A 57671-nucleotide genomic window follows, 5' to 3' on the forward strand; every position below is an offset into this window, starting at 1 on the left:
TGCAGCGGATTGACCGTGGACGTGTACATGCCCGGGCGTTGCTGCACAGGCTCCAGGCCCTTGAGCACGCGGATGGAGGCCTCGCTGTACGCTGGGGGGTTCGGGTTGCCATAGGGAGATTGTGGATAAGACAGCTGAATTGTGGACAAGATCCGCAGCGCATGAACGCCAGCCCCTGGCCCGAAAACTTATCCCCACAGGATGGGGATAGAGTGCCAGTCAGGAGTGCGGGAATTCAGATTCCATGCGGGCCGGCTTGGGTTTGCACAAAAATGCGGCAGCAAACGCGCATCGCGAAACCCTCAACATGGCTTGACAAATGCGAGCCAGCCATGCTTAAAGGACCGCCGACAAGGGCCATTCTAGAAGCCCGACACCCCGAATCGGCGCAACACCCGCCGCTCGAGCCGCTAGGATGAGAAGCCAATGCGCATTGCCCATGACCCCGCCTGTTCACGACCCTTCCGAAGAACTGCCGCAGCCCTCAGCCTGGGTCATGCGATTCGCCCCGCTGTTGGCACCCGGCGCATCGGTTCTTGACCTGGCATGCGGCAGCGGCCGCCATGTACGCGCGCTCGCTGCGCGCGGCCATGCAATGCATGCGGTGGATCGTGACGCCCAGGCGCTGGAGCCGCTGCGCGGCATCGCGAAGGTTCTTGTGACGGACCTGGAAACGGGGCCGTGGCCCTTTGGCACACAGACCTTTGGCGGCGTGGTTGTCACCAACTATCTGTGGCGACCCCTGCTGCCGCACATCGTGCGTGCCGTGGCAACCGCAGGCGTGCTGATCTACGAGACCTTCGCCCTTGGCAACGAGACGGTCGGCAAACCGCGCAACCCCGATTTCTTGCTGCGCCCGGGGGAATTGCTGGATGCCGCGCGTCCTGCGCTTCGCGTGGTTGCCTATGAAGATGGCTTCCTGCGGACGCCCAAGCCCGCCTACGTGCAGCGGATCTGCGCGGTGCGCGAGCGCATGCCGGCACAGGCGCCCGTCGCAATCGCCGAAAGCCCCCCTGCCAAGTACAATCTGTGATTTTTGACAAGCGCTTGGAATGAACCCCATTACCGGCAGCATCGTGGCCTTGGTCACACCCATGCTTGACGACGGCAGCGTCGATTTCGACAGCCTTCGCAGGCTCATCGATTGGCATATCGCCGAAGGCACCGATTGCATCGGTGTGGTTGGCACCACGGGTGAATCGCCCACCGTCAACGTCAAGGAACACGGCGACATCATCCGGGTGGCGGTCGAACAGGCCGCAGGGCGCGTGCCCGTCATGGCGGGTGCCGGTGCCAACTCCACGGCCGAGGCCATCGAGTTGTCACACTTTTGCAAAGAGGTCGGTGCCGACTGTACGCTGCAGGTGGTGCCGTACTACAACAAGCCGACCCAGGAAGGCATTTACCGCCACTTCCGCGCCATCGCCGAAAGCGTGGATATTCCCATGGTCCTGTACAACGTGCCGGGGCGTACGGTGGCCGATATGCTGCCGGAGACGGCGCTGCGGCTTGCCGAAGTGCCCAACATCGTGGGCATCAAGGAAGCAAGCGGCCATATCGACCGTTCCGCGCAAATCCTGCGTCGCGCACCCAAGGGTTTCGCCGTGTACTCGGGCGACGATCCAAGCGCCGTGGCCACCATGCTGCTGGGCGGTCACGGCAACGTGAGCGTGACGGCCAATGTCGTCCCGCGCCTGATGCATGATCTGTGTGTCGCAGCCATTGCGGGGCGCGCGCAGGATGCGGCGCAGTTGCATTTCAAGCTCATGGACCTGAACCGTCTGCTTTTCGTCGAACCCAATCCCATCCCGGTGAAATGGGCCCTCGCCGCCATGGGCAAAATGGGCGGCGCGATCCGCCTGCCGCTCACACCTCTGTCCAGCCATCACGACGAGTTGCGGGCTGCCCTGGCCGACCTCGGCATTCCCGTCCTTCACTAAAACCATACCCATGCGCCGCATCCCTGCACCTGCACGTCCCCTTCCTCGCCTTTCAGCCTTGGCCCTGGCTCTGGCCACCCTCGGCGCCATGGGTGGCTGCTCCTCACTCGACAGCGTGGTGCAGGGCAAGAGCGTCGACTATGAAAGCGCCAAGGCCGGCCCCTCGCTCGACATCCCGCCTGACCTCACTCAGCTCGCCCGCGAGCAACGCTACGCCATGCCCGAAGGCACGAAGAGCGGCCCGGTGAGTGCGCTTGAATACCAGACTGTGAACGCCCAGGCCGCCCAGCAGGCGGCAAGCAACGCGGTGCTGCCGCAATACCCCGGCATGCGCATTGAACAGGCAGGCGGCCAGCGCTGGCTGGTCGTGGACGCAGCGCCTGACAAGCTGTGGGACACCGTGAAGGCGTTCTGGCAACAAAACGGGTTCTATCTCACAAAGGCCGATGCGGCGACCGGCGAGATGGAAACCGACTGGGCGGAGAATCGCGCCAAGCTGCCGCAGGACATCATTCGCAAATACCTCGGCAAGGTCTTCGACAGCCTTTACGACACCGGTGAGCGCGACCGCTTCCGCACCGTGTTCGAACGCACACCGGACGGCAAGGGCACGGAAGTCTTCATCACGCACCAGACCATGGTGGAGGTGTACACGAACCAGGACAAGACGCAGACCACCTGGCAGCCCGGCACCCCCGACCCCACGCTGGACACTGTGTTCCTGCGCAAGCTGATGGTGCGCCTGGGCATGAACGAGGAGCAGGCCAAGGCGGCCGTGGCTGATGTCACGACGCCCAAGACCGCCCTGCGCGCGACTCTCATCGATGACGGCCGCGCCATTCAGGTGGTCGACGGGTTCGACGAGGCGTGGCGCCGCGTTGGCCTGGCCATCAACACTGCAGGGTTCACCGTGACTGACCGCAACCGGGCGACCGGCACCTACGACATCCGTTACGTCAACCCGGTGGAGGCGATGAAGGCCGAGGAAAACAAAGGCGGCTTCCTGAGCAAGCTCTTCGGCGGCAGCAAGACCGAGGTCAAGCCCGAGGATTTCCGCATTGTGGTCCAACCCGTGGGCAGCGTCTCGCGCGTCACGGTGCAACCGGTCAAAGCCGGGGCTGACAGCGCCCAATCGGCACAAAGCATCCTCAAGGTCCTGGAGCAGCAATTGAAGTGAACGCGCGCGCTGCACGAAAAAAAGCCGCGGAAAGCGGCTTTTTTCTTTGTGGATCCGCGCGCGCACCGTGATCGGCCGCGCCCCACCGTCGCGGCTACTCAGACCTGGTAGCTGCGCAGGCGCAACGACATGTTCTGCAGTGCCCCGATGCCGCTGTGCTCGGCGCGCTGGCACCAGTCCTGCAGATGCTGGCGCAGCTGCTCGGCCGAAGCGGACGAGTGCTCCCAGACGGCCTTGAGATCCTCTCGCATTTGCAGCAACTTGCCTATCACCGGGCTGTTCTGGGCGGCGGCGTCCACGACGGCGAGCGACTGCGCATCCAGTGTCTCACGCTCGCGGGTGATGAGGTGACGCGCCGCGCGAAGAACCTGGCTCGGGCTCGCCGCCCCACCCTGCGGCGCCGCGAGGCTGAGTCGATTCAACTCCGCACGCAGCGCGCGGCGCATCTCGCGCGCATAACGCGCCATCAGGTCGTAGCGGTTGGCAATCACGGTCTGCAACAAAGCCACGTCAACCTGTGGGCGCACCGCCCCAATCCGGGCCTTGGGTGGCAGCTTGCGCGGTTTGGCCAGGCCGAGCCAGGACAGCACGCGGATATAGGCCCAGCCGATGTCGAACTCCCACCACTTCAGCGAAAGCTTGGCCGAGGTGGGGTAGGTGTGGTGGTTGTTGTGCAACTCTTCCCCACCGATGATCAGGCCCCAGGGAAAAACGTTGTGGCTCGTATCGCGGCTGGCGTAGTTGCGGTAACCCCACCAGTGCCCCAGGCCGTTGATCACCCCCGCGGCCCAGATGGGAATCCACAGCATCTGGATGGCCCAGACCGTGGCGCCGATGGCACCGAACAGCAACACGTCGGTGATGAGCATCAGCCCCACGCCCTGCCACATGAAACGCGAATACACCTTGCGCTCCAGCCAGTCGTCGGGCGTACCGTGGCCAAATTTGGCCAGTGTTTCCTGGTTTTTCGACTCGGCGCGGTACAACTCCGAGCCACGCAACAGCACTGTGGAAATCCCTTTGGTCACCGGACTGTGGGGGTCGTCCACGGTTTCACACTTGGCGTGGTGCTTGCGGTGGATCGCAACCCATTCCTTGGTGACCATGCCAGTGGTCAGCCACAGCCAAAACCGGAAAAAATGCATCACGGCCGGGTGCAGGTCCAGTGATCGGTGCGCTTGCGAGCGATGCAAGAACACCGTGACTGCCACGATGGTGACATGGGTCAGCACCAACGTGTATACCACAATGTGCCAAACCGAAGCGTGGGCCACGCCATGGGCAGCCCAATTCAGGAAACCATTCAACATCTTTGTTTCAACCTGTCAAACCTCAAACGTGATGACCCAGCTTACAGCCCTCGATCGCCGCATTCAAGCGCCGAAGCCCAGTCCCATTGTAGGTGCTTGGGATAACCGACTTGGCGCAAGGACATGCGCCCTCGTCCCGCGCCCCGTTCAGGTGCGTCGGGCGGCGCCGCGCTGCATCACTGCGGCAAAAAAACCGTCAGTGCCATGCCGATGGGGAAAGAGTTCCAGCATCGGATTGCCGGTGCCGCCATCCAGATTCACCTGCTGGTGAGCCAGCGCCTCGGCAGCCCCCTGCAATGCGAAATCCGGTCGTTCCTGCAAAAACTGCTCGACAATCTGCCGGTTCTCGGCAGGCAGCAAGCTGCAGGTGGCGTACACCAGGCGGCCACCGGGTTTGAGCAGCGTTGCCGCGGCGTTCAGAATTGACGTCTGTTGCGCGGCAAGCTTCAGCACATCGGCCTCCTGCAGTCTCCATTTCAGGTCCGGGTTGCGGCGCAGGGTGCCGGTGCCGGTGCAAGGAGCGTCAACGAGCACGCGGTCGAGTTTGCCGGCCAATCGCTGCACCCGATCGTCGCGCTCGTGGCTGATGACCACCGGGTAGACGTTTGACAAGCCACTACGTGCCAGTCGAGGCCGCAGTTTGTGCAGCCGGTGTTCGGCCACGTCAAACGCATACAGGCGCCCTGTGTTGCGCATCATGGCCCCGAGCGCCAGGGTCTTGCCTCCGGCGCCAGCACAAAAATCCGCCACCATCTCGCCACGCCGGGGCGCAAGCAGAAGCGCCAACAGCTGACTGCCCTCGTCTTGCACCTCGATCGCGCCATCCAGAAACAGCGCCGAGCGATTCAGCGCAGGCTTGCCCTGCACGCGCAGCCCCCAAGGGGAATAGCGCATGGGGGCTGCATCGATGCCAAGCTGCCGCAATTCGGCAAGTGCCGCTTCCCGCGTGGTCTTCAGCAGGTTCACGCGCAGATCCAGAGGCGCGGGCTGCAGAAGGCTGCGGGCCAGGTGGTCGAATTCGACACCCGGCAAATCGCCACGAGCCTGCAACGCCAGCGCCATCCAGTCGGGCAGGCTGTAGCGCAGGGCCGGCGCCAGCGCGGACACATCCTGACGCAGCGTCTTGTCGCGCCAGGCCACGAGCTCAGCGGGAAACGCCAAGGCAAGAGTGGCCGCATCCGCCTGCCATCCCAATGCCAGCAGGTGCAGGTCAAGGGCACCGCCGGCCGCCTCGGCCCAGTGCCGATACAGGCGCAGATGGCGCACGATCTGGTAGATGCTCTCGGCAATCACGTGGCGGTCATGCTGGCCGAGCTCGGGATGCGCGCGGAAATAACGCGAGACGACGACATCGGCTGGCAACTCGAAGCGAAGCACCTGGCGCAGCAGCTCGCGTGCGCTGGTGACCAAGGCGCGCGGCTTCATCGGACCACCTCACCGGCCTGAACGGGCGAGGCGGCAAGCACGCGCACGCGCAGCCCCTGCACCTGCAGTCGCCGCTCCACAAGCGCGCGCACCGCAGCGGGATAGATCCGATGCTCCTCCTCAAGCACGCGTGCCGTGAGCATGGCCTCGGTGTCGTCGTCATGCACAGGCACGGGGGCTTGCGCGACGATGGGGCCGTGATCAACGTCGGGCGTGACCAGATGCACGGTTGCACCGTGCCATTTCACGCCGCTGTCGAGTGCGCGGCGGTGCGTGCCCAACCCCGGAAAGGCAGGTAGTAGCGAGGGATGAATGTTGATCAGCCGGCCCGCATAGTGCCGCACGAAACCCGGTGTGAGCACACGCATGAAACCGGCCAGCGCGACGGCCGATGGCTCAAAGGCATCGATGCACGCGGCAAGCTCGGCCTCAAACGCTTCACGGCTTGTGGCGAGGCGATGATCAACCACCGCGGTGGCAATGCCCTGCTGCTGCGCAAACCTCAAGCCAGGCGCGTCGGGCCGGTTGCTGATGACCGCCGCCACGCGCGCGGGCCACTGTTCGGCCGCGCAAGCGCGCACGATGGCTTCCATGTTGGAGCCCCGCCCGGAGATGAGAATGACGATCGAGGGAAGGCGCGCTGGTTGCATCCTCGCAGTGTAGCTTGGGGGGTGGGGTGCACGCGCCTCGGCAGCGCGGTGCCAGCTCCCTGCCCCGCCTGCCCAACGGGCACAGCCCATCAGGCCCGTCGCCAGGAGCGCACGGTCGGCGCGGACAATAATGCCGGCTGCACAATGCCTGCACCCGCCGCCAACGATTGGCGCTTGTCTTCTTTGTTAGTTACTGCCCCAGCCCGAACGCCGGGGTTTCTCGGAGATGTGATGGATGCCTCCCTCCCTGCGGGGACTGAGACAGGAGTATGGAGATGAACGCGAGGCCGTTCGGAGTCGACCTGGCCGCCAGGGTGGCGGGGTGGGTCCCCGAGTGGATACGGCATCGATGTGCCCAGGACGTGATAGACCACGGTCTTCACAAACACCCTCGGAGACCCGACATGAATCGTAAGACAGGCATGAGCGCAGGGCAAATCATCGGCACGATGGACGGCCTGCAGGTGGTGGGGCTGGACATCGCCAAGCTGGTGTTTCAGATGCACACGGTCGACATGTTCACGGGCGAGATTGCCAATGTGCAGATCAAGCGGGCCAAGGTGCTGGAGCACTTCGCCAACCGGGCGCGGTGCCTGGTCGGCATCGAGGCCTGCGGCGGGGCGCACCACTGGGCGCGCGAGCTGCGCGCGCTGGGCCATGAGGTGAGGCTGCTGCACGCCCGGGCGGTGCGGCCGTTCGTGTCGGGCAACAAGACCGATGCGACGGACGCGCGAGCGATCTGGCTGGCGGTGCAGCAGCCGGGCACCAAGTTCGTCGGAGTCAAGTCGCTGGCGCAGCAGGCCACGCTGACGCTGCATCGCCAGCGCGAGCTGCTGATGAAGATGCGCGTCATGCAGACCAACGCGCTGCGCGGATTGCTGTACGAGTTCGGCACCGTCTTCGCCAAGGGCAGCCGGGCCATGCTGGGCGAGGTCGAGGCGGCGCTGGAGGCACTCTCGACGGCGCTGCCGCAGATGGTGGCCGACAGTCTGCGCGAGCAGGTGCAAAGGATCAAGGCGCTGGGCGAGGACATCGCCGCCATCGACAAGCGTCTGGCATGGCAACTCCGCCAGGATCCGGACATGCGGCGCATTGCCGAGATCCCCGGCGTCGGGGTGCTCACCGCCACAGCGGCGATCGCCACCATGGGCGACGCCCGCGCTTTCGGCTCGGCGCGCCAGTTCTGCGCCTGGCTGGGCCTGGTGCCCGCACAGCGAGGCACGGGCGGCAAGATCCGCCTGCAGGGCATCTCCAAACGCGGCGACGCCTACGTGCGAACGCTGTTGATCCACGGCGCGCGATCCGTGCTCACGCACGCCAAGGAACCGGGGCCATGGTTGGAGCAGATCCGGCAGCGGCGCCCGGCCAACGTGGTCATCGTGGCCCAGGCGGCCAAGATGGCGCGGACGATCTGGGCCGTCACGGCCAGACAACAGGATTACCAGAGGGGCCACCGCAGCGTGCGGCCGCAAGCGGCCTGAACGAACGGTGACCATGGATCAACTCTTACTTGATGAAAGGAATGGACCGCCTTTGTAGGCGATGAGGCAGCAAGACGCAGCGTGATGTGAACCGGTCGGACCGGGGCAAGCCAAACCTGAATCCGTTGTCGGACTTCAACAGTCCGCTCTAGGAGATGAGGCGCTTGTCCGCGAATGACATCGGGGCCGGCGGCGCGTCTGGGCAACCAGACAACCCGCGATCGAGGCCGGATATAAGGCGGCAGCCGACTCTTCACAGCACAACGCCGATTGCTCTTGATCGCCGGGAGGCATCCATATAAGCAACGGATGAAATGCCCCTTTTGCCAGCACCCTGACACCCAGGTGGTGGAAACCCGCGAGGTTGAAGATGGCACGGCGCTGCGGCGCCGGCGGCGCTGCGCGGGTTGCGACAAGCGGTTCACGACCTACGAGCGGGCCGAAGTGAGCTTCCCGGCGGTCGTGAAAAAAGACGGCCGGCGCGTGGACTACTCGCGCGACAAGCTTGCCGCGTCATTGCAACTCGCGCTGCGCAAGCGCCCCGTGCGCGCCGAGGATGTCGACGCCGCCATCAGTCGCATCGAAGAGCGGCTGCTTCAGACCGGCGCGCGGGAACTGGACTCGGCACAGATCGGCGAATGGGTCATGGACGAACTCAAACGCCTGGACGACGTAGCGTATGTGCGATTCGCATCCGTCTACCGCAGTTTCAAGGATCCGGCGCAGTTCGTCCAGATCCTTGAAGAAATGGCGCGCAGCGGCAAGCCCCTTCGTGCCCCGCGTGCCCCCCGCCGCCGTAAACCCTGAGCTTCCGATGGCAACCACAACCATGTTTGATGCAACCGATGCGACCTACATGCGCCGGGCTCTGGCGCTTGCCCAAAGCGTGCTCTATCTCACCAGCCCCAACCCCCGGGTCGGCTGCGTGATCGTGCAGGACGACCGTGTCATCGGCGAAGGAGCCACTGAAGCCGCCGGGCAGCGGCATGCGGAAATCGTGGCGCTGGATGCCGCGCGCGCGCACGGCGCCGATCCGCGCGGCGCCACGGTTTACGTCACTCTGGAGCCGTGCGCGCACCATGGCCGCACCCCGCCTTGCGCCGATGCGCTGGTGCAGGCGGGCGTGGCCCGTGTCGTCGCCGCCGGGCGCGACCCGAACCCGCGTGTGGACGGCAGCGGCTTGGACCGGCTTCGCGCTGCGGGCATACGGGCTGAGAGCGGGCTTCTTGAAAACGCCGCCCGCGCGCTGAACCTGGGATTTTTCTCGCGCTTCGAGCGGGGCAGGCCGTGGGTGCGTCTGAAAGCGGCGGCCTCGCTGGATGGCGTCACGGCCCTGCCGAACGGGCGCAGCCAGTGGATCACGGGACTTGCCGCACGCGCCGACGCCCACCACTGGCGCGCGCACGCCTGCGCCGTACTCACCGGCATCGGCACCGTGCGCGAAGACGACCCACAGCTCACGGTGCGTCATGTGCAAACGCCGCGCCAGCCCGTGCGCGTCGTCGTCGACAGCCGGCTGGAACTGCCCCCGACCGCGCGCATGCTCCAAGTCGAGCCAGACAAGGTCTGGGTAGCGCACGCGCTGCCGCCGCAGGAAGCCGAGGCGCGCGCGCAGGTCCTGCGGGCGCAGGGGGTTGAAGTCATCGCGCTGCCCACCGATGCCGACAAACCCGGGAAAACCGACCTCGCGGCGCTCATGCACGAGCTTGCCGCGCGCGAAATCGGCGAGCTGCATGTGGAAGCCGGCGCGCGCTTGAACGCCTCCCTTCTGACTGCGGGGCTGGTGGACGAACTGCTGCTGTATCTGGCACCCACACTGCTAGGCCAGGGCGCCGGCCTTGCACCCTTCGGGCCGCTTCAGGCAGTGGCCGACGGCATCGCGCTGCACGACATGCGCGTGGAGCCCATTGGCGCGGACTGGCGCGTTCGCGCGCGGCTTGGGTGACGGGTCTGACGCTCCCCATGGCTAAAGCCAGGGGATCCTGAAGGCGCCATCATGTCTCTGATGCACATTGATGCTGAGGGCATGGCTTGGCCTCAATAGCTGGATGACAATTGACCTCGGCAGAATGCTGACGTGGCCAAGCCAAGAGTATTTCGCTGCATCATGATGCAGCGAAATACGTATGAACTCTCCCGCCACTAAGCGCCTGACGGCGCTGTAGTGGGGGTTTCGCGGGTCACAGGCTTGGACTTGCCACGTTGCCGGGTCAGAGGTTTCGGTCTCGCCGCCACGCCCGTCCCAGACGTGTCCTGCGTGTTGAATGCGTCGATGAGCACCACCATTGCGCTGTTCTGGTCGCGCGGCGCCGTGTGCCCGCACGGGCACACATGCATGCGTTGGCTCAGCGTCTTGGGAACGAGTTCCCAGCACGCCGAGCAGCGTTGCGACGGTTTGATCTGGCGCGTATTGCTCAGATGCAGCCGCGTACCAGCTTCTTCCGCTTTGTACGCCAGCATCGGATGCACCATGCCGAACCCTGCCGAGAGGATCTCCCGGTTGAGTCCGGCTTTCTGCCGCACGCGACGGCCCGGTGCATCCACCGTGCCCTTCGCGCTGCGGCTCATGGTCTTCGGGGCCAGTTGCTCAGTCGCCAGGACGGCGCATTGCCGCACCATCCTGGTCGTTTCCTTGTGCACGAAGTCCCGGCGCCGATTGCCGATACGCTCGTGCAGCCGGGCGATGCGACGCCCGAGCCGTTTGAAGCGCAACGATCCGTTCTTCTTCCTGGCGCGCTGCCGCTGCAGCGCGGCAAGGCGCGGCAGTTCCTCGCGCAGCCAGCGCGGGTTATCGATGGTCCGTCCATCGTCGAACGTCGCCCAGTCGTTGATCCCGAAATCCACCCCGCGGCGCTGATCGCCCGTGCGCTGGCGCGCACAGGTCGCGTCGGGCACGCGCAGCGTCACCGACACGAACCACTGACCGTTGCGGCGCGTCAGCGTGATGTCATTGGGCTTGGCATCCGGCCCGAAGCGGTGACGGCCGCGCGCCCGAATGGACAGGGCCGTGTCTCCACTGCCAATGCGCAGCGTGGCACCACGGCCGCCGTGCTGCATGAGCTTCCACCCCGCCGGATCGGGATAGGCGAAGCCGGAGAACCGCATGCTGGATTTGAATCGCGGGAATCCGGGCGTCTGCCCCGCCTTGACGCGACGAAAGAATGCGGCAAAGGCCAGATCGAGCCGCCGCAGCGTCTGCTGCAAGGCATGACTGCCAAGCGCGATGAACTCGGGCCGATCGGCCTTGATCTGCGGCAGGACGTTCTGCTGGTCGAAGGAGCTGATCGATTTGCCCTCCTTGCGCCAGGCGTCGATGCGCTCTTCCAGCGCCGCGTTGTACAACTCGCAGTGCAGCCGCGTCCAGTCCTCAAGCCGCGCAGCTTGCGCGGCAATGGGATACAGCTTGAGCGTGACCTTGCGGCGTTGCATACTGGTATTTTATCCAGCCTGGAGAGGAACAACAAGCGAAAACCGCCCGCTTGACCCCGTCCTGCCCGGTCGGCTTCGCCTGAGCGACGCTGTGCGTCAGGCCGGGCGAGGAAGCGGAATGCGCGGGCATATGTTCATCCGTTTCCCAACGGGAACGGGAGGCACTCTCGCATGATGGCCGACGCGCTTTTGCGCGGCCTTGGCCAACCAGTGTTCTCTTGGGGCGGTGGCGGCAACCTGGTCGCCGCCAGCAACGTGCGGGACCGGTACTTGGCCACCCTGCGAGCGGCAGACCAGGGTGACTATGAATTGCGGCTGGCGTTCGTCCGTAGTTGACAGACCCTGGTAGTCATCAACAAAGGACAAAGATAGCCGCGATCCGCTTCACGGCGTCACCAACCTGTTGTTCTTGCACGATTGTGCATCAGAGACATAATGGCGTCCTGAAGGCGTCAGGCCCGCGCCAGGCGCGGGTTTCGCCGCTCCAGATAGGCACCCAGGCGGCGGGCCGCCTCACGCAGATTGTCCACGCTGTTGGCGTAGCTCAGCCGAAACCAGCGCTCGGGCTGGTAGGTGGCGAAGTCTTTGCCGGGCACAAGCACCACACCGGTTTCGCGCATCACATCAAAGCAGAAGGTCCAACTGTCTGCACTATGGCGCGAACAATCGGCCCACACATAAAACGCCCCGTCGGGCAGCACCGGCACATCCAACCCCAAGTCCCGAAGGGCTGGCACGATGACATCGCGGCGGCGCTCAAATTCAGCGCGCCGGCGCTCGGTTTCGAGCAGCGTGTCGGCCTCGAAACAAGCCAGTGCGGCATGCTGAGCCGGGCTGCTGGGACAAATGAACAGGTTGCCGGCCAGCCGCGACAGCGGTTCGATGAGAGCCTCGGGAACCACCATCCAGCCCAGCCGCCAGCCTGTCATCTGGAAATACTTGGAGAAACTGTTGATACTGATGACCGAGTCATCCAGCGCAAGGGCCGTGCGCCCGTAGGCGGCGTCGAACCCCAGTTCAAGATAGATCTCGTCGATCATCAAGAATCCCCCGCGCTTGCGCACCACGGCCGCAATACGCGCCAGTTCATCCGGAGCAATGGACGTGCCGGTGGGATTCGATGGCGATGCGAGCAGCACGCCGCGCGTGGCCGGGCCCCAGGCCGCATCGATCTGCTGCGCGGTCGGCTGAAAGCGCGAGGCTGCCGAGGTCGGCAGCAGGCGCGCGGTGCCGCCAGCGGCGGCAACGAAATTCTTGTTGCAGGGGTAGGTTGGATCGGGCATCAGAACTTCCGAGCCCGGCTCCACGAGGAGCAGGCACGCCAGGGTGAGTGCGCCGGATGCGCCCGCCGTGATGAAAACCCGCTCGGGCGCCACCTCCACGCCGTGCTTGGCCGCATAGTGGCTCGCGATGGCCTGACGCAGCGCCGGCAGGCCCGGGGCCAGCGTGTAGCCCGTACGGCCTTCGCGCAAAGCGCGCACGCCCGCCTCCACCACCGGGGGCGGCGCGGTGAAGTCAGGCTCGCCCACGCTCAGATGGATCATGTTGCGTCCCTGGGGGCGCCACTCGGCCTCCTGCTCCCAGGCGGCGCGCACCACGTCCATTACGTAAAACGGCTCAATTTGTTGAATGCGGCTGGCGAGTTGCATGGAATTCAGTCCCCCTGGGGTTTGCGGCGTGCCGAAGGCTTGCGCTGAGCCCAGGGGTCGCCCGGTGAACTGGACGCATCGGTGCCGGCGTGGCGCGCTGCAGGCTTGGCATCGGATCGCACGGGCGTCCTGGCTTTGAAGCTCACGGGCACCTTGGCCGCCGGATTGGCGGGCATGCCCCCCGGCTGGTGCTGGTAGGGCTGCGGGACGAGCCGGCCCGTGGTTTCGTCCGGACGCAGGATGACGGCCAGGCGGTCAAGCACGCCGTTGACGTACTTGAAACCGTCGGTACCACCGTAGACCTTGGCCAGGTCCACAGCCTCGTTGATGATGACCTTGTAGGGCACTTCCAGCATGAACCGGAGTTCATACGTGCCCAGCAGCAGCAGGGCGTGCTCGACAGGCGAGAGCTCCCGCGTCGGCCGGTCCAGATACGGCTGGATGTCCGCGTCGAGCTGGGCGGCCTCGCGGATGCAGCCGTGCAGGACACTCTGGAAATGTTCGGTATCCAGCTTGATCGTCGGGTAGCGTTCGTGGAGAAATGCTTCGATGGCGCCTGCGTCACTCCCGGACACCAGCCATTCGAATACGCCCTGCAGGGCCAGCTCGCGCGACTTGCGCCTGGCGCTCTTGGGATTGGTGAAATTCATGGCTCGCTACCCGGCGCGTCAGTCGCCGATCTCCACCAGAAGATTGGCCATTTCCACCGCCACCCGCGCACACTCGCGGCCCTTGTCGATGCGCGCATGGGCCTGCGCTTCCGTGTCGACCGTGATGATGCCGTTGGCCACGGGCAGGCCAAATTCGAGCGCCACCTGCTGCACACCCGCAGCGGACGTGTTGCAGACGAGCTCGAAGTGGTAGGTGTCGCCGCGGATCACGCAGCCCAGCGCGATGAGCGCATCAAAGTCGTCGTTCTCGGCAAGCGCCGCCAACGCCAGCGGAATCTCCAGTGCGCCTGGCACCGTGATGTGTCGAATCGCGTCCGGCTTAACACCCAGGGCATGAAGCTCCGCCACACAACCTTCGGCCATGCGGTCCGTCAGATCCGCATTGAAGCGTGCCTGCACAATGCCAACGCTGAGTTTGGCACCGATGAGCAAGGCTGGGTTGTCGCGTTGTTGGGCGTGTTGCATGGGTTTGGGGAGAAACGGAATCGAAGTCGAAGGGGGCGCCGGGTCAACCGTTCAGTGGCCCGTGCCGGCAGCAGCGGGGGGCGGCTCGAAACCCTCCACTTCCAGTCCAAAACCGGTCATGCTCGGCATTTTGCGGGGCGCCGCGAGAAGACGCATGCGGCGCACGCCCAGATCGCGCAGGATCTGGGCACCCACACCGTAGGTGCGCAGCGCCGCAGCCGCTCCACGTGGGGCCGCCGGCCTGTGCAGCGCCACGAAATGCCGCGCAAACGCTGCTGCGCTCTCGCCTGCGTTGAGCAGCACGGCCACACCCGCTTCGGCCTGCGCAATGCGTGCGAGCGCCTGCTGCAGGTTCCACGAATGGGTGGTGGCTTGGGCATCAAGAAGGTCCAGTGCCGACAGCGGCTCGTGCACCCGTACCACAACCGGCTCGCGCGCGCTCTGCGGTTCGCCATGCACGAGCGCCAGATGCACGCCGCTGCCAGCGCGATCGCGGTAGAGCGTGGCCTGCAGCGTGCCAAAGGCCGTTTGCATCGGCCGGGCATCCATGCGCTCAATCAGACTTTCGGTACGGCTGCGGTATTCAATGAGGTCGGCAATGGCGCCGATCTTCAGTCCGTGATGGGCGGCGAAACGCTCCAGGTCGGGCAGGCGGGCCATGGTGCCGTCGTCGTTCATGATTTCGCAGATCACTGCAGCCGGCTCCAGCCCCGCCAGTCCGGCGAGGTCGCAGCCCGCCTCGGTGTGGCCCGCGCGCATGAGCACCCCACCCTCCTCGGCCATCAGCGGAAACACGTGGCCGGGCTGCACGATGTCAGCGGGTTTGGCGTTCGGTGCCACGGCCACACGCGTGGTGTGTGCGCGGTCCGCGGCGGAAATCCCCGTGGTCACGCCGCTGGCTGCCTCGATCGACACGGTGAAGGCCGTCCCGTGGGAGGATCCGTTGTGCTGAACCATGGGCCTGAGCCCGATCTGCTCGCAGCGCGTGCGGGTCAGGGTCAGGCAGATCAGCCCGCGCGCGTGCGTGGCCATGAAATTGATGGCCTCAGGCGTGACATGCTGCGCGGCGAGTACGAGGTCCCCCTCGTTTTCGCGGTCTTCTTCGTCCACGAGGATGACCATGCGGCCAGCCTGCATTTCAGCGACGATTTCGGGGATGGGGGATAAGGGCATGCGCGTGCCGCACCCTGGCAAGTGGTGCGCTGGAAACAAACCGGCATTGTAGAAGCCCGACGGGGCGCGCGTCATCGCAGGGACGAAGCCTAATCGAAGCGAAACGTGTAGAAGACGTCCACCGCGCTATCCGCACCGGATTGCAGCCGCAACGACAGGCGATGCGTGAAGTCATACCGGATGTTGAACAGGCTTCCGGTCGTGCCCAGCCCCTGTTCCACGCCAATCGACAGCTTGGAGGTGATGCGCTTGCCCAGCGTGACGATGCTGTTTTGCAGCCCGCCCTGGCCGGCGAGCGAGAGTTGGCTCAAGCCCAGAGCGCTGGCCACGCGGCTCGTCACCGGCGCACCCTGCCCCGAGGCCAGGAGCGCACCCGCTGCGGTCTGCAAGAGCGCCAGGTTGTTCGGGCTGGCGGTGCTGAGGTCCTGGCCCAGGACCAGCCAGGACAGGATTTCGCTGTCGGGCATCGCCGGCGTGGACGTCAGCGCGACCTGCGGCGCGCGCAACGTCCCCGTGACCTGCACACCCACAACCACCGGCAACCCCGAGCGCTGCGCGGCGAAATTGAGTCCCGGATTGTCGATGGGGCCGGAGAAATTCACGGCGCCTCCCTTGACCAGCGCAAGCGTCTGGCCGTATGCGCTATAGGTGCCCTTGCGCACCTCGATGCTGCCTGATGCCGCAAGGGGCTCACCGCTTGCCGCGCGCAGGGCAAGCTGGCCCCCGAGATCGGCGTCCAGCCCGTACCCACTGACATGCACCTTGCGACCCAGGTCCACCTGCACCACAGCGGTCACGGCATAGCCAAGGCCACGCGGTTTGGCCGCTGCGGATTGCGTGCGCCCCTTGATCACCACATCGCTGGCAAGCTTCGGTGCACTGCCACGCGGCAGCTCGATGGTGGCACTGTCCACGGCGAGCTTGCCATCGAGATGCGCGCTGCGCCCGCGAAGCGTCAGCGTGCCATTGCCGCTGACCACCGCTTGGCGATCAGGTCGATCGAGGATGTGCAAAGCGTGGGCGGTGAACGCAAATGCAGCCGTGGGCTTGCCGCCCGCGAGCTGCGCGCTGCCACTGGCGGTCAGCTCGCCTTGCCCCCCTTGCGCGCTGAAGCGCGTGAGTTGCAGCCGATCCCCCGAAAAGCTCGCGTCGAGCACGCCACCGTGCAGATCCAGGCCCTGCTCGGGCAACGCCAGCGCCAGGCCCTTGCCGGTCAGTTGCCCCGAGAGCTGCGGGTCGCCCACCGTGCCGCCCGCGCGCATGTCCAGCAACAGGCTACCGCCCACTCTTGCAGTCGGGCCGAGCATGGCCCCAGCCCAGGCAAGACTGGGCAGGTCCGCGCTCAGGCTCCCGGCCAGGGGCGCCATCCCCTCCAGCCCCCAGGCCGCACCACGGCGGGCGATGCGGCTTTGCACCGTGCCGTGCACAGTGCCAAGCAGACGACCCACCGCATCGGCGCTGACGGACACGGCGTCGTCCCTGGCCAGCACGTGCAGGTCCAAGGCTGACAGTCCAAGGCTCAGGCGCGAATCGGTCGGCAGAGTCACGTCCCCCGTTGTGCGCACGATGTCCACGTGGCCTGATACGGTTTGCCCCAGGGTGATCGCCCAGTCGGCGTCGAGCCGCAAGGTCGAGCGCACGCCCTGCATGTCCGCACCAGCCAGGTGCAGCCAGTATGCAGGGTCGACTCCGCTGGCCGCGCCGCTGGTGACCAGTGCGCCCGCTTTCCACGCGGCCTGCCGCAGATTGAGCAGACCCCCTTCGCTTTGCAACCGCGCATGATGCACGTCCACAGCGCCCGGGGCCAGCACGAGCTGCGCTGGCGCAAGCAGATGCATGGCGTAGCGGCCCGTGTTGGTGAGTTGCTCAATGCTGCCGCGCCAACCCTGAGCGGGCGTGTAGCCGCCGTCAAGCTGCGCGCTCAGATCCAGGTCAGCGCTGCGCAAACGCAGGGTGATGCGCTGGGCATCCAGTCGACCGCCGGCTTGAACCTGGACCTGCTGCAAGGCCAGCGTCCCCGCCCGGATGCCACGTCCGTCGATCTGCAGACGCATCGGGCCTTGCAATCCGGCGCTCAGGCTGCCGCGGGCTTCGAGCGCGTCGACCCGCATCGCACCTGGCACGACAAGGCCGCTGCCGTGAAGGTCGAAGCGCCCCGAGGGCTGGGCAAGCGTGCCCGACAGCGTTCCACTGCCTTGCACCTGCCCATCAAACCCGGGGCCAATCTGCGCAAGCTCGGGCGCGTCCAGGCGCCAGCGCAGGGTGTCACCGGCGCGACCGAAGTCGCCCTGTGCATCCAGACGATTGCGCCCCAGCAGCACCGCTGCCTGCAACCCACGCACCCCGGCAGGCGAAGCCATGCCGCGCGCCTGCCCCGAAAACACGTAGCCGCGCCAATGGCTCGGGTACACCTGCACGGCCACCTGCGCGCTGCGCGCGCGAGCGTCGCCCTGCACATGCGCGTGCAGGTTCAGGTCGGCCACGGGGTACGCGCCAAAACGGCTGGGGTCGAAGTGGTCGAGCGTGCCGGTCAGGTCAAAGCGCTGTGGGGCGCTGGTGGACAGCACACCGGTTGCGTCCAGCCGGCCGCCTTGGGCCTGAAGATGCATGCGGGTGATCGTGATGCGTTGGCCCGCATGCTTGGCGCGCAACTCGGCCAGCCAGCCCGGTTGGGCAAGGCGAAACTGCAGCTCCTGGCTTTGGAGCGTTCCACGCGCCTGCAGGGGACCGCTCAGCCGTGTGGGAAGCAGCCTTGCGTCGAGCGCGCGCAGGTTCACCTGGCTGGCCTGCAAATCGACCATGAACGCCCCACCCGGCTGACCCTGGCCTCGGGCAGCGGGGTTGCTGGGCAACGGCTCCTCTTGCCAGCTTGCGCGACCGGTCAACTCCCCGTTGCCTGCAAGCACAGCGCGCAGCTGGTCAACGCGCAGGCTTCCCCGCTGCAGGCGCAGCGCGGCCTGCACGCTGCGAAGGGGCACAAGGCCGGCGTTCACTGGCCCTGGGCGCGCGTTTTGCAAGCGCAGGGTTCCACGCACGTCTTGCGCGCTGGACGGCTGGAGGTCGAGTTGCGCATCAATTGCAGCCGCAGGCAACCCCGCGGCGAAGCGCGCCGGGTCCACACCGGTGGCGCGCACACGCGCTGAGCGCAGGGGCAACGCCGAGAATGGCGCGAGATGTGCGTCGAAACGGGCTTGCGTGTGCAGGGCGCTGGCGGTGCCTTGCAACCGCAGCGCCTGCAGGCTTCCCGAGGGCTGGGCCGCAAGACTCAATGTGTCCTTGTGCAAGCGCAGCGTGGCCTGCAGCGCGCCGCCCACGCTGAATGGACTCCGCAGGCCCAGCGTGATGCCAGCCTGCGCCTGGCCCCAGGGCGTTGTTGCATGAAGCTGCACGCGCGCTGTGCCCCCGTCGGCATCAAGGCTGGCGCGCAGTGCGCCGAAATCCTGCAGCGCTCCCGGCGCGCCGACGCGCAAGCGCCCAATGTCCAGTTGCGCCACGCGCAGCGCCACAGGCAGGGTCAGGCTTTGCGGCAAGACCGGCGGGCCGGGCGACGCTCCGGGTGGCAGCGTGACATCCAGCCGCGCGAAGGACAATTGCTGAATCTCCACACGCCTGGAGCCTCGCAGCAGGGCCAGGGGGCTCCATCGCAGGTGCAGCTCGCGCGCATCCACATCGGCCTTCGGGCTTTGAACCTGCAGCCGCGCAATGCGCAAGTCCCCCCACAAGCTGCCCCTCACGTCCTCCAATTCAACATGTGTGGCGCCGAACTGCAGCGGCTGCTCGCTCAACCAGCGCAACCCCGCGCCGCTGGTCAGCCACGCCATCAGGCCCGTCAAAACCGCGGCAAGCAGCAACAACGCCAGAAACCCACGCCAAACCCAGCGCCAAGCGCCAGCCCGGGGCACAGCTGCGGGGCTAGCGCTTGGCTGTGGCCCGCCCGGGGGGGAGGAAGCCGGTGTGTCTTGCATCTCAGAAATTCACCCCGGCGTTGAACTGCAGCCGCACGGCCTGTGTGGCCTGGCCGTAGGCCAAATCCACGCTGATCAGGCCCGCCGGGCTGCGCCAGCGCGCCCCCACGCCGTATCCGGCCACGGTCTTCAGCGCGCCAAAACTGTCCGCGGCCCCCCCGCGGTCGTAAAAGACCGCGGCGCCCCACTTGGGGGTCAGCCAATGCACCGCCTCCACGCTGGCGGTGAGCAGCGCGCGCCCGCCGACGACCGCATTGCCCTGCACAACCCCCAGGCTCTGGTAGGCATAGCCGCGCACCGAACCAATGCCGCCGGCACGGAACAGCTCCTGCTGCGGAATGCCCTCGGCTGAAGGACTGATGACGCTGCCCACGACGCCGCGCACGATGAGCTGGTTGCGGGCACCCAAGGCGATGAGGTCGACGCCGCGCAGCAGCAGTCGGATGAAGTTCTGGTCCGACAGCACAGCCTTGCTTGCCCCGCCGATCTGCGCGTTGATCAGCGTGCCGTTGCGGGGATCAATCGGGTTGTCCAGATCGCGGCGGGTCCAGGAAAAACCGGGAACCAGAGCCATCGTGCTGGTGCTGCCACTGCCGGCCACGTCCTGGCGCTCGTTGATGAATTGCAGGGACTGCACCGTCTCGATCGGGCCGTCCACGCGCTGGCGCTGTGCGGAGAGGACTTGACTGCGCGTTGTCAGGCCCTGGATATTGCTGTGCTGCACATCGGCACCCACGCTGTAGCGCGAGCCGTTTTCGGTGCGCGGAAAGGCCAGCCCGGCGGAAAGCGACTGTTGAACGGTCTCGAGTTTGATGGCGCTTGTCAAACGCCACGCGCGCCCGCCGATATTGAGATTTTCATAGTCGAGCTGGGTCCGCGCGCCCGTGTTGCTGCTGTAGCCCAGCCCCGCGCCAAGCCGTTGCGTCTTTTGCTCGGCGACCTGGACGAGCACGGGCAAGCTGGTCCCCTGCGCATCGGCCAGGGGCGCGGCCACGAGGGCCGTGCGAAAGTAGCTGCTGCTTTGCAGCCGCGCCTGCCACTCCAGGAGCTTGTCCTGGGCGTACGGCTCGCCGGGCTGCAGCGGCGACAGGCGCTGCACGATGGACGCCGGGTAGCGCTGCAGACCTTCGACATGGATCGGGCCGAATGTGTAGCCCGGCCCGGTGTCGAGTTCCAGCGTGAGGCTCGCCGCGCGCGTCTCGGGGTCCACCAGCGCCTCGCTGCGGGCGATCCGCGCAGCCGGATAGCGCTTGGTCAACAACTCCAGCAACGCGTTGCTCTTGGCGGTCTCCCACGCGGCGCTTCGGAACACCTGCCCGGGCGCCAAGCGCCAGTTCTTGCGCAAGGCGGCGGCCAGCGCGGCATCGGGATGGCCATCCGGACCCTGGACTTGCAGATCCACGCTTTGCACGCGTGTGGGCTCGCCCGGCTGCACCGCAATGGCAACCACGGGCACAGGCTGCGTATCGTCCAGGTGGACCGCAATGTGCGCCGAGAAGTAGCCCTGCGCCGCAAGCAGATCGCCCGCCTGGCTCGGCACCTTGTCCACCAGCCCGCGCAGCTGTTCGGGGCTCATGTCCGGAAAGGACCGCCAGCGCTCGATGTCCAGGTACTGTGCCAGCATCCCTTGCACGTCCTGTGGTGCCTCGATCTGCACCACATAGCGGGGTTGCACGGCCGCCGCGGCCGATGCTGCAGCCGCCGGCCGCGCCCGGAGGGCTTGCGGCGGCGACGATGCTGCGCTTGCGCTCGGCACCGGCGCCGCCATCGCCACGCACGACGCCGCGCCGAGCGCCAGCAGGCACGCTGTCCACATCGTGCTCCGGGCGCCCGAACGAATAAGGGCTGCGAACGCACAACAGCGCTTGAGGGCACCCGCCCGTCCGCGGCGATGGCGAAGGCCTGCCCTAGCCGCGCGGTGCCGGTCTGCCTGGCGCACCGGCACCGCCTGCCATGATCGCAACGAAAGTCCGAACTGTTCCACAGGCGCCAGCGATGCAAACCAGCGACAGCCAATCAGAGGCATTGGGCCTCACGACCGGGCGGTTCACCCAGCATGCGCTGCACGTAGCGCGCAATCAGATCCACCTCCAGATTCACCGCACGCCCCGCCTGCAACGTGTGCAGATTGGTGTGTTCCAGCGTATGGGGAATGAGGTTGATGTGCACGACAGCGCTGCCGTCCGCCTCATCGACGACGCGGTTGACGGTCAAGCTCACGCCATTGATCGCGATCGACCCCTTGTACGCAAAAAACTTCGCCAGTTCGGCTGGTACGTGCACGGCCAGATGCCAGGATTCGCCGACGGGCTCAAACTCCTCCACCCGGCCAATCCCATCGACATGTCCGGTGACCAGATGGCCCCCCAGCTTGGTGGCCAGGGTCAACGACTGCTCCAGGTTCACCCCTGCACCCGCAACGTCGATGCCGGTCGTGCGCGCCAGGCTTTCGCTCGATACATCGAAGGCGAAGCTCGGCGGGCTGAGTTCCACCACGGTCATGCAAGCGCCGCTGATGCAGATGCTGTCACCCAGGGCCACCCCTTGCAACCACTCGGGCGGGGCCTGCACGACCACGCGCAAGCCGGCGTTGCTTCCTGCGTGCAGCTCTTGCACGTGCGCGATGCGGCCTACGGCCGTGACGAGTCCTGTGAACATGATGCGGAGTTGGTGAGGTTCGGAATCGATCAGCATAGCCGCACACGCGCGTTTCGGCACATGCCACGTCGTGCCGGCGGGCGTTAGACTCGGCCCATGGCTGCACATGACTCCTTGACCCCAGCGGCGCCGTTCACATGGCCGGTGCGCGTGTACTGGGAAGACACCGACGCCGGCGGCGTGGTGTATTACGCCAATTACCTGAAATTCTGCGAGCGTGCCCGCACGGAATGGTTGCGCGGCCTGGGCTTCGATCAGCAGGCCATGGCTGAGCGCGATGGCGTGCTGTTCGTGGTCAGTAGCGCGCAGGTGCGCTATGCGGCGCCCGCCCGACTGGACGACCAGCTCACGGTGAGCGTTGCCGTGGTGCATGCGGGAGGCGCCAGCCTGGAGCTCTTGCAGGAGGTACGCCGATGCGCCCACGAGCATGGCCCGCAGGGCTCAGGGACCACGGCCATCCCGCCCACCCTGGTCGCCAGCGTGCAGGTGCGCGTGGCTTGCGTGCGAACCGGCAGCTTCAAACCCGTGCGGCTACCGGGCGCGGTGCTGAGGGCCGTGCAGTAGTGCGCACGGCTGGGTGCATCGAGCCGTTGTGCATCCGCGCCTTGCGGCAGTGCAAAATAGCGACCTTCAGGGCATGGCATGGACCCCCATGGGGGTCCTGCAACGCCTGCCGGCCTTGCCTGCATGGCACCCGTTGCCTTGCATCACCTTCTGCCTGGACATTGCATGGACCAAAACTTTTCCATCATTTCCCTCGTACTTGGCGCCAGCACCGTGGTCCAGTTCGTTCTGGCACTGTTGATGGCCGTGTCGCTGGCGAGCTGGACGGTGATCTTCCGAAAATATTTCGCCATCAAGAGCGCACGCCTGAAGACCGATGACTTCGAGCAGGAGTTCTGGTCGGGCACCAGTCTCAACGACCTTTACCAGGCAGCGATCAACAGCGCGCGCCAGGGCAGCCCCCTGCAGCGCATTTTTGCCTCCGGCATGCGCGAGTTCCTCAAGCTGCGCGAGCGGCGACTCGACACCTCCACCCTGGTCGACGGATCGCGCCGGGCCATGCGCGCCGCCTTCCAGCGCGAGATGGACGTGATCGAGGCCAACCTCTCCTTCCTCGCCTCCGTCGCGTCCGTGTCGCCTTACGTCGGTCTGTTCGGGACGGTGTGGGGCATCATGCATGCCTTCGTGGGCTTGTCCAACCTGCAGCAGGTCACCCTGGCCACCGTCGCGCCCGGCATTGCCGAGGCATTGGTGGCCACGGCCATCGGCCTGTTTGCCGCCATTCCAGCCGTGATCGCCTACAACTTCTTTGCCCGCGACATCGACCGCCTGGCGATCCGCTTTGAGTCGTTCACGGAAGAGTTCTCGAACATCCTTCAGCGTCAGGTGGCACCCCACCCCCAGGGCGCTGCGGCCCAGCCTTCGGGCCCCCTGACACGGCCAATGATGGCCGACTCCGGGGGGCATTGAATGGCCGCGATCCAACAACGCTCGGGCGGCCACCGGCGCCGCGCGCTTGCCGAGATCAACGTCGTCCCCTACATCGACGTGATGCTGGTCCTGCTGATCATTTTCATGGTCACCGCGCCGCTCATCACTCCCAGCGCAGTGAAACTGCCCAGTGTGGGGCAGGCCACGCGCGCGCCAGATACGGTGGTGGAGGTGGACATCAAGGCCGACCAGACCCTGAGCGTGCGGCTGCGCGACCCCAATGCCAAGGCTGGGCAGAGCGGCCTTCAACCCCAGACGGTGACGATGGCTGACCTGCAAGCCACCGTGGCCCAACTCGCCCAGCAAAGCGGGTCAACGCTGGCGGCCATGCCGGTGTTGATTGCCGCCGACAAGGACGTCAAGTACAACGACGTGATCAAGGTGCTCAATCGCCTCAAGCTCGGCGGCGTGCAGCGCGTCGGTCTGGCCGTGCAGGCCACGGGTCAACCATAAAGCCGGCCGTTCGTTCGATTTTGCGATGAACACCTACAACCCGCCAGCCGACAAACTGCGCCCGCCACCGGAAAAGGGCATTGGCCGCGCGCTGCTGTTCGCCGCGCTCATGCATGTGATGCTGATCCTGGTCATCGCCCTTGGCGTGCACTGGAAAAGCCATCCGCCCGAGGCGGTCGAGGCCGAGTTGTGGGCTCCCACGGCGCATCTGGCCGCCCCGCGCCCGCCGAAGGTCACGCCGCAGCCGGTGCCGCCCGAGGTCAAGCCGCAACCCGCACCACCACCGCCAGCGCCCCCGGTGGCCAAGACGCCACCGGCCCCGGACAACGCCGAGATTGCGCTGGAAAAAGCACGCCGGCTCAAGCAGCAGGAAGAACAGCGCCAAGCGGCCTTGCTCGCCCAGCAGCAAGCGGAAAAGCGATTGACCGCCAAACTTGCGGCTGAAAAACTCGCGCGGGAGCAGCAGCGCGAACAGGCGCGCGAAGAAAAGCAGCGGCTGGAGCAGGAGAAGATTGCCGAGCAACGCAAGCAAGCCGAGCTGCAAAAACAGCAGGAACTCAAGGCGGAGAAACAGCGCAAGGCAGAACAGCAGCTTGCCAAGCTGCAGCAGCAGGCGCGTTCGGATTACATGAAAAACCTCATGTCCCAGGCCGGCACGGGGCCCTCCACCAGTACCGGCACGGCCGCCGTCAGTTCGGGGCCGTCCGGCAAATACGCGGCGCGGCTGGCGACGCTGGTGCGACAGAACGTCATCTTCCCGCAGATCGACCAGATCCAGGGCGACCCCAAGGTGATCATCACCGTCACGCTGGATCCCAACTCGGGCGAGGTCCTGGGCACGAGCATCAAACGCTCAAGCGGCGTGCCGAGTTGGGACCAAGCCGTGCTGCGCGCCATCCAGCGCGTGGGCCGCTTCCCCGCCGACAGCAATGGGCGGTGGTACACGCCCATGGAAATCAAGGCTGGGCCACGCGACGAAGGCTAAGGGCGACGCGTTTGGCGCAGCGCCCCACTGCGGATGTCGCAGCTGGTCGAAGACCGCGCAGCCCGGCCTCGCCCGCCGGCGTTCAACAGAACCGCACACCGCGCGCGGTCGGCTCTAGTGCTGCATGCGCATGGCTGCTGCGCCGTCGGCGCTGTCGTAGACCACATGCACGCTTGCGTCCAGCGCCAGGCTGGCGAGCGCCGCGAGCACATCGTCGCCCGGGCGCAGACGCACGCGATCGAGCCGCAGCAGGGCTTCGGCGCCACCGCGTTCGACCTCGATGTCCAGGGGCAGGCCACCGTCGTCGCCCGCGGCATGCGCGCGCGTCAGATCAATCAGCGGCGCGGCATCGGCCAAACCGTTGATGCGCATGCGGATGCGTCGCCCAAGGCGCGCGCGGGCCTGCTCCAGGGTCCAGACGGCGTCGACGTTGAAGCGCAGGCCACCGCTGAAGCGGTCGTTCTGCGCCCGCCCCTGCATCACCAGCAGTTCGTCGTCGCGTAGCAGGGTGCGCACGGTGTCGAGCAGGCGCTCGTTCACCACGGTTTCCAGCATGCCGGAGCGGTCCTCGAGGGTGACGATGGCCACCCGTCCGCGCTGGCCCTGCACCACGCGCACCGCGGCGACAATCCCGGCGACGATCTGCGGCTCGCGCGCATCGGCCAGTTCAGCCAGCGAACGCGGCGCAAAACGGCGCACCTCGGTGGCATGGGCGTCGAACAAGTGGCCGCTGAGCACGAAGCCGATGGCGAGCTTTTCCTCGGACAGGCGCTTGCGCAAATCCCAGGGCGGATGCGGCTCAGGCTCGGGACTGCTCGCAACCGCCCCACCCGACTCGTTGAACAAACTGTCGAACAAGCCCGCCTGGCTTGCATGCTCGGCGCGTTGGGCGGCATGCTCCAGGGCCATGCCCACGGCGCCCATGAGCGTGGCGCGATTGGGGTCGAGGGAGTCAAAGGCGCCCGAGCGAATCAGCGCCTCAAGCACGCGGCGGTTGATCCGGGTGCGGTCCACGCGCGCAGCAAAGTCCATCAACGACGCAAACGGCGCGTCGCCACGTGCGTCCACGACCGCTTCGATGGCCGCCCGCCCCGTCCCCTTGATCGCTCCCAGCGCATAGCGGATGGTGTGCGCATCCACGGGGTCAAAGCGCCAGGAGCCAAGGTTCACATCCGGGGGCAGGAGCTTCAAGCCCATAACACGGGCATCGTCCACCAGCACCTTCAGCTTGTCGGTGTCGTCCAGCGCAACGCTCATGTTGGCGGCCATGAATTCCGCTGGGAAGTGCGCCTTGAGCCAAGCCGTTTGCACCGCCAGCAGGGCGTAGGCGGCTGCGTGCGATTTGTTGAAACCATAGCCGGCGAATTTCTCCATCAAGTCGAAGATCTCGTTCGCCTTGTCGGCGGCAATGCCGTTTTTTCCCGCCCCTTCAGCGAAGATGCCGCGATGCTTGGCCATCTCCTCGGGCTTTTTCTTGCCCATCGCGCGCCGCAGCAGGTCGGCGCCGCCGAGGGAGTAGCCGCCGATGACCTGTGCCACCTGCATGACCTGCTCCTGGTAGACCATGATGCCGTACGTCTCCTGCAGCACGGAGGCCATGCGCGGGTCCGGGTAGACAATGGGCTCGTTGCCCGCCTTGCGCTGGCAAAAGCTGGGGATCAGATCCATCGGGCCGGGACGGTACAAAGCCACAAGGGCAATGATGTCCTCGAAGCGGTCGGGCCTGGCCTCGCGCAACATGCCCTGCATGCCTCGCGATTCGAGCTGGAAGACGGCCACCGTGTCGCCGCGCGCCATGAGTTTGTACGTGGCCGGGTCGTCCAGCGGGATGTCGTCCAGCGTGAACTGCGCACGATCCGGGTGGTTGCGGCGGATATGCTGGGCGGCGAGCTCCAGGATGGTGAGCGTGGCCAGGCCCAGAAAGTCAAACTTCACCAGGCCGATGGCCTCCACGTCGTCCTTGTCGAACTGCGAGACCGCGTCCGTGCTCCCGGGTTGTGCGTAAAGCGGGCAGAAATCGGTGAGCTTGCCCGGCGCGATGAGCACGCCGCCCGCGTGCATGCCCACGTTGCGGGGCAGGCCTTCGAGCTGCTGAGCCAGGGTCAGCAGGTGGCGCACTTCCTCCTCCTGCTCCATGCGCTCCTTCAGTTGGGGCTCCACATCGATGGCCTGGGCAATGGTGATGTGCTGCCCGGGCTTGTTGGGAATGAGCTTGGCGAGCTGGTCGCAGAAGGTGTAGCCCAGCTCCTGCACCCGACCAACATCACGCAGGGCCGCGCGTGCGGCCAGCGTGCCGAACGTGGCGATCTGCGAGACGGCATCGACCCCGTACTTGTGCTTGACGTAATCGATCACCCGATCGCGGTTCTCCTGACAGAAGTCAATGTCGAAGTCGGGCATGGACACCCGTTCCGGGTTCAGGAATCGCTCGAAAAGAAGGTTGTACGCCAGCGGATCGAGATCGGTGATGCGCAGGCTGTATGCGACCAGTGAGCCGGCGCCCGAACCACGCCCCGGGCCCACGGGACAGCCGTTGTCCTTGGCCCAGTTGATGAAGTCGGCCACGATGAGAAAGTAGCCCTCGAAGCCCATCTTGGCAATCGTGCCGAGCTCGAACTCCAGTCGCTCAACGTAGCGCGCGCGCTGGGCTTCGCGCCGGGCGGCATCCGGATAGAGTTGTTGCAGGCGCCGCTCCAGGCCCTCATAGGACTGCGCGCGGAAAAACTCCGCCATGGCCATGCCCTGCGGCGTGGGGAAATCGGGCAGCTGCGGCTTGCCCAGCGTGAGAGTCAGGTTGCAGCGCTTGGCAATTTGCACCGTATTGGCGAGCGCCGATGGGATATCGGCGAACAAGTCGTGCATTTCGGCCTGGGTCTTGAAATATTGGTCAGGCGTGAAATGCCGCTGGCGGCGCGGGTTGCCCAAGGTCTCACCCTCGGCGATACACACACGCGCCTCGTGCGCCTCGAAGTCCGCGGCCTCCAGAAATTGCACGGGGTGCGTAGCCACCACCGGAAGGCCGAGTTCGGCAGCGAGTCGCACCGTCGCAACAACATGGCGTGCACATTCGGCATGGCCGCTGCGCTGCAATTCGAGATAAAAACGGCTGGGAAACACCGCGGCATGGCGCTGCGCCAGGCTCCGCGCACGCGCCTGATCCCCTGCCAAAAGCGCCTGCCCGATGGCGCCGCCGCGCGCACCGCACAGCGCGATCAGCCCCTCGCCCAACCCCTCCTGCTCCAGCCACGCCCACTGAATTTCCGCCTGGCCGTTGCGCTGACCTTCGAGCCACGCCCGACTCAGCAAGGTGCACAGGTTGAGGTAGCCCTGGCGGTTCGTCGCCAGCAGCAGCAGTCCGGTTGCGCCTGCCAGGCGCGCGGTGTCGTCAGGCGCCACCCGCACGTCGCAGCCGATGATCGGCTTGACGCCGGCCTCTCGTGCCTCGGTGTAGAAGCGCACCGCAGCAAAGAGGTTGTTCAGATCGGTGATCGCGAGCGCCCCCTGGCCATCCGCCCGGGCTGTCGCAACGGCCGCCTCGACCCGCAGGCTGCCGTCGACGATGGAGAACTCGGTATGGGTGCGCAGGTGGACGTAAGACATGCCTGCATTGTAGGAAGCCAGGGGTTGGCTGAAGCCCTTGACAAACACCCGTGCGCTCTTGGCGCGAATTCCAACTTCGTTCTAGAGCGTTGATTTTCATCGACTTTCATGAATGCAAGGGCTGCTCCTGCACCGATACTCGCCTGCCTATAATCGTTTGAGCTTCACTGCGCGGTCGTGCCCGACCCACACGCCTCGAGCTGGCACGTGCCGAGCACGCGTGGCGCCCGAAGTTTTCTCGCGTCCTGCGCGGGCAGTGCCCGCCGCGACGTGGTAGCCAGGAAGCACCTGGCCACCGTTCTGACACCACCAGCAGGCCCCAAGAACCGATGCCCGACTTTCACGCCCTGCCCGCGATTTCCCTGCATGCCGACGGCGTTCTGTGGGTGGGCCTCGCGTTGGTGCTGGCCACGCTCATGGGCGAATCGGTGTTCCGCTTCCTGCGCTGGCCACGGCTCATCGGCTACACGGCGGCTGGACTGGTCATTGCTGCAGGCGGGGGTGGCCTGCAGGCCATGGCCTTGCAGCCCGGCGCTCGTGCGATCGTGGACGCCGCTCTGGCCGTGCTGCTGTTCGAGATCGGGCACCGCGTGAATCTGCGCTGGCTCCTCACCAATCGGTGGTTGATGTTCATCAGCTTGGGCGAATGGACGCTGGCACTCGCGGCGATGTGGGCTGTGCTGGGTCTGCTCGGTCTTGGTGGGCTGCATGGCCTGGCCACGGCTGCAGCCCTCGCCTGCACGGCGCCCGCCGTGGCGCTGCGCCTGAGTGGCGAGTTCAACGCCAAGGGCCAGGTCACCGAACGCCTGCTTCTCGTTTCGGCCCTGGGCACCATCCTGTCCATCCTCGCCGTGGGCGTGCTCACCGGCTGGCTGGGCGCGCAAGCCAGCGCCCATTGGTGGAACGCATTGCTGCAACAGGCCTATGCAATCGGTGGTGCGGTGCTGGCAGCCGGCGTTCTGGCCTGGGCCGTGCACTGGGTGGAGCGCCATTTCGATTTCGCCGACGAAGGCGCCGCGCTGCTGTTGGTAGGGCTGATCCTGCTGGTGCTGTCCATCACGCGCATGATGCAATGGTCCACCCTGCTCACGCCCGTGCTGGCCGGTCTGCTGCTGCGCGCGCGCAGTCAGCGCCCACGCGTGTGGCCCCGGCACTTCGGCACCGCAGGGGGAGTTCTGGTTGTGCTGCTGTTTCTGATCCTGGGCCTGAGCCTGAACTGGGCAGCGCTGGCCAGCGGCATGATCGCGGGTTTGCTGCTGGCTGCCGTGCGCGCGCTCGCCAAGCTCGGGGTGCCCGTCCTGCTCGGCCGCCCATCAGGCTTGAGCTGGAGGCAATCCACCGCGCTGGGATTGACGCTGAACCCCGCAGCCGGCGTGAGCTTCGTGCTGCTGTTGAACCTGGCGCAGGCCGTGCCGGATTTTCCGCATGCCCTGATCGCCTCGGCCTTTGCGGCCATTGTCGTCCTGGAGCTGGGGGGCACGCTGCTGGCACGCTGGGCGCTGGGCCGCTCGGGCGATATTGCCGCCGTACGCAAGGCACCCTGAGGAGGACGCGATGAGTCTGGGACCGTTTTCGCAGTCGGACGCTCTGTCCATCGGGATTGAGCTGGAGCTGCAGATCGTCAGCCGCCACAATTACGACCTCATGCCCTGCGCACCCGACCTGCTGCGCTTGCTTGAGGGCCGCAAGCTTCCTGGGCTGGTGACCCCGGAGATGACCGAAAGCATGATCGAACTCTCCACCGGCATCTGCACGGGCTATGAGGATGCGCTGGCCCAACTGGGGGAGATTCAAGGCGCCCTCGTGGAAGCGGCCAGCCGGCTTGACGTGGGACTGGCTGGTGGCGGCACGCACCCCTTCCAGCACTGGGCGCAGCAACGCATCTTTGACAAGCCGCGCTTTTTGCAGCTCTCGGAGCTTTATGGGTATCTGAGCAAACAGTTCACCGTATTCGGCCAGCACGTGCACCTGGGCTGCCCGAGCGCGGACGACGCGCTCTACACGCTGCACTGCATGTCGCGCTTCATTCCCCACTTCATTGCGCTGTCAGCATCCTCGCCCTACGTGCAGGGTGAGGACACGGGGTTTCACTCGGCCCGCCTGAACTCGGTATTTGCCTTTCCGCTGTCGGGTCGTGCGCCTTTCGTGCTGACCTGGGACGACTTCGAGCGCTACTTCGAAAAAATGACCGCCACCGGCGTGGTCAAAAGCATGAAGGATTTCTACTGGGACATCCGCCCCAAGCCCGAGTACGGCACGATCGAGGTCCGGGTGATGGATACGCCGCTGACGATCTCCAAGGCGGCGCGCATTGCGGCCTATATCCAGACGCTGGGCCGTTTCATCCAGATCGAGCGCCCCTACACGCCGCAGGATGATGATTACCTCGTTTACACGTTCAACCGTTTCCAGGCCTGCCGCTTCGGCTTCGATGGCACGTTTGTCGACCCGGCCACGCGTGAGCACCGCACCCTGCGCGAAGATCTGGTGCGCACGCTGGTCAAGCTCGAAGATCACGCGGTAGTGCTCAAGTCCGACACGGCCTTGCGCGAACTCCTGGCCGATGTGAGCGCGCGTGGCAACGACGCGCAGTGGATCCGCGAGACGTTCGCGCGGGAAAAGCATTTGCCGGAAGTTGTCAGGCAGCAGTGCGGGCGGTGGATGGATCGTCCGCGCGAAATTTTGCAGCGCGCAGAGGCCTGAACCGGGCGCTCAGTTCCCGCCAGCCCACTCACGCGCTTGCTGGCCGGCGAATTGCATGCGGTGCAGTTGCGCGTACAAGCCGCCCTGCGCCAGCAACTCCGACTGCGAGCCCAGTTCCACCAGGCGCCCCTGATCGAGCACCGCAATGCGATCACAGTGGGCGATGGTCGCCAGACGGTGCGCGATCACAATGGTCGTGCGGCCCTGCATCAGCCGATCGACCGCCTGCTGCACCAGCCGCTCGCTCTCGGCATCGAGCGCACTGGTGGCCTCGTCGAGGATCAGGAGCGGTGCATCACGATACAGCGCGCGAGCAATCGACAGGCGCTGGCGCTGCCCACCGGAGAGTTTCGAGCCATTGTGGCCAACCTCGGCGTTCATCCCTCCCGGCAGGCCGCGCACGAAATCGGACAGGGCGGCGGCCTCCAGCGCCGCCCAGGCACGTGCTTCGTCGACCGGCTCCCCGAAGCTCACGTTGGCGGCAACGCTGTCGTTGAGCAGCATCACGTCCTGTCCAACGTAGGCGATCTGCTGACGCAGGCTGTGCAGACGCCAGTCACGCAGAGGTATCCCGTCAAGTAACAGGCGACCGGACGTGGGCTCGAGAAGGCGCGGCACCAGACGCATCAACGTCGTCTTGCCGGCTCCCGAGGGACCCACCAGAGCCAGGCTCTCGCCCGCACGCACGTGCAGGCTCACGCCGTCGAGCACCGGGCGATCGAGCGCGCCAATGCGAACCGTCACGTTGTCGAAGACCAGGTCACCACGCACGCGCCCCGTCTCGAAGGTCCCGGTATCGAGCTCTGCAGGCGTATCCACGATGCCGCGCAAGCGCTCCAGGGAACTGAGCGCACGCATCATCGGCTGCACGATGTCCGACACGCGGCGCAGAGGCGACAGCGTCATCAGCATGGCGGTGATGAACGACACGAAACCGCCCACGCTGTGATGGCCGGAAAGATCGCTCTGGTGCAGGGCGTAGACCATCACCACCGACACGGCCAAGGCTGAAAGCCACTGCGAAACCGGCGTGGTGGACGATCCGGACACCAGCGTCTTCACCGTGGTGCGGCGCAGATACTGATTGATGGCATCGAATCGGGCGGCAAACCCGCTCTGCGCGTTGTGCACGCGAATCACCGGCGCGGCGAGCATCCCTTCTTCCAGCGCATAGGCGGTCTCCTCCGCAGCCTTTTGCATCTGCGCATTCAGCCGCTTCGCGCGCCGACTGATGAGCCGCATGGTGAACAGCAGGGGCATCAGAATGGCCAGGGTCAGCAGCGTGAGACTCCAGTTCAGCCACAGCAGGTAGCCAAACAAGGCCACCAGTGTGAAACTGTCGCGTACCAGGGTGAGCAGCCCGGGGAAGATCATCCCCAAAGCCAGTTGCGCCTCGTACACGGCGGCACCGATGAGGCTGCTGGCGCTTTCGCGCTGCAGCGCAGCGAGCTGCGCATGCACAATCTGGCTATAGACCAGCGAGCGCACCCGCGCCAACACGTTTTGCGTGAGCCATTGTGTGAGAAACTGCGACCCCAGCCACGCCAGCCCGCGTGCCGTGAACAGCCCAAGCAGGACGGCAGGGACCGCCCATAGCGGGAAGTCGCGCTTGGGCGTGAATCCAACATCCAGCACGTGCTTCATCAGCGCTGGCAGCACGGGTTCGGTGGCGGCCACAATGGCCGCGAAAAGCACGATGAGCAGCGCAGCCGCGCGATTGCGGGGGTTGGCCAGGAAAAGTTGCCACAAAAGCTGGCGCGATCCCGCTGTGTTCGACTGATTTGGGGAAGTTGTCAATTGACTGAGACCGAAAACGCTGAAGCCCATTCGCCCATCCGTGCGCCTCGCGGCGCAACGGGTGGGCCCACCGCGCGCATCCTAGCCCCTAACGGGAGCCCGCTGAGCGAGGCCGTCACGGCGCGTTGGCTTGGGTGGACCATCGCGGCTCTTTTAATGGCTTATCCAACCCTTATGCTGGTTGTGCCCGGCGCGGTCAATACAGCCTTTGCGCTTCTCTTGGTGCTGAGCCTTGGGATCTTGGCTTCGGGGTGGCGCCACGGCAGTGGCAGAGAGGTCGCCGCCGATGCGCGGCGCGCCTCACTCCCAGCGACTTGGGGCTGGGCATTCAGCTTGGCCATGCTTGCATTGCCGGTTTCGATTTTTCTCAGTCAGGTTGCGAATCAGCGTTGGGGGTGGCCCTATTACGACGCGGCATCACGCTTCCTGTTCTCCGTTCCGGTCTTCTTTGCGCTTCGCCGCGTCGCTCCCAAATACCTGCGCCCACTCCAATACGGCTTGATCGCCGGCGCCCTTGTCGCGGCTTTTGCCATCACGTACATAGCGAGGGACTGGGGCAATGGGCGTTTGGGCACCAGTTTTCTCAATCCGATCCACTTTGGCGATCTGGCCTTGACCCTTGGCATGCTGGCAGCCTTTAGCATCGACTGGGGCACCCGTGACACACATTGGATGCGGGCATTGAAAATTTGCGCCCTTTTGGCCGGCCTGTATGCGTCCATGAAAACCGGGGCGCGTGGCGGCTGGGCGGCCATACCCCTGTTTGTGGCGCTATGGCTTTGGTTTCAGAGAAAAAGCCTGCCGCCATCCAGGCTGGCCTGGTACGCCGCCGCTGCATGCGTGCTGGCCATCGCCAGCTACCTGTTGCTTCCGGAGGTGCACCACCGGATCGACATGATTGAGGCAAACCTCGCTGCGTATCAAGGCGGCCAGGACAACACCTCACTCGGGATCCGCTTTCAACTGTGGCGGGCGGCACTCTTGATTTTCGAGCAGCACCCATGGCTGGGCGTTGGGATGGGTGGTTTCAAGGCGCTCATGCCGGCGATGCAAAAGGCCGGCGTGCTCACTCCACTTGCAGCCGCGCTCGGGGAAGGAGAGGTGCATAGTGAAATGCTGTCAAGGCTCTGTCAACTCGGCATTTTGGGGTTGGCTGCCATTGTCAGCGTGTATGCGCTGCCCGCCCTGATGTTCGCTCGGCGCCCATTCAGGGGCTCTGCCTTCCGGATCCGAAGCGCCCAGATGGGAATGGTCTTGATTGGCGTCTTTTTCGTGTATGGGTTAAGTGTCGAGACCTTTGACTTAACCATGACGGCTGCTTTTTATGCGCTCACGACGGCGATTTTGCTCGCGTCAACTCACAATGAAAATAATTCGTAGTGAACATCAATATGTTTAGCATCCTCATTCCGACTTGGAACAATCTGGAGTTTCTTCAATTATGTGTGGCCAGCATACGAAAGAACTCGGCATTCCCGCACGAGATCCTGGTGCACGTCAATGACGGAGGCGACGGGACATTGGAGTGGGTCAAGAGTGAAGGTCTCCGGCATACCCACTCCACGCATAATGCGGGCATCTGCCTGACCGTGAATGGCCTCGCGGGTATGGCCACACAACCATGGCTCGTTTATATGAACGATGACATGATCTGCTGTCCAGGCTGGGATACGGCATTTGCCAATGCCATTGATGCATCCGACACGGATTTGATTTTTCTGTCGTCGACGCTCATTGAACCAACGGACACCAAGAATCCGGTTGTGATCGTGGGGGATTTTGGCACCTCGCCGGACAATTTCGACGAGGATCGACTTCTGAAGGATTACATGAATATGGACCGCCCCGATTTATTGGGGCATGGTTCACAACCGACCCTGGTCAGCAAGCGTTGGTGGCATATGGTCGGAGGATACAGTCTTGAGTTTAGCCCGGGCATGAGTTCCGATGACGATTTATTGATGAAATTCTGGGTGGCGGGATGTCGCACATTCAAGGTTCTGGGCAAGAGTCGGGTTTACCATTTCTCCTGCCGCAGCACCGGGCGTGTTCGAAAGAATAAAGGAGCCCGCACCTTCGTCACCAAATGGGGCATTACACAAGGCGAGTTTAAGAAAATGTTTCTCGAGCAATCGGGAAATCCATCTGGAAATGCGCCCGCGTTTCCACAGAGCACGAGACTTGGCCGATTTAAGCGCGCGGTCTATGGCCTGAGTGGCGATTTTCCGCTGGGTGACATTCGCGCCTGGGATGCGGCTCCTGGATTGCACTTCTCCAAAGAGCATGATTGAGGGACTCCTGCGCAGCACGCAGCCGAAAACGTCGTGAGCACCAACACTGCGACCGCAGTTTCCGCAATCCTCATCACGCGCAACGAAGCCCATAACCTGCCCGCTTGCCTCGCGGGTCTGGCATGGTGCGACGAGATCGTGGTGCTCGACAGCGGCAGCACGGACGAAACCGTCGAGATCGCCCGCCGCGCGGGCGCTCGGGTCCAGACAAGCAGCGACTGGCCGGGTTTCGGCCCGCAAAAAAACCGCGTACTCGAACTCGCCCGCTGCGACTGGGTGCTATCCGTCGATGCCGACGAGCGCGTGACCCCAGAGCTTGCCGCGGAAATTCGCGCGACCATCGCCGGTGCAGACCCCTGCAACGCCTATGCCATTGCGCGCCTGTCCAGCTATTGCGGACAGTTCATGCGTCATGGCGGCTGGTATCCAGACCGCGTCGTGCGGCTTTTCAAGCGCGGCACGGCACGCTTTTCTGATGACATCGTCCATGAATCGGTCCAGACCCATGGGCGTGTTGGCCGACTTCGGGAAGACCTTCTGCACATCAGCTACCGCAGCTTCGAAGATGTGCTGGACAAGATGAACCACTATTCCACGGCCGGCGCGAGCAAGGCCGCCGCCCGGGGCCGCTCGAGCAATCTGCTCTCGGCGTGGCTGCACAGCCGCTGGGCCTTCATCCGCGCCTACATTCTGCGTCTGGGTTTTTTGGATGGCCGCCTCGGGTACGTGCTCGCCTGCTCCATTGCGCACGAGACTTGGTATCGTTACGTCAAGCTCTGGCACCGACCCCACGAAAACCTGTTAAAGGACACCCTGGATGCAGCACCTCGGACCGAACGCCGCTGAACACCGTCAAGGTGCCACGGTCCATCCATCACGTGCGCGTGATGACGATTGGAGTAACCTCGGCGTGCGTTGCGGCTCGAAGCCGGATGGAGGTGCCGTCCGACCCGCGCGTCTTGCTTGTCACGTAGCATTCCTTAACCGATCCGGTCCGTGCCCCTGCGTAGAATTTTTGATTCTTGATCGACCACGTTGGGACATGTGCCGATCGCATTGTCCATGACGCCTTCATGGCCCCGAGGCCTGCGCCTCTTTGACCCTCTCTCATGAAACGACGCCACTTTCTGCTCAATAGCCTTGCCAGTCCCTGGCTGCGTCCTGTTGGCGCTGCTGCGGCCTCGTTCGCCATTCCCACCTTGGCCCGTGCCCAGTTCAAGATCGACGTCTCGGGCATTGGCGCCACACAAATTCCGGTGGCCATTGCCCCGTTCAAGGGACAGGAAGCATGTGGTCAGCCGATCGCCGACATCATCCGGGCCGACCTCACACGCAGTGGCCAGTTTCGTACCTCCAACCTGGGTGGCGCTGCGCTCACCGAGCAGGGGCCGCCCAATTACGCGGCGTGGCGCACCCAAGCGCTGGAAGCGGTTGCCGGCGGAAGCGTCGCGTCGCAAGGACCTGGCCGGTGGATGATCCGTTTCCGACTGTGGGACGCCGTCAAGCAAGCCGACATGGGCGGTGAGGTCTACCAGGTCGTCACCGGTGACTTGCGCCTGGCAGCGCACCGCATTGCGGACTTCATCTACCAGAAGCTCACGGGTCAACGAGGGGTGTTTGCCACGCGCATTGCTTACATCAGCAAGGCAGGCCAGCACAACTTTGGCCTCGTGGTGGCCGATAGCGACGGCGAGAACGCACGCGCCGCGCTGCGCAGCCGCGAGCCCCTGCTGTCACCGGTGTGGGCGCCCGACGGCGGCAGCCTGGCCTACGTCTCCTTCGAAACCGGCAAGCCTGTCGTGTTCATCCAGGACATTCGCAATGGCGCGCGCCGTGCCGTCGCCAACTTCCGAGGCAGCAACAGCGCACCGGCCTTTTCGCCGGACGGCCACACCATGGCGGTCGTGCTCACACTCGCTGGGCGCTCGCAAATCTATGTGCTGCCGCGCACAGGTGGTCAGCCACGCCAGCTCATGCACAGCGGCTCCATCGACACCGAGCCCGTGTTCGCGCCCGACGGCAAGAGCCTTTATTTTGTCAGTGACCGCGACGGCTCCCCGCAAATCTACGTTGTGGGCATCAACGGCGGTGGCGTGCGGCGCCTGACCTTTTCGGGAAGCTACAACGTCAGTCCTGCGATCAGCGCCGACGGCAAGAATCTCGCCTACATCTCGCAGCAGGGCAACAACTTTGAGCTCTGGGTGCAGGATCTGCAATCCGGCAACACCCGCGCCTTGGGGAATGGCACCGACGATGGTCATCCGAGCTTCGCCCCAAACGGGCAGATCCTGCTGTACTCGGCGCGTGAAGGTGGCTCCGAGGTCCTGAAAACCGTGTCACTCGACGGCAGTGTGCGCACCACGCTGGCCGCCGCCGGCCTGCAGGTGCGCGAGCCCTCGTGGGGCCCGTGGACGCCAGGCAACTAACCGCGTGCACAAACGCAAGTTGTTACACGCGGGGGCTTCGCAATGTCATCATCCGCCTGCATCATTCATGGTTGAGCTTTTGCTTGTTTTTTGATGGGTCAAACCCCTTTCCCCCTTTCCTTCACATCCAACCCCTGACTTTCGGAGAACCACGATGAACCACCGCTCTGCCCTTTTGCTGACCGCACTCGCCGCGGCGCTTACCCTGGGCGGCTGCGCCTCGGGCGTCAAGATGAACAAGGCCCCGGTCGGATCCAAGACGGCCGAGCCGGCCAATGCCAACGGCGCGAACGCGCAAGGCGCCGGCCAAAGCCAGGTCGCCGCAGTGCAGGCTCCGGCGGAAACCAATGCAGGTCCCGGCCCCGACGTGCCCAAGAGCGTGTACTTTGCCTTCAACAGCTACGTCGTGGACGGCAAATACCGCCCCGTGCTCGAGAACAACGCGCAGTATCTGAGCACGCACCCGGCCGCGCATGTGCAGCTTCAGGGCAACACGGATGCTCGTGGCAGCCGCGAGTACAACCTGGCGCTTGGCCAAAAACGCGCTGACGCTGTGATGAAGGGCATGGAACTGCTGGGCGCCAAACCCAGCCAGATGGAGGCCATCAGCTTCGGCAAGGAAAAGCCCAAGGCCCTGGGCACGACCGAGGCCGATTACGCTGAAAACCGCCGTGTGGACATCGTTTATCAGAAATGATGCAGCAAACCGCCACTGACATGCCCTGCCTTGCAGGGCTTTCCAGGCTGCGCCGCGCGGCCCCGACCCTCCTGCTCAGCCTCGGGCTGGGCCTGGGTTGGGCGTCGCAGGCCCGGGCCGACATGTTCCCGGACAACGAAGCGCGTCGGGCCATTCTCGACCTGCGCGGCCAGATCGCGCAAAATCAGCAGAGCAACCAGGCTCAATTGACCCAGCAAGGGCAGCAGATCCAGCAGATCCGCAGCTCCTTGCTCGACCTGTCCAACCAGATCGAGCAACTCAAGAGCGAGATTGCGCAGTTGCGCGGCCAGCAAGATACGACCACGCAACAGCTCAACGACACCATTGCAAAGGTTGCGGCAAGTCAGAAGGACCTGACCCAGCGCATGGCCCCGCTGGAGCCGGTCACGGTGCAAATTGGCGGCAAGGCCTACACCGTGCAGCCGCCTGAAAAGGCAGCCTACGATCAGGCGCTCGGCGCCTTCCGCAATTCGGATTTTGCCGGTGCGAGCACCCAGTTCAAGGCCTTCCTGGGCCAATACCCATCCAGCGCCTACGCGCCTGAGGCGCAATACTGGCTGGCCAACTCCTTGTACGCGCAAAAACAATACAAGGATGCCATCGCCGCATTCAAGGCACTGATCAACGGCTACCCCAATAGCACCCGCATTCCCGAGTCGCTGCTCGGCCTGGCCAATTGCCAGGTGGAGATGCGCGAGGTACAGGCGGCGAGAGTCACCCTGCGCAAGCTGATGCACGATTACCCGCAGTCTGAGGCTGCGCAGGCCGCCAAGGACAGGCTGGCCAAGCTGCGTTGACGGTCTGATGTTGCAGGGATTTGCGAAAGCGGCTGCGAATCCAGCAGCCGTCGTTCTGCTTTCCGGTGGGCTCGACTCCGCCACGGTGTTGGCGCAAGCGCGTGAGATGGGCTTTGCCTGCCATGCGCTGTCGCTGAACTACGGCCAGCGGCACAGCGCAGAACTCGACGCAGCGCGCCGCATCGCCCAAGCGCTCGGCGCCGTGCGACACGAGATCATCGATCTCGACCTGGCGCGCTTCGGCGGCTCGGCCCTGACCGACCGTGCGCTGGCCGTTCCCACCGCCGGCCAGCAGGCCGGCATCCCGGTGACCTACGTTCCCGCGCGCAACACCGTGATGCTGGCGCTGGCCCTTTCCTGGGCGGAAGCGCTGGGCGCGCGCGATCTTTTCTACGGCGCCAATGCGGTTGACTACTCGGGCTACCCGGACTGCCGGCCAGCGTTCGTCGAAGCCTTCGAGCGCCTGGCCAATCTCGCGACGAAGGCCGGCGTCGAACAGGGCAACATTCACGTTCACGCGCCCATCATCGACATGAGCAAGGCCGAGATCATTCGCGAGGGTCTGCGCCTTGGCGTGGATTTCGCCCTCACGGTGAGTTGTTACCAGGCCGACAACCAAGGCCGCGCCTGCGGCCGCTGCGATTCCTGCCGCATCCGTGCTGCGGGCTTCGCCGAAGCCGGTTTGGCGGATTCGACGCGTTACCAGCCAGGCGCCTAAAACCGCAGGTGCGGGCCCGGCGCGTGCGCGCCCCGGATTCCTTCGGTCGGGATTTTGTTTATCCTCGAGCGTTGCGTGGGCGTGCCACAGCGCCGTGCGCGTGGGACAATGCCTCATTCACGGGCACATGGCGCGCGCAATCCGACAATGGTGCGCGCCTCCCGCTCTCGCAACCTTCATCGGCTCCTTACCATCTTGCAGGATCTTTCTGTTTCCGCCCTCAACACCACGGTGCTGTGGTGGACCTTTGCGCTGAGCGCTGTGTTCGGCGCCGTGATGCACCGCACCCAGTTCTGCACCATGGGGTCGGTTGCCGACATCATCAACTTCGGCGACTGGACTCGCATGCGCATGTGGGCCCTTGCCATCGCGACTGCCCTGCTCGGGACCAGCATCTTCGCGGCGCTGGGCCTCATCAACACCGACCAGACCATTTACACCAGCAACCGCGTGTTGTGGCTGTCGGCGCTCGTGGGAGGCGCCATGTTTGGCTTCGGCATGGTTCTGGCCTCGGGCTGCGGCAGCAAGACCCTGGTGCGCCTTGGCTCTGGCAGCCTCAAGGCCTTGGTGGTGTTCGTGATGCTGGGCATCGGCGCCTACGCCACGCTGCGCGGCATCACGGCCGAGCCGCGGGTGTACCTTCTTGACCGCGTGGCCGTGCCGCTTTCCGGCCCGCAGGATCTGCCCTCGCTGCTGGCGCGCCACACGTCCATCACCCGCTCCGCATGGCTTCTGGTGTTGGGCATCGGCGCTTCGCTGGCGATTGGCGCATGGGCATTGTGGCCCCGCGAAGCGAGGACCCCGCGGCATCTGCTGGGCGGCTTCGGCATCGGCGCGATGGTGGTTGCGCTGTGGTGGGTATCCGGGCATGTCGGCTTTGTCGCGGAAGACCCGCAGACCCTGCAGCACGCCTACGTTGGCAGCGTCGGCAACAGCATGGAGTCGTTCACGTTCGTTGCGCCAGTGGCCTACACGCTGTACTGGTTCCTGATGTACAGCGACGCCAGCAATGTGCTCAACATCGGCATTGTCTCGGTGTTCGGCGTCATCGCAGGTGCGGCGCTGCACGCGCTTGCAACCCGGCGTTTTCGCTGGGAGGGTCTGGCAGGGTTGGAAGATACTGCCAACCACATGACGGGCGGTCTCTTCATGGGAATCGGCGGCGTCACTGCCATGGGGTGCACGATCGGCCAGGGGATCACCGGTGTCTCCACACTGTCCATCACGAGCTGGATTGCACTGGCATCGATCATCGCCGGCGCGGTGCTCGGCGTGAAATATCAGGCCTGGAGACTTGATCGTGCAGGCTGACGCCCTGGTCGTGTCTGGCCTGCTTAGCAGTGAGCCGGCACCTGATCTCGAGCGTCGCTTCGGTGGCGTGACGCGGCTTTACGGGGCTGATGCCGCCGAGCGCATCACTGCTGCGCACGTCGTCGTGGTCGGTGTCGGCGGTGTCGGGTCCTGGGCGGCCGAGGCGCTGGCGCGCAGCGGCGTCGGGCATCTCACGCTCATCGACCTCGACCATGTCGCGGAATCCAACATCAATCGCCAAAGCCAGGCGCTGGGTTCGACCCTCGGCATGGCCAAGGTGCGCGCCCTAGCGCTGCGCATCGCCGATATCAATCCCCATTGCGTGGTGCATGAGGTGGAAGAGTTCGCCAGCCCGGAGAACGTCGCAGACCTTCTCCCCGCCACCGCGCAGACCATTCTGGACTGCTGCGACCAGGCTCGGACCAAAGCTGCCATTGCCGCGCACGCGCAGCGCGCCGGCGTGCCCGTCGTGCTGGCTGGCGCCGCCGGTGGCAAGCGCCATCCGCAGCAGGTTCAGGTGCTGGATCTGTCTGAGGTGCGCCATGACCCCCTCCTGGCGAAGGTACGCTACCGCCTGCGCCGCGCCTTTGGCGCGCCGCGTAGCGGCACCATGCAGCTGCCCTGCGTGTGCTCCGCCGAGCCCGTGCGCAGTTCCCTGCAGATCAGTTGCGACATCGAGCAAACACACCAGGGTCTGAACTGCGCGGGCTACGGCTCGAGCGTGATGGTCACCGCGACATTCGGCATGGTCGCAGCCAGTCTCGCGCTGGATGCGTCAATCCGCGCGGGTCGACCGACGCGCAAACGCCGGCATCCGGACGCGGTCCCTGCCAGCACTCAGGTGTAAAGGGCACGCATTCCAGTTTGCTATGATTGCGCGTTTTGGGTCGTTAGCTCAGTCGGTAGAGCAGCGGACTTTTAATCCGTTGGTCGCGCGTTCGAGTCGCGCACGACCCACCAAATGTGAAAGCCCGTGATTGCGTTCGGCAATCACGGGCTTTTTTCGTCGCGCTCACGCCGGGCAGGGGCGCGTTTGATGTCAACCAAAGAGCTTTCCCTTAAGTAATCCGAGACCTTCCTCCAGCAGATTACCCTCGGGAACCTGCCCGTTTGGCGTCAGCTTGTCCACCAGTTGCGGCAGCATTTGTGACAGGGTGGCTGCAGCCTGAGAAGGATCCACCCCGACCTTTGATGCGAGGGCCTGGACCGTGTCGCTGCCAAGGACTTGCTGAATCTGCTCCGCCGAGATGGATTGATTCTGTCCGGTGCCGACCCACGATTGCACCAGATCGCCCAAGCCGCCACTCTTGAACTTCTCAACCAAACCAGCCAAGCCGCCTGGTTGGTTCTGGATCAGATTCATGACTTCGCTGACCATGGGGTTCCCGCTACTTCCCGAGGCCCCGCTGAGAGCGCCCAATGCATCGTCGAACAGGCCCATCTTGCTCTCCTGGAGTGAACGCAATGGGACCAAGGATAGCTCACTGGTCGTGTCAATGCCAAACAGTTGCACCAGCCTGCCAAAGCCGAGGTTGGCACGATCTGGCAACCCGTCGTTGTTCCGGTCACAGCCTTCGCTCCATCGCGCGAAGTAAGCAGCAGTCACCGGCAAACGCACCCGACGTTTGGGTGGACGCGAAGCGGAGCGTGCGCTTTGCACGCTCGCCGGCCTCGCACCGCGGCGCTGCCATGCAGATGCCAGACGCCACAAAGGCAAATGGGATGGTCTCGCTCCGAGCAGCGCTTCGCAAAAAGGATCGCGAACCGACACGCGCGTGGGCAAAAGTACGCTATGATTGTTGGTTCTACGGGGGTATAGCTCAGTTGGTAGAGCAGCTGACTCTTAATCAGTAGGTCCTGGGTTCGAGTCCCTGTGCCCCCACCAATATACGTTGAGCAAGGGCCGCAAGCACACGAAACATCGAATGCTTGCGGCCTTTCCTTTTGTGACCCACATCCAGCTTTCGGGGACAGTCAATCACCGCGTTTAAGATGCCGCATCCGGTCAGCACTGATATTCAAGCCAACCCTTTCATGCCCGCACTGCGCATCGCCTCCCTCGATCTACTGGCCAGCTTGAAATCATGGCGCTTGTGGAGCCTTCTCGGCTGGCTTGAAATTCGCCAGCGCTACGCCCGCTCCAAACTCGGTCCATTCTGGCTCACCATCAGCATGGGCGTACTCGTGGCCTTGCTAGTTGGTGTATTTCGGCAATTTGGTTAGTGGCGGAAATTTGTGGGATTCCGGCGTGCAGCGCCGTGCACGGGAGTTCTGAGCAATTCCGATCCCTCACGGCGTTTCTTTCAGGCGCCTCCTGACCCGCCCCTATCAGAAGTCCTATGCCCGCCGGGCGGCCAGCCCCGTGAACTGGTGCAGTCAGCTTCTGGAAATGACACGGCTTGACGGATATCGAAAGTAAGGCACTTTTGCATTATTGTGCTAACGTCGACCTGCAAATTTGCAAGGACACAGCACCATGACCACATTGACTGTTACCGCACGGGGACAAGTGACGTTTCGGAAGGACGTCCTGCAACACCTCGGCATCAGGCCAGGCGACAAGATCGAGCTCGATTTACTACCAGATGGTCGGGGCGTACTCAAGGCGGCGCGGCCCTCTGGGACGATATCCAGCTTCGTCGGCCTGCTGGCTGGCAGGACGCAGAAGGTTGCCACCATCGAAGAAATCAACGAAGCGGCTGCGCAAGGATGGGCAGGCAAGAAATGAAGGTCGTCGTCGATACCAATGTTCTTGTGCGTGCTGTTGTGGGTGACGATCCCGCGCAAGCGAGGATTGCCGCCATGGTCTTGACCGACGCCAAGTTGATCGCGGTAGCAACGCCGTGTCTGTGCGAATTTGTTTGGGTGCTGCTCCGGGTCTACGGCTTCCAGCAAGCCGACGCCGCCAGCGCGATCCGGGCATTACTTGCCGCAGCGAACGTGGAAGTGAACCGGCCCGCGGTCGAGGCAGGCTTGCTGGTGCTCGACGCGGGCGGAGATTTTGCCGATGGCGTTATTGCCTACGAGGCCAATTGGCTTGGCGGGGAGACCTTTGTTTCCTTCGACAAGAAGGCGGTTGCACTTCTCACGACTCAAGGGTAATCAACGCGCCTTTTGTGACCCAGGCCGCCGCGCGTCGCACGTCTTAGGACTCACGCGACAATGCCAAAAGAAACCTTGCGCCGGAGCCACAATGACACCATAATGGCTCAATCATGAAAAATGCGCGCAAAGAATCACGCCTCCGCTCAATGGTGCGCATCAACCTGCGCATCCCCTCGGAGGTGATCGAAGCCATCGACGCCGAGCGCTCGTGTCGAGCCGGCAGTATCTCGCGGAACACGTGGATTACCGAAGCCGTGGCTGAGAGGCTGAAGGTCTGTCTAGCGTCGAGCACGGATTCAGGCTCAAGAGGGGAATGAGTTGGCTGTTCTTGATTGTGCGATCAACGATTTGTTTGAAAGCCTGAGGGCTTGGCGTCTCTGGTCCTTGCTCGGCTGGCTGGAGATCCGGCAGCGCTATTCGCGTTCCAAGCTGGGGCCATTGTGGCTGACCATCAGCATGGGAGTCATGATCGGCACGCTGGGCGTGGTGTACGGCACCCTGTTCGGGCAGAAGTTGGGCGACTATTTACCGATGGTGGCTGTCGGGCTGGTGGTCTGGACCCTGTTCTCGACCATCGTCAACGAGGGGAGCATGGCCTACATCTCCAGCGCGAACTACATCCGCCAGGTCCGAACGCCGCGCTTGCTCTACGTGCTGCAGGCGGGTTGGCGCAATTGCGTGATCTTCGCGCACAACTTCGCCATCGTACTGCTCGTTCTGGCGATCCTCGGGGTCAAGTCTTGGGCGGTGCTGCCACTGTTCGTTCCAGGGATCGCCCTGCTGGTGCTCAACGCTTTGTGGATGGCTGCGTTCGCTGGCCTGCTGTCGGCGCGTTTTCGCGATTTGCCGCAGATCGTGGCGGCGTTACTGCAGGTTGCCTTCTACGTGACGCCGATCTTGTTCAGCGGAACCATGCTGGCTGGCAAACACCACTGGATTGTCGCGTTCAATCCCCTGTCCTATCTGATCGACGCCGTGCGCGAACCCTTGTTGGGGCAGGCGCCGTCGGCGACGACCTGGGTCGTAACTGGCGGGATGGCTGCGCTTGGCTGGGTCTTGGCACTTGCCCTTACGGGCCGATTTCACAAGCGCATCCCGTACTGGGTCTGACTTCATACGGTTCGCCAATGTCTTCTCGCCTGACCCTGACCGATGTTCACCTGGACCTGCCGATCTTCGACGTCTCGGCGCAGTCGCTGAAAAAGCGGGTTATGCGCTTGGGGCGACGCAATCGCATCGCTGAGGACAACACTGGCGTGGTGATCGTCAAGGCGATTGATGGCCTCAGCCTAGCGCTCGAGAGCGGGGATCGCCTCGGATTAATCGGCCACAACGGCGCGGGCAAGAGCACGCTGCTGCGCGTCATGGCGGGGATCTATCCGCCGACAGCCGGCTCTGTCGATGTGCATGGGAAGATTGTTCCTCTGCTGGACATCGCGCTGGGGATGGACGACCAGTCCACCGGCCGTCAGAACATCAGGTTGCGAGGTCTGCTGCTCGGCATGAACGACGCCGAGATCAGGCGCAAGACCGAGGAGATCATCGACTTCACGGAACTCGGGGACTACCTTGATCTTCCATTGCGCACCTATTCCTCCGGCATGCGGGTGCGACTGGCGTTCGCCGTCTCGACTGCGGTTGAGGCAGAGATCCTTTTGCTTGACGAGGTTCTTGGGGTGGGCGATGCGAGCTTCCAAGAGAAGGCCAACCGACGGCTGCTGGACCTCCACAATCGTGCAGAAATCGTCGTACTTGCGATCCACACGGCCGAGGTCATTCGCAAGACATGCAGCAAGGTGCTGTGGATGGAACGCGGCAAGTTGCGCATGCTTGGTGGTGTCGATGAGGTGCTGAGCGCCTATGAACAGTCCATGCGCGTCAGCGATCTAAACCCCAAGGGCGCGAGCTGATGGCGCCTTTGTCCGCGGTGCTCGATTTGGGGCAACAGGCAAGCGCTCCTCGCGTCACCGTGTCCGTGGTGTCGCACGGCCAGCGCAGCTTGGTGGCTTCGCTGCTTGCGCAACTCGCAGACTTGCACGATTCCGATATCGGGCGTGTGGTCGTCGTACACAACCTGCCGGACGACGAGCTTCCAAGGCCACAGCACGCGGAATTTGAGTTGCTACAGATGCACAACGAGAAGCCGCTTGGGTTTTCCGCCAACCACAACCGTGCCTTCGCCCATTGCGCTACGCCTTGGTTCGCGGTGTTGAATCCGGACATCGACTTTCACTTCGACAATCCATTTCCAGTTCTGTTCGGCGCCGTTGCGGCAGAGCCACGCCTCGGGGCTGTAGCGCCAGTCTTGCTCCAACCGGGGACGTTGCATGCAGAGCCAAATCGTGGCGTTGTCACTCCGCTGGAATTGATTCGTCGTCGCCTCCCAGGGTGGCGACCTCCAGCTGAGCCGTCTTGGCTTGTTGGCGCTTTCATGATGGTTCGCGCCGATGTGTTCGCGTCGCTCGATGGCTTTGATGAGCGATTCCGTCTGTATTGCGAAGACATCGACCTTGGCTTGCGAGTGCGCGACGAGGGGTGGGGCATCCAGCGTGTCAATGGCGCGCGGGTTGTGCATCAGACGCAACGGAGCAGCCACCGGCGGTTCAAGTACACCCTTATGCATCTGATCAGCTTGCTCCAATTGTGGTTCAAACTTTTGCGCGATTGTTCTTGTTCGCCCCACTTCTGAGTTAGGCATGCAAAACGAGAACCACGCGCGAGATCTTCTCCACCGCGTTACGCGCAAGGTGCTGAAAACGGCACACAGGGCCTTGTTCCTGGTTCGCAGGGACCGCCGCGCCTTGCGGCGTGCGATCTATCAGCGCGTTCCAGCCTTTGTCAGGATGCGCATGGCGCAAACACGTCTTCTTCATGCGGTTAGTCAGTCGTGGAGTGACTTTGTCGCAGGGTCATCTGGCAATCGCCCGGCACTGGATGCACTTGCCCGCAACCGATCGCGAAATGCCGAACGAACCCATGCGCCACGCGAAGCCGACACCATCGACGTTTCGGTCGTGACCTACAACAGCGAACGCTGGATTGCTGCGTTTATGACGTCGTTGCTCGCACAGGACTATCCCACGTCCCGCATGAACTTGATGTTCGTTGACCACGGATCGCACGATGGCACCGTGGACATCTTGCGCAGCATGCAAGAGCGCTTTCGCGCACGTTTCGCCGGGTTCACGCTGCTGCAGCAGGAAAACAAGGGCTTCGGCGCGGGTCACGACCACGCGGTGCGCGCCTCGAAATCAGATTTGATACTGATTTCCAACGTCGACCTCGAATTCCGCGCGGACAGCCTGAGCCGGGTGATCGCCGTAGCGCGTGCCGACGCGGACCATGTCGCCGCATGGGAATTGCGACAACTGCCGTTCGAGCATCCCAAGCATTACGATCCGGTGACCCTTGAGACGAACTGGCAGTCCCATGCCTGCGTGCTGATGCGGCGCGACGCGTACCTACGCGTCGGCGGATACGAGCCGAAGATCTTCATGTACGGCGAAGATGTCGAGTTGTCGTATCGCCTGCGTTCGTACGGTTACACGCTCCGCTACGTGCCGTCCGCGGCCGTCATCCATCACAGCTATGCCGACGAGGCGACCCTGCTCAAAGCGCTGCAGTACACCGGTAGCACACTCGCCAATTTGCTGATCCGTCTACGCTACGGCACGGTCAGGGATGTATTGATCGGGTTCATGCTCTACCTCGGACTGCTTTTCCGGCTGCGACAGCCGTTCCCTGGCGTGCGCCGCGTCTTGGTGCGCAACCTCGCGTACGCCCTGCGGCATATCGCATATTTCAAGCGCGGGCGCGGCACCGCGCCCGCGCATTTTCCATTCAGGGCCTTCGATTTCGAACTGCGACGCGAGGGGGCGGCATGCCGGTGCGAGATCCCTAGCGAGATCCAACGCGTGACCGTCATCACGCGCACCTACGAAACGGCTGATCGAGCGATGTTGCTCGCCCAGTGCGGCTCCAGCGTCGCCAACCAGACGTATCCGGACATCGAGTGGCTAGTCGTCCAAGACGGCCCGGGGTCGAGCGCGCGCGGCGTGGTCGAGCGCGTGGCGGCCCGTGCTCCGTGGCTGCACACGCGTTTCATAGAGTGCCCACCCGAGGGCCGATCGCACGCCGGGAACGAGGCGCTTAAGCAGGCGACGGGCGCTTTCTGTATGTTCCTTGACGACGACGATCTGCTGTATGCGGACCACGTTGAGTCGTTATATGTCGCATTGGAGAAGGAAGCGGGCGCGACCGCCGCCTACGCGCTATCGTTCGAAGTGCGTGTGGCAGACGATGGTGGCGCACGCGTCGACGGTGCTTTCAGCACGCCAAGCATTTTCCGGCAGCCTTGGGACTACGATGTTCTCCTCGACCACAACTTCATTCCGATCCAGTCGATCCTTTTCAAGCGCGAACTGTTTCGCGATTACGGCGGCTTCGCGCGCGAACTTGACCAGCTAGAGGACTGGAATCTCTGGTTACGCTACGGCTATCGGAATCGATTCGTCTACCTACAAAAAACGACGAGCATATTCTATACGCCGATAAGGGCGAAGGACCGTCTGCGGCGGCACCTTGCGTTGCACCAAGCCTACATCCAGGCGAAAGAGCACGCCCTGGACGAGATCGAGAAGCGCGGGCTGGGGGATTTGCAGCTGCCGCGGCAGCAGGATCGACGTTTCGGGCGGCCTCAAAACCATCCGGTAAGGTGCCGTGAATGACAAGAACGACACACCGACAGCTGCAATCCGAAGAGCGCATGCGCGGCGAGATCTGGGAAGCCGAGAACGTCAGCCTGCAGGATAGGTCCTGGCCAACCGCACCGACCAGGACCTCACTCAATAATCCGCAGGGTGTTGCGCTTCGCACTTGAAACCGACCGTCCTATGAAAAACGAACGTAACGAAGAGAATCCATATAACGACTCTTTCTATCAGGCGCAGCAGGATCGAAGTTTGAGCTCGGCGCGAGTGATCCTCGGCAGGGTTTTTCCGATGCTCAACCCTGATGCCAAGTGCGTGCTTGACGTTGGTGGCGGCGTCGGCACTTGGTTACTGGCTGCGTCTGAACTTGGTGCGCAGGACATTCTGTGCATCGACGGGGATTACGTTGATCGCTCGATGCTTCAGATCAATCCGATCTATTTCCAAGCCGCTGACATAGCCAATGAGCGCCTTGGCAGTATCCTCGCCCGCAGGACGCGCCAAACGTTCGACCTAACGATTTGCCTAGAGGTAGCTGAACATCTGCCATTCGAGCGCGCGGCATCTCTCGTCGACGACCTCACGGCAACGGCGGACACAATCCTGTTCTCTGCAGCGCTGCCATATCAGTACGGCGTAAACCATATCAACGAGCAGTGGCCTGAATTCTGGGCAATATTGTTCCGCGCACATGGCTACTCATGCTACGACTGCCTCCGCGAGGAGATCTGGAACCATCCAGACGTCGATTGGTGGTACGCCCAGAATGCACTGCTCTTCGCCAGGAATGGATCAGCGGCAGCTGATCGCTTGGTGCAATACTCCAAGCCGGTTGTGCTGCCGCTCGCTCGCGTGCACCCGGAGAATTTTCTTTCTAACGCCCTGATCCTCCACCGTCGCCACCGCCTGTCGGCGAGCGCAGAAGAGCTGGCGGACTATCGCTGCATCGTGCGCTCGTACGCGGCGCGTAGGACCATTATTCCGCGCTTGGAGGCCGTTGCGCGCGCCTCGAGCAATGAAGGCGATCCATACAGCGCATTTCCTTACACCAGGACCGAGGTCAGCCAGCCGGAACAAGAGCTCGCCGAACTGAGCGCCGCGTTAGCCGAGAAGCAACGGCTGGCTGTTGAGCTGACTGAGACGGTTGAGCGGCTGACGGCGCAAAACGAACAGCAGAGCGTTCACAGCGCCGAACTGAGCGCCGAACTGAGCGCCGCGTTAGCCGAGAAGCAACGGCTGGCCGTGGAACTCGGGGCGGTGCTCTCGTCAGCCGCATGGAAGGCCACGTTGCCGATCCAACGCGCGGCATCCCACCTGCCGCCGCCGGTCCGGCGACTCGCCCGGGGTGCGGCCAAGATGGTCTGGTGGACACTGACCATGAAATTGCGCCAGCGGCTCGCCGAGCGGCGGCGTCAAGAAGTATCGGCCCACGGGCAGGTGATCGCCGCTTTGCGACGAGCCACCATGGCCGCGCCGCGCGCCGCTGCGCTCCGCCGGCCTTCCGGCTTCCGCCCGGTGCTCGGAGTGGCACGCCTTACTCAGACTCCTGGCCGGGTTCTGATCGTTGCCGACTTGCTGCCGCTTTTTGATCAGTGCAGCGGCGGCCTGCGCCTGAAAACCCTGATCGGCATAATGGGCCAATCCGGTTACCGCATGGTGTTCGGTTCATTCGCTGCGCTCGATGCTCAGCCCGGCATCCTCGCCTCGGCACAAGGTCGTCAACGCTACGAAGAAGCACTGCGCTGCGCTGGTGTCGTCGAAATTCTCTACGGCATCGATGCCATCGACCGTTTCATCACGACCTCGGAGAACTCGCTCGCTTGGGCCTTCCTGTCATTCCCGCAGATCGCCGCGCGCTTCCTGCCGGTGCTGCGCAGCCATTCCCCGGCGACGCGCGTGATCTACGACATGGTCGACTTCCACGGCTTACGCCTCCGCCGCGAGGCTGAACTGCGCAATGATGAGGCAATCCGGGAAAAGGCGCTGCAGCAGCAGGCCGTGGAAGTGGCTTGCGCGGAAGCGGCTGACCTCACCCTCGCTGTGACCGAAGAGGAAAGGGGCGCGTTGCTGGCGCTCGCACCGGAGGCGGTGGTAGAAGTGTTGCCGAATGTGTTTGAACTGCCGCCGCGCGGCCTGGCAAGTCCCGAAGGCCGGAGTGGCCTTTTTTTCGTTGGAGGCTTCTGGCACGCCCCGAACAACGACGCGGTGTTCTGGTTTGTCGAACGTATTTTTCCCGAGTTACGCAAGGCAATTCCGGATCTCGTTCTCCGTATTGCTGGAGCCAATGCCGGCGCGGACGTCCTCGCGCTGGGCAAAATCACCGGCGTCGAGGTTCTCGGCTTCGTCGAAGATCTGGAACCCCTATATCGTTGCCACCGTGCATTTGTCGCACCGCTGCGCTACGGAGCGGGCATGAAGGGCAAGGTGGGACAAAGCATGGCTTACGGGCTGCCCGTAGTTGCGACCCCCGTCGGCGCGGAGGGCATGGGCCTGGAGACAGAGGTTCAGGTGCTGATCGCCGAGGGCGAAAGCGCTTTTGTCGCGCAAGTGCTGCGGCTGCTGCGCGATGACCAGCTGTGGACGCGCCTCGCGGTCGCCGGCCGCGAACATATTGAGAAAAACTATTCGGTGGACGCTGTGCGGGAACGCTTGGGGGCCTTGCTCCGTGGCTAAGATCCTTGTCGTCGGCGTGTACCTTGCTAATCGGCCCAATACCGCCGTGCATCTGATGTACGAACTCCAGTCCAGCGTCGCACATACAGTGGTCCAGCGCTGGGCGGCAATCGCCCCGGGGCAGCGGGGTCGCTTCGACCTGCCATGGACCAAGATGGTACTCACCGAAAGGACGCCGAAGTTCACTATTCTCAATCAACTGGCGAACGACGCCCTCGATTTCGACTGGTTATTGCTCTGCGACGACGATGTCGAGGTCTCGGAAGGATTTCTAGACTGGTTCATCGAACTGGCTGGGAAATATGACTTCGCCGTGGCGCAGCCGGCGCGCACCGCAGACAGCTTCATCGACCACCCGATCGTGCAGGTGATGCCAGGCCTGAAGGCTCGGCGGACGCGTTTCGTCGAAATTGGCCCTGTCGTCTGCCTGCGCCGCGATGCCATTCCCCTGCTGCTACCCTTCCCTGAAGATTGTGGCATGGGCTGGGGCCTTGATCTGGTCTGGCCGGTGCGCCTGGAACGCGCCGGACTGCGTCTTGGCATAGTCGATGCAGCCCCCGTGGCGCACCGCTTGCGCCCCCCCACTGCCGCCTATGACGGCGGCGAGGCGAGCCAGAACATGTGTTGGACACTGGCTCGGCACGCGCATCTCGGGTTGGACGAGGCGTTCACCATCCTGGATGCTTACGCATGATGCCGGAGATCTCCGCCCTGCTGACGACATACAACCGCGCGCATCTACTGCCGCGCGTCCTGCAGGGCCTTGCCGAGCAGCGGTTATCGATCTCACGCTTCGAGATCGTCGCGATCGACGACGGGTCATCGGACACAACTCCGCAGGTGCTTTCCGCTTGGCAGGACCGGCTGCCGCTGCGCATCGTGCGCCAGCAGCATGCCGGACTTGCCGCGGCAAAGAATCTCGGGTTGTTCGTCGCACGTGCGCCGATCATCGTTTTTCTCGACGACGATGACGTGGCCGAGCCTGATTTGCTGCTCGCGCATCTTGCTACCCATCTGGCGAACCCCGATCCAGCGGTGGCCGTCCTCGGCTATACGACCCTTGCCCCGGAAATCGGCGCGCTGCCAGTCATGCATCACGTGACCCAGGTCGGATGTCAGCTTTTTTCCTACGGCTGGATGAAGCCCGGCCAGTTCCTGGATTACAAAGCCTTCTGGGGTGGGCGCAGTTCATGCAAGCGCAGCCTGCTGGTACAGCACGGAATATTTCAACCCGACTTCCAGTTCGGCTGCGAGGACATTGAGCTCGGCTGGCGGCTGGCGTCGCGGGGCCTGCGCGTCATCTACCAGCCTCGCGCGCATGCGGTGATGATCCGCGCCCTGAGCTTCAATGACTTCTGTGCGCGTTCCTACCGTCAGGGACGCTCGCAGTACAGGTTTGCTCGCCTCCACGATGTCGCCGAAGTGCACGCCTACTGCGAGATCGACTCCGCGCTCGCAGCATGGAGCCAGCACGGCCCCGACTACGCCGCGCACTTGGCCTGGGCAGGCAAGATGGATCGTTTGGCGAATGCTTGGCAACGCGGCGAAATCGCCCTGGACCCACGGTTCCAGCAAACCCTGGGCGAGGCCTATCGCCAGGCTTTTTTCCTTTCGCGCGCGAAAGGCGTTGCCGATGCCGCCAGCGACGCGGCTTCGTGAGCAAACGCCAGGCCATGAGCCCCAACGCCCCCCCCCGCGGCCTCGATACAGCTCGCTGGCTCATTGAGCACCTGCTTCAGGCCGAGCACGAGGACCGGGCGATGCGCTCGGTACGGTACCAGCTGGCCGCGTCTTTGAATTGACCGTTTGACGGACAAAGCCATCGGCATGGGGATAAAAGTGTCGCCGGCGCGCTCCACGCTGTCCGATGCGTTGACTCAGCGCGATTGGCGCATCTGTCACGCGCTGGCGCAACGCTTGATCGCGCGAGCCCGGGCGCTGTATGCGCAGGAGCCTTCGGACTTGGGGCTCGACGCCACGGTTTACGCCCTGGACTCCACCACCATTCATCTGTGCCTGAGCCTGTTCGACTGGGCCCCGTTTCGCTCCACCAAGCCCGCCATCAAGCTGCACACGCTCTTGGACTTGCGTGGGGCGATTCCCGCCTTCATTCACATCAGCGACGGCAAACTGCACGATGTCAACGTGCTCGACATCCTGCGCGTGGAGGCTGGAGCGTTCTACGTGATGGACCGGGGCTACGTGGATTTCGCGCGGCTGTATGCACTGCATCAGGCCGGCGCCTTCTTCATCACGCGAGCCAAGAAGGGCATGGACGCGCGGCGGGTGTACTCGGCTGCCACCGACCGCAGCATGGGGGTGATCTGCGATCAGAGCATCCGCTTCAACGGCTTTTACGCGAGCCGGGACTATCCCGAGCATCTGCGCCGCATTCGTTTCAAAGACCCCGAATCGGGCAGGACGCTGATCTTCCTGACGAACAACACGAGCCTGCCAGCCTTGACGATCGCCGCACTCTACAAGAGCCGCTGGCAGGTCGAACTCTTCTTCAAATGGATCAAGCAGCATCTGCGGATCAAGCGTTTTCTGGGCACCAGCGAGAACGCGGTGAAAACGCAAATCTGGTGCGCCATCGCCACCGACGTGCTGATTGCCATCATCAAAAAGGAGCTTCACCTCGATGCCTCGCTCTACACATGTCTACAGATTCTGTCGGTCTCGGTTTTCGAGAAAACCCAGCTTTCATGCGCCTTGCAGCCCGATCGTACCCAACCCGAACTCGCCTCGGTCGCTAACCAATTGAATCTGTTCGAAATTTAACCGGACACTACTGGTCATCACCGAATCTTTACGAACTCGGGCGAACTAGCATCAGATGCTGCGCGAACTCGCCTGCCTTGCGCTCAACGGCCCAGCGCTGCGACTGGCCGCCGCTTGAAAATGAATAAATCAGGGCCGACGAAGTGAAGGTCAGGTGCTAGCACCTAACCCCTTGTTCCGTCTAGGCTGGGGTGGGCGTTTTCAGCAGGTTTCGGGCTCGGGCTGTCGAACTCCGGTGCTCGCGCCTCTCGGCGTGATAGTCCCCAGCCCCCGCGAGGCCTCGCCACGACAGAGCCCTCTTCGCATATTTGGTGGCGGAGTGGCTTCCAAGAACGACCTCCACTTGATCCAGCGGCATGACGCGCTTTGAGTTCGCCGCGAACTGATGCCGAAATGAATAAAAGGAATAAGATCGCTCACCGTTCCAGATTTCAGTGCAGACCCTATTGAGGTATTTGGTACAGGCATGTTGAAATTTCTCAAAGCCCCGATCGGATTTGGCCTTGGCGGCAGCGACATTCGCGAGATGCTCGGAGACAAAGGCGACATCGCTGGGTGCAATCGTTTGGACGCGCATTTCCCCGAGTTCGAGATCGGGTATTTCGACATTCGCGTCACGGAGGAGGCCGTCGGCTGCTTGGACGGTTGCAACCCTCCGCCCGACGAGTTTTGAAGCCAGCTGAGTACGTTGGAATGCAGGGATTTTTTGATGCACTTTGGCCCGCTTGACATGGAGTTTGTTTTCCGCATCCAGCCAAGCTTCATTCCATTCGACTGGGCGCAATCCCGTCGCCAGCGTCGCGTTCACAAAGCAAAGGACTCTTCGGCCCGCCGCCTTGCGTTGGTCAAGTGCCTCTTGCAATAAGCTCAGATCGTGGCGGCCAATCTTTTTTTCAGCGTGGTTAATCAGCGTGAATAGATCCCACTCCTCCGGAGCGATCTGTTGAATTTGAGGGTCCGGCTCGATCAAAAGAGCACACGCCTGAATGCAATCGTCTTTTACCGTCTAATCAGCGCACCGGTCGATCCAGACCCCCAACTCTGCGAGCAGGGCGGTGCGGTAGCGTAAATAGGTCGACCGCGTGTATTGTCCACCCTCCGCTTTATGGAGGAATAACTTCACGGCAAAGGTAGCGGTTATCGGTAGCCCCATCGCAGGGTTCACTTTGGCAACCCATTCATGACAGGAGCGCCAGACTGCGCGCCGCGTGTCCAAGTTGGCGATTTTCGTGGTCCGCTTGATCGCGGGCCCGATGCCAGCAGCCTTGTCCAAATCGAATGCCGCCATTTGAAGATGCTTTGAGGGCAAATCGAACGCATAGAAAAGGCCGGGCTCCCAGAACCCGCACGCAGACATTGGGGAGGCCGTCTCGCTTTGGGCCTTGGCCCCCGGTTCAATGGGTGTTGGCGCACTGGCCCTCTCACTTGGCGAAGAATTCGTAGGCATCGGCTGACTCCTTCTTAGGAAAATCGCTTCCATTGCTAAAGGTAGGGGATATCTTGGTGTCTCTTGTTGATATGACAACGGACAAACACTGATTTTCCAAACCTCTCCGTTTGCCAGGCGCTGCCATGCAGCTGATCCAGCTGCTCCCGCAGATCATCCGGCCTGCTCGCGCCCGCATCCAGCTCAGCCTCGAGCATACGCGATGAACCGATCATGCCGGTTAAGAGGCAGCGGCGGTGATTATGCCATCCCCCTAGTCCGGGAGTTCCATTCCTTTGGAAGTCGCGCACCGATTAACCTGGATGCCAATCCCGTAGGCGTCACGTCTGTTTCGAAAAGGATCCGCGATCGCTGGGGTCCACAATACTTGTACCGGCTTTGAAAGGAACGTGGCCAATGGGTCAGGCGTGTTTGCGCCAATCGGCGTCGCTCGCCTCTGGCTGGCGCGTGGTAAGGCATTCAACCTGTCTGAACCTTGGCCTGATACTGTTATTTGCAAGGTGGATTCGATCACTCCATCGGAGTGATCTTGCGTGCCACGATTCAACATGCGAAATCCTGTGGCGAGCCCCCAAAGACCTCTCTTGGCGGAGGCTTTGGCATTGACGAAGCAGAACTGGCTACCCCGATTTGATCCCGCACATTCGTCGCTTATGTTCAAGTCTCGGCCTCCCGTTGGGCGGCTGAATGATTATTCGACATGTGTTCCGATTAAGACGCATGGAATGCGTGAAGAGCGCTGCCGCGAGTGACCGGTTATACAGGCGCACAAGCATCAAGAGCGATGCATCGGACTCGAAGACTCGACGGAGTTCGCTTGCCAGGAACCATCGCTCTGGTTTTGATGATCAGTCGCACTTTATTATTCGCATCGTCGATTTGAACAATGGTTTTTTATTCCATCGTGATGGCCCATTCGCCAAGGGCCCGCACGCAGCCCTGCTTCTGATGGAGATGACGGCAATTGGCTTGTCCGTGCGCATTCGTCAATCAAGAGGCAGGCAACGCGGATAAGGCCACACCGGCGCTTGGATAGTTCAGCATGCTTTCGGGTGATGGCAGCAGCTTGATCGCCTTGATTAATATCCAAGCGGTTGATGGTTTTTGATGGATGGAGTGACGGTGTGCTTTAATCAAGCATGTGAATGAGTAAACCTCATTCGGCAGCCGTCGCCTTCGCTTTCGGAGCGCGACATGGATGGCGCCAGAGCCCGTTGTTAGACACCTTGTCACCCACCAGGAGACCCAGTTGACTGCGACCGTTCCCATCTTCGTCACCGGGGGGCCGGCTACATCGGCTCGCATACCTGCGTGGCTCTCATCCAGGCCGGCTACACGCCGGTCGTGTACGACAACCTGTGCAATAGCAGCGCCGAATCGCTGGCGCGTGTCGAGCGCATCACGGGGGTCAGACCCGTATTCATCCGAGCCGATGTTCGCGATGGCACTGCGCTGGACGCTGCATTCACGCAGCACAGCGTGAAAGCGGTCATTCACTTCGCCGGGCTCAAGGCGGTGGGTGAGTCGGTGAAGATGCCTCTGGCGTACTTCGATAACAACGTGGGCGGCACACTTGCGCTGCTGCAGGCCATGCAGCGGACAAAGGTGCACAACATCATTTTTTCATCGTCGGCCACGGTGTATGGCGATCCGGCCTCTGTGCCCATTCG

Annotated in this window: 48 protein-coding genes, 2 tRNA genes and 3 pseudogenes (2 of these 53 running past the window's edge); 37 read left to right on the top strand and 16 right to left on the bottom strand. The window is 63.7% G+C overall.

From position 1 onward, the window contains the following. A protein-coding gene (locus CD04_RS0109390) for a DNA topoisomerase IV subunit B (protein ID WP_231480618.1) crosses the window boundary here: on the bottom strand, positions 1-29 show its 5' end (the start). Its footprint begins 1861 nt before the window's first position; the window shows 29 of its 1890 coding nt (coding positions 1-29); it begins with the start codon at positions 27-29; its stop codon lies off the left edge, out of view. Positions 30-439: 410 nt separating this feature from the next. Between CD04_RS0109390 and CD04_RS0109395 the strand changes: the two genes are divergently transcribed. The 3 genes from CD04_RS0109395 to bamC are packed head-to-tail and all read left to right on the top strand — an operon-like array spanning position 440 to position 3117. Further along, positions 440-1033: a bifunctional 2-polyprenyl-6-hydroxyphenol methylase/3-demethylubiquinol 3-O-methyltransferase UbiG gene (locus CD04_RS0109395; RefSeq protein ID WP_031406196.1), complete on the top strand. Its 594-nt coding sequence runs from the start codon at positions 440-442 to the stop codon at positions 1031-1033. 19 nt (positions 1034-1052) lie between these two features. Next, on the top strand, positions 1053-1940 hold the full coding sequence (gene dapA / locus CD04_RS0109400; RefSeq protein WP_031406198.1) for a 4-hydroxy-tetrahydrodipicolinate synthase: 888 nt from the start codon (positions 1053-1055) through the stop codon (positions 1938-1940). 10 nt (positions 1941-1950) lie between these two features. Beyond that, complete coding sequence (gene bamC, locus CD04_RS0109405; RefSeq protein ID WP_051849061.1) at positions 1951-3117, top strand: outer membrane protein assembly factor BamC; 1167 nt, start codon at positions 1951-1953, stop codon at positions 3115-3117. A 98-nt stretch (positions 3118-3215) separates the two neighbouring features. On the opposite strand, the gene CD04_RS0109410 is transcribed toward bamC, so the two are convergent. The 3 genes from CD04_RS0109410 to purN all read right to left on the bottom strand — a co-directional run bounded on the left by CD04_RS0109410 (position 3216) and on the right by purN (position 6502). After that, on the bottom strand, positions 3216-4427 hold the full coding sequence (locus tag CD04_RS0109410) for a fatty acid desaturase (RefSeq protein ID WP_031406202.1): 1212 nt from the start codon (positions 4425-4427) through the stop codon (positions 3216-3218). Positions 4428-4574: 147 nt separating this feature from the next. Next, positions 4575-5852, bottom strand: a complete 1278-nt coding sequence (locus CD04_RS0109415; RefSeq protein WP_031406203.1) for an RsmB/NOP family class I SAM-dependent RNA methyltransferase — start codon at positions 5850-5852, stop codon at positions 4575-4577. Continuing rightward, complete coding sequence (gene purN, locus CD04_RS0109420; RefSeq protein ID WP_038167673.1) at positions 5849-6502, bottom strand: phosphoribosylglycinamide formyltransferase; 654 nt, start codon at positions 6500-6502, stop codon at positions 5849-5851. The genes CD04_RS0109415 and purN overlap by 4 nt, the downstream gene beginning before the upstream one ends. Before the next feature lie 449 nt (positions 6503-6951). On the opposite strand from purN, the gene CD04_RS0109425 reads away from it, so the two are divergent. The 3 genes from CD04_RS0109425 to ribD all read left to right on the top strand — a co-directional run bounded on the left by CD04_RS0109425 (position 6952) and on the right by ribD (position 9928). Continuing rightward, entirely contained in the window at positions 6952-7983 is a 1032-nt protein-coding gene (locus CD04_RS0109425; RefSeq protein WP_031404313.1) for an IS110 family transposase, read from the top strand. 309 nt (positions 7984-8292) lie between these two features. Continuing rightward, on the top strand, positions 8293-8790 hold the full coding sequence (nrdR, locus tag CD04_RS0109430) for a transcriptional regulator NrdR (protein WP_031406205.1): 498 nt from the start codon (positions 8293-8295) through the stop codon (positions 8788-8790). Positions 8791-8812: 22 nt separating this feature from the next. Beyond that, positions 8813-9928, top strand: coding sequence for a bifunctional diaminohydroxyphosphoribosylaminopyrimidine deaminase/5-amino-6-(5-phosphoribosylamino)uracil reductase RibD (gene ribD, locus CD04_RS0109435; RefSeq protein ID WP_031406206.1), 1116 nt, complete (start codon positions 8813-8815; stop codon positions 9926-9928). Positions 9929-10125: 197 nt separating this feature from the next. Here the strand turns inward: ribD and CD04_RS0109440 are convergent, their stop codons facing one another. Next, positions 10126-11412: an RNA-guided endonuclease TnpB family protein gene (locus CD04_RS0109440; RefSeq protein WP_031406209.1), complete on the bottom strand. Its 1287-nt coding sequence runs from the start codon at positions 11410-11412 to the stop codon at positions 10126-10128. A gap of 171 nt (positions 11413-11583) precedes the next feature. Here CD04_RS0109440 and CD04_RS21645 point away from each other — a divergent pair, with 171 nt between their 5' ends. Beyond that, entirely contained in the window at positions 11584-11748 is a 165-nt protein-coding gene (locus CD04_RS21645; RefSeq protein ID WP_231480515.1) for a hypothetical protein, read from the top strand. Between the two features lie 116 nt (positions 11749-11864). On the opposite strand, the gene CD04_RS0109450 is transcribed toward CD04_RS21645, so the two are convergent. From CD04_RS0109450 to CD04_RS0109480, 7 genes are all read right to left on the bottom strand, one after another. Then, positions 11865-13061, bottom strand: a complete 1197-nt coding sequence (locus tag CD04_RS0109450) for a pyridoxal phosphate-dependent aminotransferase (protein WP_031406210.1) — start codon at positions 13059-13061, stop codon at positions 11865-11867. Positions 13062-13066: 5 nt separating this feature from the next. Continuing rightward, positions 13067-13711, bottom strand: a complete 645-nt coding sequence (gene nusB / locus CD04_RS21650; protein ID WP_081857876.1) for a transcription antitermination factor NusB — start codon at positions 13709-13711, stop codon at positions 13067-13069. A gap of 18 nt (positions 13712-13729) precedes the next feature. Continuing rightward, positions 13730-14197 carry a 6,7-dimethyl-8-ribityllumazine synthase gene (ribH, locus tag CD04_RS0109460; RefSeq protein WP_031406212.1) on the bottom strand — a complete coding sequence of 156 codons (468 nt, stop codon included), beginning with the start codon at positions 14195-14197 and terminating at the stop codon, positions 13730-13732. Positions 14198-14248: 51 nt separating this feature from the next. Further along, positions 14249-15370 carry a bifunctional 3,4-dihydroxy-2-butanone-4-phosphate synthase/GTP cyclohydrolase II gene (gene ribBA, locus CD04_RS0109465; protein WP_031406213.1) on the bottom strand — a complete coding sequence of 374 codons (1122 nt, stop codon included), beginning with the start codon at positions 15368-15370 and terminating at the stop codon, positions 14249-14251. An 89-nt stretch (positions 15371-15459) separates the two neighbouring features. Next, positions 15460-19191 (bottom strand): translocation/assembly module TamB domain-containing protein, encoded by a 3732-nt coding sequence (locus CD04_RS0109470; RefSeq protein ID WP_197033067.1) that lies wholly within the window; start codon positions 19189-19191, stop codon positions 15460-15462. A 145-nt stretch (positions 19192-19336) separates the two neighbouring features. Beyond that, complete coding sequence (locus tag CD04_RS0109475) at positions 19337-21151, bottom strand: autotransporter assembly complex family protein (RefSeq protein ID WP_038168196.1); 1815 nt, start codon at positions 21149-21151, stop codon at positions 19337-19339. A gap of 200 nt (positions 21152-21351) precedes the next feature. Then, positions 21352-21993, bottom strand: coding sequence for a riboflavin synthase (locus CD04_RS0109480; RefSeq protein WP_031406218.1), 642 nt, complete (start codon positions 21991-21993; stop codon positions 21352-21354). Between the two features lie 96 nt (positions 21994-22089). On the opposite strand from CD04_RS0109480, the gene ybgC reads away from it, so the two are divergent. From ybgC to CD04_RS0109500, 4 genes are all read left to right on the top strand, one after another. Further along, on the top strand, positions 22090-22557 hold the full coding sequence (ybgC, locus tag CD04_RS0109485) for a tol-pal system-associated acyl-CoA thioesterase (protein WP_031406220.1): 468 nt from the start codon (positions 22090-22092) through the stop codon (positions 22555-22557). Positions 22558-22722: 165 nt separating this feature from the next. Then, complete coding sequence (gene tolQ, locus CD04_RS0109490) at positions 22723-23466, top strand: protein TolQ (RefSeq protein ID WP_038168197.1); 744 nt, start codon at positions 22723-22725, stop codon at positions 23464-23466. Next, positions 23467-23940, top strand: coding sequence for a biopolymer transporter ExbD (locus tag CD04_RS0109495; RefSeq protein ID WP_031406224.1), 474 nt, complete (start codon positions 23467-23469; stop codon positions 23938-23940). A gap of 25 nt (positions 23941-23965) precedes the next feature. Beyond that, the gene (locus CD04_RS0109500) at positions 23966-24925 is read left to right on the top strand and encodes a cell envelope integrity protein TolA (protein WP_031406225.1); all 960 of its coding nucleotides are present in this window, start codon (positions 23966-23968) and stop codon (positions 24923-24925) included. A 114-nt stretch (positions 24926-25039) separates the two neighbouring features. On the opposite strand, the gene dnaE is transcribed toward CD04_RS0109500, so the two are convergent. Beyond that, the gene (gene dnaE, locus CD04_RS0109505) at positions 25040-28525 is read right to left on the bottom strand and encodes a DNA polymerase III subunit alpha (protein WP_051849257.1); all 3486 of its coding nucleotides are present in this window, start codon (positions 28523-28525) and stop codon (positions 25040-25042) included. A 329-nt stretch (positions 28526-28854) separates the two neighbouring features. Between dnaE and CD04_RS0109510 the strand changes: the two genes are divergently transcribed. After that, positions 28855-30069 (top strand): cation:proton antiporter, encoded by a 1215-nt coding sequence (locus CD04_RS0109510; protein ID WP_031406228.1) that lies wholly within the window; start codon positions 28855-28857, stop codon positions 30067-30069. A gap of 10 nt (positions 30070-30079) precedes the next feature. Further along, positions 30080-31228, top strand: coding sequence for a YbdK family carboxylate-amine ligase (locus tag CD04_RS0109515; protein WP_031406230.1), 1149 nt, complete (start codon positions 30080-30082; stop codon positions 31226-31228). A gap of 9 nt (positions 31229-31237) precedes the next feature. Here the strand turns inward: CD04_RS0109515 and CD04_RS0109520 are convergent, their stop codons facing one another. Further along, positions 31238-33025, bottom strand: a complete 1788-nt coding sequence (locus CD04_RS0109520; protein ID WP_231480516.1) for an ATP-binding cassette domain-containing protein — start codon at positions 33023-33025, stop codon at positions 31238-31240. 156 nt (positions 33026-33181) lie between these two features. On the opposite strand from CD04_RS0109520, the gene CD04_RS0109525 reads away from it, so the two are divergent. The 10 genes from CD04_RS0109525 to CD04_RS0109570 all read left to right on the top strand — a co-directional run bounded on the left by CD04_RS0109525 (position 33182) and on the right by CD04_RS0109570 (position 42246). Next, positions 33182-34405: an O-antigen ligase gene (locus tag CD04_RS0109525; RefSeq protein ID WP_081857878.1), complete on the top strand. Its 1224-nt coding sequence runs from the start codon at positions 33182-33184 to the stop codon at positions 34403-34405. Beyond that, positions 34405-35316 (top strand): glycosyltransferase family 2 protein, encoded by a 912-nt coding sequence (locus CD04_RS0109530; RefSeq protein WP_231480517.1) that lies wholly within the window; start codon positions 34405-34407, stop codon positions 35314-35316. The genes CD04_RS0109525 and CD04_RS0109530 overlap by 1 nt, the downstream gene beginning before the upstream one ends. Positions 35317-35349: 33 nt before the next feature. Beyond that, the gene (locus CD04_RS0109535; protein WP_051849065.1) at positions 35350-36162 is read left to right on the top strand and encodes a glycosyltransferase family 2 protein; all 813 of its coding nucleotides are present in this window, start codon (positions 35350-35352) and stop codon (positions 36160-36162) included. 263 nt (positions 36163-36425) lie between these two features. Beyond that, a complete protein-coding gene (tolB, locus tag CD04_RS0109540) occupies positions 36426-37742 on the top strand; it encodes a Tol-Pal system beta propeller repeat protein TolB (protein WP_031406240.1) in 1317 nt (438 codons plus the stop codon). A 154-nt stretch (positions 37743-37896) separates the two neighbouring features. Continuing rightward, positions 37897-38439: an OmpA family protein gene (locus tag CD04_RS0109545; protein WP_031406242.1), complete on the top strand. Its 543-nt coding sequence runs from the start codon at positions 37897-37899 to the stop codon at positions 38437-38439. Further along, complete coding sequence (gene ybgF, locus CD04_RS0109550; protein WP_231480518.1) at positions 38436-39257, top strand: tol-pal system protein YbgF; 822 nt, start codon at positions 38436-38438, stop codon at positions 39255-39257. Before CD04_RS0109545 ends, ybgF begins: the two co-directional genes overlap by 4 nt. Before the next feature lie 7 nt (positions 39258-39264). Beyond that, complete coding sequence (gene queC, locus CD04_RS0109555; RefSeq protein WP_051849066.1) at positions 39265-39975, top strand: 7-cyano-7-deazaguanine synthase QueC; 711 nt, start codon at positions 39265-39267, stop codon at positions 39973-39975. A 195-nt stretch (positions 39976-40170) separates the two neighbouring features. Further along, a complete protein-coding gene (locus tag CD04_RS0109560; RefSeq protein ID WP_031406248.1) occupies positions 40171-41286 on the top strand; it encodes a YeeE/YedE family protein in 1116 nt (371 codons plus the stop codon). Next, positions 41276-42133, top strand: coding sequence for a ThiF family adenylyltransferase (locus CD04_RS0109565; RefSeq protein WP_051849067.1), 858 nt, complete (start codon positions 41276-41278; stop codon positions 42131-42133). The genes CD04_RS0109560 and CD04_RS0109565 overlap by 11 nt, the downstream gene beginning before the upstream one ends. Positions 42134-42170: 37 nt before the next feature. After that, positions 42171-42246, top strand: a tRNA-Lys gene (locus tag CD04_RS0109570). A gap of 79 nt (positions 42247-42325) precedes the next feature. Here the strand turns inward: CD04_RS0109570 and CD04_RS0109575 are convergent. Further along, positions 42326-42727: a YidB family protein gene (locus CD04_RS0109575; RefSeq protein WP_031406252.1), complete on the bottom strand. Its 402-nt coding sequence runs from the start codon at positions 42725-42727 to the stop codon at positions 42326-42328. Between the two features lie 368 nt (positions 42728-43095). Here CD04_RS0109575 and CD04_RS0109580 point away from each other — a divergent pair. The 13 genes and pseudogenes from CD04_RS0109580 to CD04_RS0109650 form a co-directional block, all read left to right on the top strand. Further along, positions 43096-43171: transfer RNA gene (locus CD04_RS0109580), tRNA-Lys, on the top strand. A gap of 149 nt (positions 43172-43320) precedes the next feature. Next, positions 43321-43494: pseudogene (locus tag CD04_RS0109590) on the top strand (ABC transporter permease); the annotation flags it as partial. A gap of 268 nt (positions 43495-43762) precedes the next feature. Further along, positions 43763-44014, top strand: coding sequence for an AbrB/MazE/SpoVT family DNA-binding domain-containing protein (locus tag CD04_RS0109595; RefSeq protein WP_031406255.1), 252 nt, complete (start codon positions 43763-43765; stop codon positions 44012-44014). Next, positions 44011-44388 (top strand): type II toxin-antitoxin system VapC family toxin, encoded by a 378-nt coding sequence (locus CD04_RS0109600; RefSeq protein WP_031406257.1) that lies wholly within the window; start codon positions 44011-44013, stop codon positions 44386-44388. Before CD04_RS0109595 ends, CD04_RS0109600 begins: the two co-directional genes overlap by 4 nt. A 321-nt stretch (positions 44389-44709) precedes the next feature. Next, a complete protein-coding gene (locus tag CD04_RS0109610) occupies positions 44710-45501 on the top strand; it encodes an ABC transporter permease (RefSeq protein ID WP_031406261.1) in 792 nt (263 codons plus the stop codon). Positions 45502-45518: 17 nt separating this feature from the next. Continuing rightward, entirely contained in the window at positions 45519-46301 is a 783-nt protein-coding gene (locus CD04_RS0109615; protein ID WP_031406263.1) for an ABC transporter ATP-binding protein, read from the top strand. Beyond that, positions 46301-47080: a glycosyltransferase gene (locus tag CD04_RS0109620; RefSeq protein WP_051849068.1), complete on the top strand. Its 780-nt coding sequence runs from the start codon at positions 46301-46303 to the stop codon at positions 47078-47080. The genes CD04_RS0109615 and CD04_RS0109620 overlap by 1 nt, the downstream gene beginning before the upstream one ends. A gap of 160 nt (positions 47081-47240) precedes the next feature. Further along, positions 47241-49118 carry a glycosyltransferase family 2 protein gene (locus CD04_RS0109625; RefSeq protein WP_369792824.1) on the top strand — a complete coding sequence of 626 codons (1878 nt, stop codon included), beginning with the start codon at positions 47241-47243 and terminating at the stop codon, positions 49116-49118. Between the two features lie 165 nt (positions 49119-49283). After that, the gene (locus CD04_RS0109630) at positions 49284-51773 is read left to right on the top strand and encodes a glycosyltransferase (RefSeq protein WP_031406268.1); all 2490 of its coding nucleotides are present in this window, start codon (positions 49284-49286) and stop codon (positions 51771-51773) included. Beyond that, on the top strand, positions 51766-52467 hold the full coding sequence (locus CD04_RS0109635) for a glycosyltransferase family 2 protein (RefSeq protein WP_031406270.1): 702 nt from the start codon (positions 51766-51768) through the stop codon (positions 52465-52467). Before CD04_RS0109630 ends, CD04_RS0109635 begins: the two co-directional genes overlap by 8 nt. After that, a complete protein-coding gene (locus tag CD04_RS0109640; protein WP_031406272.1) occupies positions 52464-53432 on the top strand; it encodes a glycosyltransferase family 2 protein in 969 nt (322 codons plus the stop codon). Before CD04_RS0109635 ends, CD04_RS0109640 begins: the two co-directional genes overlap by 4 nt. Positions 53433-53473: 41 nt before the next feature. Beyond that, positions 53474-53566, top strand: a pseudogene (locus tag CD04_RS23705) (AAA family ATPase); the annotation flags it as partial. A 22-nt stretch (positions 53567-53588) separates the two neighbouring features. Continuing rightward, positions 53589-54554, top strand: a pseudogene (locus tag CD04_RS0109650) (IS4 family transposase); the annotation flags it as partial. A 181-nt stretch (positions 54555-54735) separates the two neighbouring features. Here CD04_RS0109650 and CD04_RS23710 read toward each other — a convergent pair. Next, positions 54736-55524, bottom strand: coding sequence for a hypothetical protein (locus CD04_RS23710; RefSeq protein WP_156030206.1), 789 nt, complete (start codon positions 55522-55524; stop codon positions 54736-54738). 1788 nt (positions 55525-57312) lie between these two features. Here CD04_RS23710 and galE point away from each other — a divergent pair. Further along, positions 57313-57671, top strand: the start of a protein-coding gene (gene galE / locus CD04_RS0109680) for a UDP-glucose 4-epimerase GalE (RefSeq protein WP_231480519.1). 604 nt of this gene lie beyond the right edge of the window; only the first 359 of its 963 coding nucleotides appear in the window; the start codon lies at positions 57313-57315; the stop codon falls past the right edge of the window.

Origin of the sequence: Thiomonas sp. FB-Cd (assembly GCF_000733775.1) — a bacterium.
Lineage (GTDB): Bacteria > Pseudomonadota > Gammaproteobacteria > Burkholderiales > Burkholderiaceae_C > Thiomonas_A.

Coding starts and splice junctions, on each gene's coding strand:
- CD04_RS0109395 (WP_031406196.1), top strand. CDS start 440: ATGACCCCGCCTGTTCACGACCCTTCCGAAGAACTGCCGCAGCCCTCA.
- dapA (WP_031406198.1), top strand. CDS start 1,053: ATGAACCCCATTACCGGCAGCATCGTGGCCTTGGTCACACCCATGCTT.
- bamC (WP_051849061.1), top strand. CDS start 1,951: ATGCGCCGCATCCCTGCACCTGCACGTCCCCTTCCTCGCCTTTCAGCC.
- CD04_RS0109410 (WP_031406202.1), bottom strand. CDS start 4,427: ATGTTGAATGGTTTCCTGAATTGGGCTGCCCATGGCGTGGCCCACGCT.
- CD04_RS0109415 (WP_031406203.1), bottom strand. CDS start 5,852: ATGAAGCCGCGCGCCTTGGTCACCAGCGCACGCGAGCTGCTGCGCCAG.
- purN (WP_038167673.1), bottom strand. CDS start 6,502: ATGCAACCAGCGCGCCTTCCCTCGATCGTCATTCTCATCTCCGGGCGG.
- CD04_RS0109425 (WP_031404313.1), top strand. CDS start 6,952: ATGGACGGCCTGCAGGTGGTGGGGCTGGACATCGCCAAGCTGGTGTTT.
- nrdR (WP_031406205.1), top strand. CDS start 8,293: ATGAAATGCCCCTTTTGCCAGCACCCTGACACCCAGGTGGTGGAAACC.
- ribD (WP_031406206.1), top strand. CDS start 8,813: ATGTTTGATGCAACCGATGCGACCTACATGCGCCGGGCTCTGGCGCTT.
- CD04_RS0109440 (WP_031406209.1), bottom strand. CDS start 11,412: ATGCAACGCCGCAAGGTCACGCTCAAGCTGTATCCCATTGCCGCGCAA.
- CD04_RS21645 (WP_231480515.1), top strand. CDS start 11,584: ATGATGGCCGACGCGCTTTTGCGCGGCCTTGGCCAACCAGTGTTCTCT.
- CD04_RS0109450 (WP_031406210.1), bottom strand. CDS start 13,061: ATGCAACTCGCCAGCCGCATTCAACAAATTGAGCCGTTTTACGTAATG.
- nusB (WP_081857876.1), bottom strand. CDS start 13,711: ATGAATTTCACCAATCCCAAGAGCGCCAGGCGCAAGTCGCGCGAGCTG.
- ribH (WP_031406212.1), bottom strand. CDS start 14,197: ATGCAACACGCCCAACAACGCGACAACCCAGCCTTGCTCATCGGTGCC.
- ribBA (WP_031406213.1), bottom strand. CDS start 15,370: ATGCCCTTATCCCCCATCCCCGAAATCGTCGCTGAAATGCAGGCTGGC.
- CD04_RS0109470 (WP_197033067.1), bottom strand. CDS start 19,191: ATGGCGTGGCTGACCAGCGGCGCGGGGTTGCGCTGGTTGAGCGAGCAG.
- CD04_RS0109475 (WP_038168196.1), bottom strand. CDS start 21,151: ATGTGGACAGCGTGCCTGCTGGCGCTCGGCGCGGCGTCGTGCGTGGCG.
- CD04_RS0109480 (WP_031406218.1), bottom strand. CDS start 21,993: ATGTTCACAGGACTCGTCACGGCCGTAGGCCGCATCGCGCACGTGCAA.
- ybgC (WP_031406220.1), top strand. CDS start 22,090: ATGGCTGCACATGACTCCTTGACCCCAGCGGCGCCGTTCACATGGCCG.
- tolQ (WP_038168197.1), top strand. CDS start 22,723: ATGGACCAAAACTTTTCCATCATTTCCCTCGTACTTGGCGCCAGCACC.
- CD04_RS0109495 (WP_031406224.1), top strand. CDS start 23,467: ATGGCCGCGATCCAACAACGCTCGGGCGGCCACCGGCGCCGCGCGCTT.
- CD04_RS0109500 (WP_031406225.1), top strand. CDS start 23,966: ATGAACACCTACAACCCGCCAGCCGACAAACTGCGCCCGCCACCGGAA.
- dnaE (WP_051849257.1), bottom strand. CDS start 28,525: ATGTCTTACGTCCACCTGCGCACCCATACCGAGTTCTCCATCGTCGAC.
- CD04_RS0109510 (WP_031406228.1), top strand. CDS start 28,855: ATGCCCGACTTTCACGCCCTGCCCGCGATTTCCCTGCATGCCGACGGC.
- CD04_RS0109515 (WP_031406230.1), top strand. CDS start 30,080: ATGAGTCTGGGACCGTTTTCGCAGTCGGACGCTCTGTCCATCGGGATT.
- CD04_RS0109525 (WP_081857878.1), top strand. CDS start 33,182: ATGGCTTATCCAACCCTTATGCTGGTTGTGCCCGGCGCGGTCAATACA.
- tolB (WP_031406240.1), top strand. CDS start 36,426: ATGAAACGACGCCACTTTCTGCTCAATAGCCTTGCCAGTCCCTGGCTG.
- CD04_RS0109545 (WP_031406242.1), top strand. CDS start 37,897: ATGAACCACCGCTCTGCCCTTTTGCTGACCGCACTCGCCGCGGCGCTT.
- ybgF (WP_231480518.1), top strand. CDS start 38,436: ATGATGCAGCAAACCGCCACTGACATGCCCTGCCTTGCAGGGCTTTCC.
- queC (WP_051849066.1), top strand. CDS start 39,265: ATGTTGCAGGGATTTGCGAAAGCGGCTGCGAATCCAGCAGCCGTCGTT.
- CD04_RS0109575 (WP_031406252.1), bottom strand. CDS start 42,727: ATGGGCCTGTTCGACGATGCATTGGGCGCTCTCAGCGGGGCCTCGGGA.
- CD04_RS0109595 (WP_031406255.1), top strand. CDS start 43,763: ATGACCACATTGACTGTTACCGCACGGGGACAAGTGACGTTTCGGAAG.
- CD04_RS0109600 (WP_031406257.1), top strand. CDS start 44,011: ATGAAGGTCGTCGTCGATACCAATGTTCTTGTGCGTGCTGTTGTGGGT.
- CD04_RS0109615 (WP_031406263.1), top strand. CDS start 45,519: ATGTCTTCTCGCCTGACCCTGACCGATGTTCACCTGGACCTGCCGATC.
- CD04_RS0109620 (WP_051849068.1), top strand. CDS start 46,301: ATGGCGCCTTTGTCCGCGGTGCTCGATTTGGGGCAACAGGCAAGCGCT.
- CD04_RS0109625 (WP_369792824.1), top strand. CDS start 47,241: ATGGCGCAAACACGTCTTCTTCATGCGGTTAGTCAGTCGTGGAGTGAC.
- CD04_RS0109630 (WP_031406268.1), top strand. CDS start 49,284: ATGAAAAACGAACGTAACGAAGAGAATCCATATAACGACTCTTTCTAT.
- CD04_RS0109640 (WP_031406272.1), top strand. CDS start 52,464: ATGATGCCGGAGATCTCCGCCCTGCTGACGACATACAACCGCGCGCAT.